Here is a 42,885-nt window from a genome sequence, read left to right on the forward strand (position 1 = left end):
ATCGACGCATTCGCCGAAGCGCCCGACAGCCGGCAGGCGCTGATCCGCTTCGACGCGATGCTCTCGCGCCTGCCGAGCGCGATCAACTTCTTCCGCCTGCTCGAAGCGCAGCCGGGGCTCGCCCAGTTGTTGAGCACGATCCTCAGCCACGCGCCGACCCTGGCCGAGCAGTTGAGCCGCCGCGCCGAACTGCTCGACGGGCTGATCGACGCGAGCGCGCTCGATCCGGTCGCGGACATTCCCACGCTGATCGGCGAGATGTCGGTGCGCGAGCGCGGCGCCGATTATCAGTGGCAGCTCGAACATGTCCGGCGCCTGGTGGGCGAGAAGAGGTTTGCGCTGGGCGCGCAGATCGTCGCGGGGGCCAGCGATCCGCTCGACGTCTCCGCCGGCTATGCCCGCGTCGCCGAGGCGGCGATCGAGGCGCTCGCGGCGGCGGCGGTGGAGGAGTTCGCGCGCCTGCACGGTCGCGTGCCCGACAGCGAGCTGGTGATCCTCGCGCTCGGCCGGATGGGCGGACAGGCGCTCACCCACGCCTCCGACCTCGATCTCGTTTATGTCTTCACCGGCGATTATGCGGCGGAATCGGACGGCGCGAAGCCGCTCGGCGCGGTGACCTATTACAATCGGCTCAGCCAACGCGTGACGGCCGCCCTTTCGGTCGCCACGGCGTCGGGGCCGCTCTACGAGGTCGATACGCGGCTGCGGCCGTCGGGCGGGCAGGGGCCGCTGGCCGTCTCGCTCGACGCCTTCCGCCGATACCAGCGCGAGGATGCCTGGACCTGGGAGCATATGGCCCTGACGCGCGCGCGCCCGGTGTTCGGATCGACGGCGGCGCGTGCGGCGGTGACCGGTATCATCCGCGAAGTGCTGGAGGGCGCGCGGCCCGAGCGCGACCTGGTCGCCGACGCCGCGAAGATGCGCGAGGAGATGGCCGCGCACAAGCCGCCCGCCGGCCCGCTCGACGCCAAGCTTCTCGATGGCGGGCTGGTCGATCTGGAGTTCGCCGTGCATGTCGAGCAATTGCTCCACCGGACCGGCTTCGACCCGCAACTGGGCCGGGCGATCGACGCGTTGGTCGCCGCCGGGCTGATGCCCGCCGGGATGCGGCCCGCGCATGATTTCCTTTCGCGCCTGCTCGTCACGTTGCGTCTGGTCGCACCCGACGCGCAGCCGCCCGGCCCCTCGACCCAGGCGCTGATCGCGCGCGCGGTGGGGCTCGCCGATTGGGACGCGGTGGTTGCGCAGCTCGACCGGACCCGGCAGGAGGTTCGCGCATGCTGGGCGGCGATCCGTGCCCGCGAGTGACGGAGAATGCGATGCTGAGCGAAGGCGACAAGCTGCCGGGCATGGAACTGGTGGCATCCGACGGCGGCACGATCGCGCTGCCCGAATGGGCGGCGGGCAAGCCGTTGGTGCTCTACTTCTATCCCAAGGACGATACTTCGGGCTGCACCCGCGAGGCGCAGGATTTCTCGGCGCTGCTGCCGGAGTTCGAGGCTCTGGGCGCGGTGGTGCTGGGCGTCTCCAAGGATCCGGCGGCCAAGCACCAGAAATTCATCTCGAAATATGATCTCACCGTGCCGCTCGCCACCGATGCGGACGGCAAGGCGATGGATCTGCTCGGCGTGTGGGGCGAGAAGCAGCTTTACGGCAAGCGCTACATGGGGATCGAGCGCTCGACCTTCCTGTTCGCGCCAGACGGCACGCTGTTCCGCGCCTGGCGCAAGGTGCGGGTGCCCGGCCATGCGGTGGACGTGCTCGAATCGGTCAAGGCGCTGGCCCGCACGTGACCCGCAGCGTTGCCGAGGCGGCGCGTGCGGTGCTCGGCGCCGCCGATCCGCTCGCCAAGGTGAAGGCGGCGCGGGCCGCCGCGCGCGACTGGCGGCTGGGGCGGCTGGCGCATCGTTTCGACCTCGCCATGCCCGATCGCCCGGCGCGGCCCGAGCATCCCGAGCTGCTGCCGCCCAATCGCATGCCCAAGCGCGGGCGGGGCGGCTCCGAACGCGGACGTATCGCGCTGATCCACGCGCTGGCGCATATCGAGTTCGCCGCGATCGACCTCGCCTTCGATCTGGTCGGGCGGTTCGGCGGGGAATTCCCGCCCGGCTTCACCGACGACTGGATGAAGGTCGGCGCCGATGAGGCGATGCATTTCGCGCTGCTCGATCGCCGCCTGAAGCAGCTCGGCAGCCATTACGGCGCGATGCCCGCGCATGACGGACTATGGGACGCAGCGGCCGAAACTGCGCACGACGTGCTGGCCCGCCTCGCCGTGGTCCCGATGGTGCTGGAGGCGCGCGGGCTCGACGTCACCCCGGCGACGATCGAGCGCTTCGACGCGGTCGGCGACACGGCGACGGCGCGCATCCTCACACGGATTTTGAACGACGAGGTGGATCATGTTCGGGCAGGCCGGGTCTGGTTCGAATCGGCCTGTAAGCGCCACAATTTCGCCCCCGAAACGACCTGGCAGGCATTGGTCCGCCGTCATTTCCGGGGGCTGCTCAAGCCTCCATTCAACGACTCGGCGCGCAACGCAGCCGGTCTGACGCGGGATTACTACCAAGCCCTTGCCGTTCCTTGAGTTGTTCGCCCACAAGCTGCCCTAGGGTTCGGGCGCGGAGGGGCTGCTGCCGGAACAATTTGAATTTCGGAGCGGACACCGGGTCGCATTCGGTGTGCTTCCATGGCTTGCCGGGGACTCATGGCTAAGGCGTTGAACACCGATAATGCGAATCTCCTCCAGAGGTTCCGATCTTTCTTCACCACACGGGATTTCATCTTCCACGACGGCCGCGATCTGCGCCGCTTCAGCATCGCGGGCCGCACCCAGGCGCTGCTGGCGGGTGCCGCGACCGTGACCGTGCTGTTCTCGGGCTATGGCGTCGCCCAGGCGATGGTCGGCGCGATCGCGATCAGCGGCGTCGCCGAAACGCCAGGTTCGCCCGAGGCGCAGGTCGCGAAGATGCGCGCCGAAGTCGCGAAGATGCAGGCAGATGTCGCCGCCGCCAAGGTGGCCGCCCAGCTCCACGCCGCCCGGGTCGAGAAGAACCAGGCGCTGCTGAACGCCGTCGTATCGGGCAAGGGCGATCGCGCCGCGATCGAGGCGCCGCTTCCTGCCGCCGCCGCTAAGACGAGCGCCGTCACCGACGAAGTCCTCGCTCCCCTCCGCCAGATCGAGGCGCGTCAGGTCGCGCTTGCCGGCAAGGCCCGGCTGGCCGGCGAAGCGCGCTATCAGCAGACCACCGCCCATCTGCGCCGCCTCGGCCTTTCGCCGAGCCGGTTCGCCAAGGTGAAGATGGTCGCGATGGGCGGCCCCTATGAGCCGATCGACGAGAACGACAACAACAGCGACAGCGCTGCTGCAAACGCCGATGCGCAGTTCCGCGCGCTGTTCCTGACCTGGAAGAAGCTCGACATGCTCGAGCAGACGGTGATCTCGGTCCCGTCGATGCAGCCGGTCGACAGGATCACCTTCACCTCCACCTTCGGCGTGCGCTCCGATCCGTTCCGCGGCACCGCGGCGATGCATGCCGGCGTCGATATCCCGGGCGCGATCGGCACGCCGATCTACGCGACCGCCGACGGCGTCATCAGCCATGCCGGCCGCCAGGGTGGCTACGGCAATCTCGTCCAGATCAACCATGGCCGCGGCCTCGAGACGCGCTACGGCCACCTCTCCAAGATCCTCGTCGCCGACAATACTCGCGTGAAGCGCGGCCAGATCATCGGCTTGATGGGCTCGACCGGCCGTTCGACCGGCAGCCATCTCCATTACGAGGTCCGCGTGGACGGCCGCGCGGTCAATCCGATTCCGTTCCTGCAGACCGGCGAGTATCTCGCCGGCATCCAGGACCGTGCGCAGGGCGGCGTAGGCGGCCCCGCCAAGTAAGAGGCAGGGGAGAGGAGAGGGGCCGCCCGTGAGGTGGCCCCCATCCTGCAACTTCCCTCCATTGCCTGCGCGCCGTTGCCCCCCTATCTCCGAACCATGACGACGCTCGCCCAGTCCGACATCGCGCTCACCCCTGCCGCCGCCGCGCGCGTGGCGGTGATCGCCGAGAAGACCAGCAAGCCCGCGATCCTGCGCCTTTCGGTGGAGGGCGGCGGCTGTTCGGGCTTCCAGTACAAGTTCGGTTTCGCCGAGGCGGTCGAGGACGACGATATCGTTGCCGAGACGGATGGCGTGCGGCTGGTGGTCGATTCGATCAGCCTCGATCTGGTCCGCGGCGCGCAGGTCGATTTCATCGATAATCTCGGCGGCGCCCATTTCGCGGTGGAGAATCCCAACGCGGCTTCGGGCTGCGGCTGCGGCACCAGCTTCTCGGTCTGAGCGCGCGTTTTGAAGATCGTCAGCTACAATGTGAACGGCATCAAGGCGCGCCTGGAGCGCCTGCTCGAATATCTCGCCGAGCAGAAGCCCGATGTGCTGTGCCTCCAGGAACTGAAGGGCGCCGACGAGACGCTGCCGGTCAAGGATATCGAGGCCGCCGGCTATGGCGCGGTCTGGCATGGGCAGAAGGGCTTCAACGGCGTCGCCGTGCTCGCGCGCGGGCAGCAGCCGGTTGAGCGCCAGCGCGGCCTGGCCGGCGATTCCGAGGATGCCCATAGCCGCTATATCGAGGCCGAGATCGGCGACCTGATCGTCGCCTCCATCTATCTGCCCAACGGCAACCCCCAGCCGGGGCCGAAGTTCGACTATAAGCTCAAATGGATGGAGCGCCTGGCCGATCGTGCCAAGGCGCTGCTCGCCGAGGAGCGCCCGGTGGTGCTGGCCGGGGATTACAACGTCATCCCGAACGACGACGATACCTACTCCGTCCGCGCCATGGCGATGGACGCGCTGATGCAGCCCGAATCGCGTGAGCGCTATCGCACACTGCTCGCCCAGGGCTGGACCGACGCGTTGCGCACCCGTTTCCCGGGCGGCGGGATCTGGACCTTCTGGGACTATCAGGCCGGCGCCTGGCAGCGTGACGCGGGTTTCCGCATCGATCATCTGCTGCTCAGCCCCCAGGCCGCCGATCGCTTTATCGGCGCCGGCGTCGACAAGGACTATCGCGGCCGCGAAAGGGCGAGCGACCACGCGCCCACCTGGGTCAGCCTCCGCTAGAGCGGTTCGCGCTCGTCACCCGGCGACCGCATCCGCACAGTCGCTGTCCGCAATCGAACAGGCATTGCGAGGATATCCCAAATCTTGGCGTGTATTGCCGTACTATAGCGGTGCGTGACTCATTCGCATGGTGGTAAGTCATTGTAATCAAACAAATCAGGAAACTGGCACGGCTGTTGCGAAGGTTGGCGCACAGGCGGAACGAGGGAGCGCCTGTCAGATCCCAACGTTAGGAGTACAGGAAATGATCGGCACTATCGCTCGCACCACCACCGTCTTCGCCGCTGTCGCGCTTGTCGCCGCCGCCTCGCTGCCTGCCGCGGCCGCCAACGATCCGAATGCGAAAACGTCGGAAACCAAGCCCGTGAAGGAGAGGCGCTACTGCGTCGAGCAGGTCACTACTGGCACGATGCTCAGGGCGCCGAAGGTCTGCAAGACCCGCGAGGAATGGATCGCCAAGACCGGTATCGATCCGGCCGGAAAGAAGAACTGACGGCTGCCGCTCGGTCCAGACTGTCCGCATCACGACATCCGCAGATGCTCAGAAGGGAATCCGTGTCATGAAGAAGATCGCATTTACCGCCTTTGCAGCCGCTATTCTGGCTTCTGCGGCCTCGGCGCCGGCCATGGCCATCGATCGAGACGCGGAGGCAGAAAAGGCTGCTCCGCAACCGCCGATGAAGACCCGTTACTGCATCGCCGAACGCACAACGGGAAGCAACATCACCCGGACGACCTGTCGTACGCGCGCCGAATGGATTGCGGAGACCGGTAAGGATCCTGCGCCGCGCAAATAACGCAGCGCCGATCGATGAAGCCCGTGGCGATGGATTGTCTTTGCCACGGGCTTTTTCCCCGCCGCTATCCGCCGGTGCTGGCTCGAGAAACGGCCTGGGCGAACGTCAAAGCGCCTTCTGGTAGATCAGATATTCGCGGTTGACCCTGCTCTCGATCGCATCGGCGATCGCCACCATCCCCTGATTGTCTTCCAGGATCCAGCCGATCTCGCCGCGCATCGCCCCGTAATCGGCGATGGCCGAGCGGCGGATATATTCGATCATCATGAAGGCGAGCTGGCTCGCCATGCGCGATGCCTGGAGCCGCTTGACCACACCCATCAGCGGCACGCGCATCGTCTTCGCCTTGGGCTTGCGCAGCCATAGCAGCAGCTTCGCCCAGCCGAAGGGCAGCAGCGAGCCCTTGAGCGGCTTCAGCGGCTCGTTGAGGTCGGGCAGGGTGACCATGAAGGCCACCGGCTCGCCGTCCAGCTCGGCAATGCGGATCAGATCCTCGAACACCAGCGGCTTCAGCTTCTTGCCGACATCGTCGATCTCGGGCTGGGTGAGCGGCACGAATCCCCAATTGTCCGACCAGGCATCGTTGAGGATCGCGAGGATGATCGCGGCTTCCTCGGCGAATTTCGACTTGTTGACCTTGCGGATGCGGATGCGCGGGTTCTTCTCGCCGTTCGCGACGATGCGCTGGACGATCGGCGGGAAGCCGTTGGTGATGTCCAGCTCATAGGTCAGCAGCTTCTTGGCCTCGCTATAGCCCTGCGCCTCGATCCAGGCCTGATAGCGCGCCGGGTGATGGCCCATCAGCACCGTCGGCGGATGGTCATGCCCTTTCACGAGCAGGCCCGGTTCCTCCCAGATCGACAGGCTGACCGGCCCGATCGCGCGGGTGAGGCCCTTGTCGCGCAGCCATTGCTCGGCGCGCGCGATCACCGCGACGGCGACAGCCTCGTCCTCCGCCTCGAACAGGCCCCAGAAGCCGGTGCCGGGTCCGAACCCCTGCTCGGGCGGCATCTCCAGCGCGAGCCGGTCGATATGAGCGGAGATGCGCCCTACCACCTTGCCGCCGTGCTCGGCGAGGAACAGCTGCGCCTCGGCATGGCTGAACCAGCCATTCTTCTTCGGGTTGATCGTCGCCGCGACTTCCTCCCGGAGCGGCGCGACCCAATTGGGATCGCTGCCGTTCAGGCGATAGGCGAGCTCGATGAATGCTTTGGTGTCCGCCTTGTTGGAGACGGGACGGACGGTGATGTCGGCGGTTGCCAAGGGGCTGCCCTTTGGTTCTTGATGAGCGTCAATGCAGTCCCGCCTCGGCAGGCGCCTGTCAAGCGCCGGTGACGATTGCGGCGACCAGGTCCGAAACGCATCGCTGGAATGCCACCATAAAGCCACTATCTAAAGCCAATGGCGGACATCATGACCAAATCTCTTGCCTTCGATCTGCACGATGCCGAGGGAGTTCCCCCCGCTACGGCGCGTATCCGGCTTTCCGGCGTTCCCGACGATCGCGCGATGCTGCGCAGCGCGGCAGAGCTGACGCGCGACCTGCATACGCCCAAGCCGCTCGTCTATTGGGCCGATTTCCTCGGCTCGACCCTGCTCGGCTATGCCGCGCTCGCGCTGGCGATGTTCGCCAAATCGCCGCTCACCATGGCGGCGGCGGGCGTGGTCGCGGTGCTGGCGCTCTATCGCGCGGCAATGTTCATCCACGAGATGACGCATCTCAAGCATTCGCTGCTGCCGGGCTTCCGCTTCGGCTGGAACCTGCTGCTCGGCATCCCGATGATGGTGCCGTCCTTCACCTATGAGGGCGTCCACACACTCCACCATACCCGCACGCGCTACGGCACGGTCGAGGATCCGGAATATCTGCCGCTGGCGCTGATGAAGCCCTGGACGCTGCCGGTGTTCCTGATCGCCTCGATCTTCATGCCGATCGCGCTGCTGTTCCGCTTCGCGGTGCTGTCGCCGCTGTCGCTGCTTTCGCCGAAGCTGCGCCGGATCGTCGTCGCCCGCTATTCGGGCCTCAAGATCAACCCGGCGTTCGAGCGCCGCGCGCCCGAGGGCGAGCTCAAGACCCAGTGGTTCTGGCAGGAGCTGGGCGCCAGCATCTGGTCGATCGGGCTGCTCGCCGCGGTGTTCACCGGCGTCGTGCCGGTGCGCGCCTTTCTGGTCTATCTCGCGGTGATCGCGGGCGTGGCGGTCATCAACCAGGTCCGCACGCTGGCCGCGCATCTCTGGGAGAATGACGGCGAGCCGCTGACCGTGACCGCGCAATATCTGGACAGCGTCAACGTGCCCGCGCCGGGCCTGCTGCCCTATCTCTGGGCGCCGATCGGCCTGCGCTATCACGCGCTGCACCATCTGCTGCCGGGCCTGCCCTATCATTCGCTGAACGAGGCGCACCGCCGTCTCTCGGCTGCGCTCGACACGAATTCGGCCTATCACCGGGCGAATTACCCGACGCTCGGCGGCCTGATGCAGCGCCTGGCGAGCAACACGATGAAGTCGCGCAGCGCCGCCGACTGATCTTCGGCTGGCTTTGCGAGGAAATGGAAGGGCGCGTACCGCGAGGTGCGCGCCTTTTTCCGGAGCGCTTTGAATGGTTTTCGCGGTGAAGACCGCTATAGAACCAGTGGTCCGTTCCACCCATCCTTGAACGCTGCCGAATTTCGGTCTGATCCGGCCGCAGCGGCCTGGCAGATTTCGGCGGCTGGACGGGCTACCTGCCGTCTCGCGGTATCGCGCCAGCTCACGCTTTCGAATGGCGATATGCCTGCGACAGGTGCGCCGCTATCAGCGCGCGCCGCCGTTCATGAGAGCCTGAACCCGCAAGCGAGGAAAAACGACCTCAAGCGCCTTGGTGTCGGGCAACACGTACACATATCCGCCCTTCTTTTGGAAAAGCGGGCGCACGGTCTTGCTGTAAAAGGCCATGGGCACGTTGATGCACCCAAAAGTTATGCGGTTGTCGTCTGAAGTCGGTGACAGCATCCGCTCGCGGCGGCGCTCCTTCTTGCTGACGCCCTTCGGGATCGGGTGAAGCGCCACAGACGTGGCATAATCGACCCAGAGTATCTTCTCCCTTCCAGCCAAGCCAAATTTTGCAAGGAAGCGCCCTGCAGGTGTCGTCTTCTCTGCCGGGCCGATTTCGGCAAGATTTTTGCTGCCGATGCCGGGGCTGGCGTCATCTCCGACGGCAACACCGATCAGTACCGGAACCTTGCCGAGCGATTTCCCCTTTGCGTCGAACAGAAAGAGGGACGCATTCGTCTTGTCGACAATGATATAGGGCAGGGAGCTATTATCTTTTGACGCGCTGATCCAATCGGCGACGCGCATGGCCTCCGCTGAAAGGCTGATCGCGCTTTCGGCTTCGCTGGCACCAGCCTGCGGTTGCGTTGGCACTGATGGACGAGCGACCTGCGCTGCGGGAACGCTCAGCGTGAGCCCGGCTAGCGCCAGCAAGACATTTATCATCGATTCAAGCGCTCGAAATGAAACGGCCGTTGCACGAAGCAACGACCGTCTCGGGAAATTACAATGCGGTCAGTATTCGCTGACTTGGCCCATCAGTTGCGCGGCCGCTTCGCAGGCTTTCTTTCCTGCGCTTGCAGCCGCTGATCGATGCCATCTACCCGGGCGCCGAGCTGATCGAGGCGTTGACCATTATTCTGCGCCTGCCCGGATGCGGCCTGCGCCTCTGCCAGCGCCGATTTGGCCGTACCGTCGGTTTCCTGCAATCTTGTTTCCAGCGCATCGACGCGCTGGCTGACAGGAGCGATCTGCTCCCGCACATAGGATTTGGAGGCGCAGCCACTCAGGCCGATCGCGCCAACCAGAATCACAGCCGCAGGGGCAAATTTCACAAATAGCGACATCGGGTTTCTTCCAATCGTTAACCAACTAGAACAACCCAAGCCGAGCGCGGAGGTTCCAACAATCCGATTCTGTCCGGCTGTGCATCTTCTCGGGCCGGTGGATGACGGTCGGCTTTTGCCCAAGTGGCAGCGGAACAGCCTGGAATGACGGAGAGTGGGCGCATCTGCCCAACGGCAGATCCGGTGGTTCCGCGACCGATCGCTACTCCCTTGATCTCCGCTACCGAGGTGCGAACGGGTCTTTCGGTATAGGGTCGGAACGCTTCTTCTCATCCGCTTCGGCTACGGCCTTCGCCCGGTAAATGCCGACGCAATTTCGCAGTTCCGCAACCGCCGCGCCGCTCCCATCGAGGCTTAGCTGCTCGACCGGCACGTCGCCGCGATAGATGTGGAGGGTCTTGGATGCGGCGAAATAGGAGGGGAATTTCGCTTCGAAAGTCGTGACGAACCCCTGCTTCCCATTCGACGCTATGCCTATGGCGAAGTGTTTGGAGTAGCCGCCATTGGACAGACGAAAATCGAGTTCCAACCGGTCCTTCGGCTTGATCGACCAATTGTGGTTCAGAACGGATAGATGGTTGGTGTCGTCGATATCGAGACCAAGAAGCAGCGTCGTTTCCCCGGTTCCCTTATACTCCCTGGTCAGGAAGCAGCCTCTTTTATCTTTGCTTGCCGCCACCGTCCAACCGCCGATATCCCGCGCAGGATATTCCTGGGCGGAAGCATGCGCGCTCGCGAGCAATCCGGTGGCTAGAGCCAATGGAAAGAATGTTGGCCTGACAGTCGCCAACAAGGTCTGGGCCAGCTCACGCATTCGGCGCGAGCTCGATTTCGGTGACGGCCGGCGTTCTCGAGACTCCCATTTCGAGGGCGCTTGTTTGGGCAATGTAAAACTCATCCGATTTGCTCGACCAATACCGTTCAGGCGCGTCCACCAAGCTCGGCCGACGATGCTCGCGAATTCGGCCGGTTGTTGCCATGAAGCACCTTTCTCCACGGTGACTTTAACCGGCACCGGCGCAGTTGGCCACGACCGCAGTTGGGTCGATAGCGGATCGTCCCGGGTTGAGCGCGCGACTGACGGAATACCACCAACAGCGGACATCCGGCCCCGCGCCCGCCACCGACAAGCCGCCTTATTCCTCGGTCCGCAGCAGCACGGCTTCGCCGATCATCAGGAACAGCAGGAACGGCGCCCAAGCGGCGAGGAAGGGCGGGTAGGCGCCCAGATTGCCCATCGCCAGCGCGAAATTATCCGCGACGAAATAGAGGAAGCCCAGTGCCATGCCGATCACGGCGCGCACGAACAGCTTGCCCGAGCGCGCGAGCCCGAACGCGGCGACAGCGCCCAGCAGCGGCATCAGGATCGACGAGAGCGGGCCCGAGAATTTGTGCCACAGCGACCCCTCCAGCGCCTTGGTCGGCCGCCCGGCGAGCTTGAGGTCGTCCACCGCTTCCTTGAGTTCCGGGAATGCCAGGCCGTCGGCATCGATATGGCTGAGCGTGAACTGGTCCGGCCGCACGCCGCCGGCGATTCGGATGTTGCCGAGCTTCACCAACTGCCCCGCGGCGACGTCGAACCGCTCCGCGCCTTCGCCCTTCCAGCCATCGCCGTCGCGCCATCCGTGCGCGGTGGTCAGGATCGAGCGGAGTGAGCCGCCGCTGCGCTCATAGACGGTGATGCCATAGAGCTGGACGGCCTGGCCCTTGCCCTTGACCTGCTTGACCTCGATCAGATGGTCGCCGTCGCGCACCCATACGTTCGCCCGGTCGCCGCGATCGATCGGCAGCGGACCATATTCCACCTTCTTCCACTGCTCCAGCGTGGCCGTCGCGCGGGTGACGATGCGCTCGTTGAAGCCGAAGGAGATGATCGAGACCACCATCCCCGCCACCAGCAGCGGCGCCAGCACCTGGTGCGCGGAAAGGCCCGATGCCTTCATCGCGATCACTTCGCTGTTCTGGTTGAGCTGCGACAGCGTCAGGATCGATCCGAGCAGCACCGAATAGGGCAGGAAGGTCTGGATGATCTGCGGCACCCGCAGCCCGATATAGCGCCACACCTCCGCATCGCCATTGCCGGCATAGGCGAGGATGTGGCCGGATTCGCCGAGCAGATCGAGCGACTGGAGGATCAGGACCAGCGCCGCCAATATGGCGAAGGTCCGCACCAGGAACATCTGCGCCATGTAGATCGACATGGTGCGTGACGGGAAGAAACTGGCCCAGCTCACGCGGCGACTTCCTTCTTGCGCCGGCCGGGCACGAACCGCTTGAAGAACTTGCCGACCTTCTCGAACACCTTTTCGAGCCCGGCGATCGGCTGGCCGCCGGGAACATAGGCTACGGTATAGTACATCCAGAGGGTCAGCCCCGCGAACAGCAGGAACGGCGCCCACAGCGCGAAGATCGGATCGATCCGCCCCAGGCTGCCGATCGACTGGGCGTATTCGTTCACCTTGTGATAGGTCACGATCATCACGATCGACAGGAAGACGCCCAGCGCCGAGGTCGATCGTTTCGGGGGGATGCCCAGCGCCGCGGCGAGCATCGGCAGCAGGAACATCGACAGCACTTCCGCCAGCCGGAAATGGAAGGCCGAGCGGCTGGTGTCGCGCTGCTTGGGATCGGATTCGCGATTGCCCCCGATCCGGGCGAGCTCGGGCAGCGTCAGCTCCAGATTCTTGTCGCCGCGCTTGCGGAACTGCTCGTATTTGGGGAGCGGGATCGGCAAATTGTGCGTGTTGAACGTCAGCACCCGCGGCACCGGCGAGCCCTTGTCGCGGTGGACGAGCGTGCCGTTGGTCAGCTTGAAGATGATCGTGTCGGGATCGTCCGATCGCAGGAACTGGCCGCTCTCGGCCGTGACGGCCAGCGGGCTGCCGTCATTGGTGATCATCTGGACGAAGATGCCCTTGAGGTCGCGCCCTTCATTCTGGCTCGATTCGATCCGGAGCGTCATCTTGGAGCCGAAATTGGTGAACTCGCCCACCTTGATCGAAGCGCCCAGCGCGCCGGTGCGCAGCTCGAAGCGAAGCTGCTCGTAATTGTAGCGCGCCCAGGGCTGGACGAAGCCGACGATCGAGAAATTGAGCAATGTCAGCGCGATGGCGTACATGTACGGCACCTTCAGGAGCCGGGTGTAGCTCATGCCCACGGCGCGCAGCACGTCGAGCTCGGACGAAGTGGCGAGCCGGCGAAAGGCCAGCAGCACGCCCAGCATCAGCCCGATCGGGATGCCCAGGCCCAGATATTCGGGCAGCAGGTTGGCGAGCATCCGCCACACCACGCTCACCGGCCCGCCCTCGGTCGCGACGAAGTCGAACAGGCGCAGCATGCGGTCGAGCACCAGCAGCATCGCCGAGATCAACAGCGTCGAGATCAGCGGAACCGCGATCAGCCGCGCCATATAGCGATCGATCGAATTCATTGCGTCCCGACGGGTGCCTACTCTACTTCGCCAGCGCAATGAACGCGCCGGGATAAAGCGAAAGCCTATACGCTCGGTTCCCCGCCGCGCCAGCCCGAAAGTGCGGATGCCGCCATGGGGTGACGAATTTGCGACTAGAGCGTATGGCCCGGCGATGCATTTCCTAGACCAAGCAAAGATATTCGTCCGTTCGGGTGCCGGCGGCCCCGGCGCCGTCAGCTTCCGGCGCGAGAAGTTCATCGAATATGGCGGCCCGGACGGCGGCAATGGCGGCAAGGGCGGCGACATCATCTTCGAGGCGGTGGCCGGCCTGAACACGCTGATCGACTTCCGCTACACCCAGCATTTCCGCGCCCCGCGCGGGCATGGCGGCTCGGGCAGCAACCGCACCGGCGCCGGTGGCGACGATCTCGTCATCAAGGTGCCGGTGGGCACCCAGATCCTGGCCGATGACGACGAGCGCACGCTGCTGGCCGACCTGACCAAGGTGGGCGAGCAGATCGTCTTCCTGCGCGGCGGCGACGGCGGCCGCGGTAATGCCAGCTACAAGACCTCCACCAACCGCGCGCCTCGCCAGCACGGCACCGGCTGGCCCTATGAGGAGGCGTGGGTGTGGCTGCGGCTCAAGCTTCTCGCCGATGCGGGGCTGGTCGGGCTTCCCAATGCCGGCAAGTCGACCTTCATCAACCAGGTGACCAATGCCCAGGCCAAGGTGGGCGAATATGCCTTCACCACCACGCGGCCCCAACTCGGCGTTGTCCGCCACAAGCAGCGCGAGTTCGTCGTCGCCGACATCCCCGGCCTGATCGAGGGCGCTGCGGAAGGGGCGGGGATCGGCGACCGCTTCCTCGGCCATATCGAGCGCTGCCGCGTGCTGCTCCATCTGGTCGACGCCAATGACGAGGATGTGGCCGAGAGCTACCGCATCGTTCGCGACGAGCTGGAGAATTACGGAGCGGGGCTCACCGACAAGCAGGTGGTCGTCGCGCTCAACAAGATCGACACGCTCGACGACGAACTGATCGCCGCGCTCGTCGCCGAGCTGGAAGACGCGAGCGGGGCCGAGGTGATCCCGATCTCGGCCGCGGCGGGGACGGGCGTCGATTGGGCGCTCGACAAGCTGCTCGAGGCGATCGGCGACGAAGCGAGCCGGGTGAGCGCGGACGACGAGGGCGAGGATGCGATCGAGTGGTCGCCGGTATAGAGCGCCGCTTTCGGGATAGTCTGCAATCGCATATAGTCTGCGAATGGCAACGCAGACCCATTATCCGCTCCTTACTGCCAAGGAGTTCCTCGAAATCGATTTCGGGGAGCACAAGGCCGAGTTGGACAACGGCGTCATCCGCATGATGTTGGGCGGAACGGCGCGGCATGCCGAAGTTCAGACCAACGTCGTTTCGGCCATGCGGCAGCGCTTGCGAGGCTCCGGATGCAAGCCTTATGGCCCGGACATGGGCGTGGAAACCAACGAGGGATCGGTTCGCTATCCGGACGTGAGCATCTATTGCGGGCGCACGGACTCCAACGATGGGGAAAAGGCGTTCAAGGATCCGCGCATTATTTTCGAGGTGCTTTCCGCCGGCACCGCAAGGACCGACCTTCTCGTGAAGCTGCCGGAATACAAGGCTCTGGCGAGCGTGGATACGATCGTGTTCGTCGATATCGCAAGCGAGCGCGTGCGGATCGTCCAGCGCATAGGGCCGAAGGGCTGGAACGAGACCGGCTATGACGAGCCCGTCGATATTGAACTTCCCGCCCTGGGCGTCACCATTCCCCACGAAGAGATTTTCGCGCGCGACTGATTGGCGCGGCAGGGCGCCCGCGCTAACGCAGCCGGCATGTCGCTCTTCCCCCCCGCCACATGCCCCCGCCTGATCGTCAAGATCGGCTCCGCGCTGCTCGTCGATCCCGATGGCGGCGTGCGGCGCGCATGGCTGGAGGGGATCGCCGCCGATATCGCCGAGCGCGTCCGCGCCGGGCAGCAGGTCGCGGTCGTCTCGTCCGGCGCGATCGCGCTCGGGGCGCGGCGCCTCGGCCTGCCCAAGGGCGGCCGCGCCAGCCTGGAGGATGCGCAGGCCGCCGCCGCGACCGGCCAGATCGCGCTGTCGCAGGTCTGGGCCGAGACCCTGGGCGCCAACGGCCTCACCGCCGCGCAGATGCTGGTGACGCTCGACGACCTGGAGGATCGGCGCCGCTACCTCAACGCCGCCGCCACGCTCGATCGGCTGCTCGGCCTGGGCGTCGTCCCCGTGCTCAACGAGAATGACAGCGTCGCCACCGAGGAGATCCGCTTCGGCGACAATGACCGCCTCGCCGCGCGCGTCGCGCAGGCGGCGGGCGCGCAGGGCGTCGTGCTCCTCAGCGATATCGACGGCCTCTACGATCGCAATCCCGCGCTTCCCGGCGCCGAGCATGTCGCCCGCGTGGAGAGGATCGACGCGGGAATCGAGGCGATGGCCGATCGCGGTTCCGCCTCGGGCATGGGATCGGGTGGCATGGTCTCGAAGATCGCCGCCGCGCGCATCGCCAATGCCGCCGGCGCGCATCTCGCCATCGCCTCGGGCCGGATCGATCGCCCGCTCTCGGCCGAGGCGCGCCACACCTTGTTCGTCGCCGAGAAGACCGCGCCAGCGCGCAAGGCATGGCTGGCCGGGGGCCTCACCGCGCGCGGCACGATCCATGTCGATGCCGGCGCGGCGCGGGCGCTTTCGCAGGGCAAGAGCCTGCTCGCCGCCGGCGCCATCCGCGTCGAGGGCAGCTTCGCGCGGGGCGACCTGGTGGTGATCGCCGGCCCCGAGGGGAGGCCACTCGCGCGGGGGCTGGTCGAATATCCCAGCGACGACGTCACCCGCATCCTCGGCAAGCGCAACGAGGAGCAGGCGGCGCTGCTCGGCTATGCGCCGCGCTCGACGTTGGTTCATCGCAGCCATATGGCGCTGCTATGAGCATCATCGCCATTACCGGAGGCACCGGCTTCGTCGGATCGCGCCTGATCGCCCTCGCGGCCGAGGCGGGCCACCAGATCCGAGCTCTCACCCGCCGCGAGCAGGCCGAACGCGAACACATCACCTGGATCCGCGGCGATCTGGAGAACGCCGCCGCGCTGGCGGAGCTGGCGCAAGGGACGGATGCCGTCATCCACGTAGCCGGCGTGGTCAACGCGCCCGATCGCGCGGGCTTCGCGCGTGGTAATATCGACGGCACGCGCAACATGCTCGCCGCCGCGGAGGATGCAGGCGTCAAGCGCTTCGTCCATGTCTCGTCGCTCGCCGCGCGCGAGCCGGACATGTCGGCCTATGGCTGGTCCAAGGCCGAGGGCGACGCGCTGGTCCAGGCGTCTCTGCTCGACTGGACGATCGTCCGTCCGCCGGCGATCTACGGCCCCGGCGACATGGAGATGCTGGAGCTGTTCCGGCTCGCGAAGAAGGGCCTCGCGCTGCTGCCGCCGGGCGGGCACGTCTCGGTGATCGAGGTCGGCGATCTCGGCCGGCTGCTGCTCGCGCTGGCGGTCACCGACAATTGCGAGCGCATCCTCGACGCCGATGACGGCGTGGCGGGCGGCTGGAGCCACAAGGAATTCGCCCGGGCGATCGGCGCGGCGGTGGGCAAGCGCGTCGCCGCCTTCGCCCTGCCGCGGCCGCTGCTGATGGCGGGCGCGCACCTCGATCGGCTGGTGCGGGGCAAGGACGCCAAGCTCACTCCCGATCGCGTCGCCTATTTCAGCCATCAGGACTGGGTGGTCGATCCGGCGCGGCGCCCGCCTGTGAACCTCTGGACTCCGCAGGTCGAGACCCGCGCCGGCCTCGCCGCGACGGCGGCCTGGTATCGCCAGCAGGGGCTGCTGTAGGGCGGGTCGGTAACCCCCCATCGTCCCCCGGCCGAAGTGCCTGGGTCTACCGTGCGTCCAGGAGAGCCCCTCAAGGCTTCAAGGGGCTCTCTCGCGGAGGAGTGGACCCCGGCACTCCGGCCGGGGTGACGGGAGCAAAGGCAGCGTGCGCGAACCGCGCGCTTGCAATGTAGGATTCCGTCTGCTTGCCTCCCGCGAGCATGTCCGCAGCAAGCGTCTCGATACAGCCGCCGGGCACACGCCCGGTGCCTTCGCGGACGCACCGCCAGGGATCAAAGTGCACGAACGGACCCCGACTCCGCGCACTTTGCGCCATCGCCCCGCCAGCGGCGCGTTTCCGCCGCATTCGCTTGGCACTGGGTTTCGATGACACTAAGGGACCGACCATGACCGACCGCGCAGCAGTTTTCGATACCATCAAGGCCCAGATCGAACCCTTCAACAAGAAGGGCGTCGCCTTGACCGACAGCACCACCTTCGCAGGCGATCTCGAATGGGACAGCCTGACGGTGATGGATTTCGTGGCCGCGATCGAGGACGAGTTCGACATCCTCATCACCATGAACATGCAGGCCGAGATCGAGAATGTCGGCCAGCTCGTGGACGCGGTTCAGAAGCTGAAGGGCTGAATCGTGACCGAGAGCCTGAACACGTCCAGCGCGCTGCCCGCGGACCCCGCCCCGATCGCCCCCGAGCACGATCTGATGTCCAAGTTCGACGCTCTGATCGCAGAGCGCCGGAAGCTGCTCGACAGCGGCGTCACCGATCCTTTCGCGATCGTGATGGAGCAGGTGAAGTCGCCCACCGAGGCGGTGATCGCCGGCCGCGACACGATCCTGCTCGGCACCTATAATTATATGGGCATGACGTTCGATCCGGACGTGATCCAGGCCGGCAAGGACGCGCTCGACCAGTTCGGATCGGGCACCAACGGCAGCCGCATGCTCAACGGCACCTTCCGCGACCATATGGAGGTCGAGCAGGCGCTGCGCGAATTCTACGGCACCACCGGCGCGATCGTCTTTTCCACCGGATACATGGCCAATCTCGGCATGATCTCGACGCTGGCGGGGAAGGGCGAGTACGTCATCCTCGACGCCGACAGCCACGCCTCGATCTATGACGGCTGCAAGCAGGGCTATGCCGAGATCGTCCGCTTCCGCCACAATGATGTCGAGGATCTCGACAAGCGCCTGGGCCGCCTGCCCAGGGACGCCGGCAAGCTGGTGGTGCTGGAGGGCGTCTATTCGATGCTCGGCGACATCGCGCCGCTGAAGGAGATGGTCGCCGTCGCCAAGAAGCACGGCGCGATGGTGCTCAGCGACGAAGCGCATTCGATGGGCTTCTTCGGCCCCAATGGCCGTGGCGTCTATGAGGCGCAGGGCTGTGAGGGCGATGTCGATTTCATCGTCGGCACCTTTTCCAAGTCGGTCGGCACCGTCGGCGGCTTCTGCGTGTCGAACCACCCGAAGTTCGAGGCGATCCGGCTGGCCTGCCGCCCCTATATCTTCACCGCCTCGCTGCCGCCCTCGGTGGTCGCGACCGCGGCGACTTCGATCCGCAAGCTGATGCACGCGAACGAGAAGCGCGCGCGGCTGTGGGAGAATGCCCGCACGCTGCACGGCGGCCTGACGGAAATGGGCTTCCGGCTCGGCACCGATGCGCCGGACAGCGCGATCATCGCGGTGATCCTGGAGGACCAGGAACAGGCGGTGGCGATGTGGCAGGCGCTGCTCGACGGAGGTCTCTACGTCAACATGGCCCGCCCGCCCGCCACGCCGGCGGGAACCTATCTGCTGCGGTGCTCATTGTGCGCAGAGCATACGCCGGAACAGATCCGGCGCGTGCTCGCCATGTTCCAGGCCGCCGGGCGCGCCGTGGGCGTGCTTGCCTGAGCGCGACAGAGCTTTTCACGAGACTCTGCCTGGCCTAGACTGGGTCGCGCATGGGTGAACCCGTCCCAGTGACCGAAGACAGCGCGGTTCGCGCGGCGAACTGGCGTATGGTGCTGCTTGGGCTGCTCTCGCTGCTCGGCATCGGCGTGCTCGTTGCGCTGATCGTGATCCAGCAGACCACCGATCGCGAGCGCGACGAGGCCATCGCGCTCCAGCAGCACACCTTCGAGGTGGTGATCCGCGCCAACCAGCTTTCGGGCGCGATCTCCGCCGCCGAGGCCGCGCTGGGCCGCTATGTGGTGAGCGCGGACAAGACGCTGGGCCAGCAATATTCGGATCAATGGGCACGCGCGGGCGACCAGCTCACGAAGCTCCGGCAGCTCACCGCCGACAATCCCCGCCAGCAGGCGCAGATCGTCGATCTGCAAAAGGCGTTCGAGGCGCGCGGCAAGGAGCTGAACGAGACCGCGCTCTATTCGGCCTTCAAGCGGCACAACGATGCCTGGGGCAGCTATTACAACGTCCGCCAGAGCGCGGCCCGCCAGCATGTCGAGACGATGCTGCAGCGTGTCGTCGAGCTCGAGCGCGGGATCTTGCGTGATCGCACCAGGGCGGCGTCGGACCTGATCGAGAATTCGAGCTTCGCGACCCGCGTGCTGACCGCGTTCGGCGTGCTGATCGTGCTCGGCTCGGTGCTGCTCGGCTGGCTGGCGATCGCCGCCCAGGGCGAGCGGGCGATGGCCGATGCCGAAGCCCTGCTGGAGCGCGAGCGGTCCGCCGAACTGCGCGAGGCGGTGGCGCAGGCGACGGCACAGCTCCGCGCCGAGGCGCGCGAGCGCGAACAGGCCGAGGCGCAGCTCCGCCAGATCCAGAAGATGGAGGCCGTGGGCCAGCTCACCGGTGGCATCGCCCATGATTTCAACAATATGCTGGCCGTGGTTCTGGGCGGGCTGGAGCTTGCCAAGCGCCATCTCCACAGCCGGGGCCCCGACGCCCAGCGCCATATCGAAAGCGCGATGGACGGCGCCAATCGCGCCGCGGCGCTCACCCGGCGGCTGCTGGCCTTTTCCCGCGCCGAGCCGCTGCTGCCGGAGGGCGTCGAGGCGACGACGCTGGTGGGCGGCATGTCCGATCTGTTGGAGCGCACGCTGGGCGGCGCGATCTCGGTCAAGACACAGGATGCCGGCAATGGCTGGCGGATCTGGGTCGATCGCCACCAGCTTGAAAATGCGTTGCTCAATCTCGCCGTCAATGCCCGCGACGCGATGGAGGGGCGTGGCAGGCTGACCATCTCGACCGGCGGGCGGACGCTGGCCGCGAACGAGATCGGCGAATGCACGGCGGGCGATTATGTGACGATCGCGGTGCGCGACACCGGCTGCGGCATGACGCCCGAAGTCGTCGAACGCGTGTTCGAGCCCTTTTTCACCACCAAGCCGGTCGGCAAGGGGACGGGGCTGGGGCTCAGCCAGATCTTCGGCCTTGTGCGCCAGTCGGGCGGTGAGATCGGGATCGAGACGGCGCCGGGGCAGGGGACCACCGTGACCCTGTATCTGCCGCGCTATCTGGGTGAGGCCGCCCATGCGACGGCGGAGACGGTGGTGGAGGCATCGACGTCGCATGGCGACAGGCTCGACATCCTTGTGGTCGAGGACGATCCGCGCGTGCTCTCGGCGACGCTCGGCGTGTTGCAGGAGCTTGGGCACCGTGCGACGGGCTGCAACGATCCGTTTGGCGTCCCCGCGGCGCTCGCCCGGCTCGGGACGGTCGACCTGATCCTGACCGACGTGTTGATGCCCGGCCAGACCGGCCCCGAGATGATCGCGGCGATGGGGGACCGGCTGGACGGCGTCGCGGTGCTGTTCGTCACCGGCTTCACGGGCGAGGCGGATGCCGATCTGCTGCGCGGGCGGTCGGTGCTGCGCAAGCCCTTCACCATGGCCGCCTTGGGCCGGGCGATCGACGAGGCGGTGGAGCAGGAAACGCGCCGGCCGCGGGCTGCGGCGGAATAGGGTTCAGCTTTCCGGGACCGACTTGCGGAGCTGTGCCGCCGCCATTTCGCGGGCCTTGTCGCGCGGCAGGCCCAGCGCGCGGGCCATCGGCGCGCCGAGCAGCGCGTCGCCCAGCGCCATCAGCGTGAGTTGGAGCGTCTCTTCGTGGAGCGGTGCGGCCTCGGCGCCATGGCCGTCGCTGATCTGGTCGACCAGGCGGTGGATCGCCTCCATGATCGGATCGAGCGCATCCTGGTTGCCGGTGAGGATCATCCAGCTCGCCAGCGCGCCGGCGCCCTCACGGTCGAACGCGTCGAAGGTCAGGTCGACGATCTCGCGGGGATCATGGTCTTCCGAACGGGCACGAAGCACCGCCGCGCCGATCTTGGCGGTGACGGTGTCGGCGATGCTGGCCGCCAGCGCCTTTTGCAGGCCGGCGGCCGAGCCGAAATGATGGAGCAGGTTGGCATGCGTCCGCCCGATCCGCGCCGCCACCGCCTTGAGTGTCACCGCTTGGGGACCAGCTTCGAGCAGCAGCGCCCGCGCCGCTTCGAGAGCGGCGTCGCGGGATTCCTCGGGAGACAGGCGACGGCGTGGTTTTGTCGACATTAGTACAGGTGAACTCGATGCCCCTTAGCCGATCGGCTTAGTTGAGGAATCTTCGCAGCGAAAGCAAAGACTCCTGTCCGACCGGCAAGGTGCCGGCTTCGCCTCCCCTGGCGGAAGCCGGCTTCTTGCCGTTCAGGCCGCCATTCGATGATCGGGATCCAGCCCGCCGCAGTCGTTCTCGGCCAGGTCGATCTCGAATCGGGCGCACGGAGCTTCCGCGCCGCGACCGCGCGAATAGAGCGGCACGACGCGGCCGGTGGGGCGGAAGCCGAGCTTGCGGAGCACCCGGCCCGAGGCGGGGTTGTCGATGAAATGGCCGGCGGTGACGTGGCGGATGCCCGCCGCCCGCGCCGCACGGAGCACCGCGGCACCGGCCTCGGTCGCATAGCCGCGGCCCCAGGCATCGGGGGTGATCCAATAGCCGAGCTCGTGCGGCTCGCCGCGAAGCGGGCTCACGCTCACGCCGCCGACCAGCCGCAGGCCGTCGCCCTGATGCTCGAACACCAGGAACTTGGGCTCCGCCGGATCGTGGAAATCGGAGACGAAGGTCTCCGCCGCTTCGATCGGATAGGGCCAGGGCGCCCGGCTCAGATTGCGGGCAACCGCCTCATGGCCGATCGCCTTGGCCAGTTCCGGGGCGTCCTCGGCCCAGCCGGGGCGCAATGTCAGTCTCTGTGTCCGCACGAACATGACCACTCTCCTTGGTCCTGCAGCGCCTCCAAGCGCATCACTATGACGCGCTGGTGTCGCTACAATGTCAGGGAGCACGAAAAAAGGGAGACCGGGGCGACCCGTCTCCCTTTTGCGGTCTGTCGATTGCCAGACTCGGGTCGCCCTGGAGGGGCAACCCGGCTGGTTGCCCGATGTTACTCGGCTGCCTCCGCAATCATGTCTACCGAGCAGAACTTGCGGCCGAGGCGGCCTTCCTTGAAGGTCACGCGGCCGTCGACGAGCGCGAAGAGGGTATGGTCCTTGCCCATGCCCACGTTCACGCCCGGATAGAATTTGGTGCCGCGCTGACGCACGAGGATGTTCCCCGCGATCGCGATCTCGCCACCGAACTTCTTGACGCCGAGACGACGGCCAGCAGAGTCGCGACCGTTGCGGGACGAGCCGCCTGCCTTCTTATGTGCCATTGTCTATACTCCTCGTATCTCTGCTTACGCTTCCGCGGCCGGGGTTTCGGCGGGAGCGGCGGCCTTCTTCGCCTTGGGCGCGGCCTTCTTCTCTTCCTGGGCACCGATGGCGGTGATCTTCAGGATCGTGTGGTTCTGGCGATGGCCGTTCTTGCGGCGATAATTGTGCCGGCGGCGCTTCTTGAAGACGATGACCTTCTCGCCCTTCGCCTGCGCAATGATCTCGGCCGAGACGGTCAGGCCGTCGGTCGGCTTCAGCTCCGAGCCTTCGCCGACGAGCAACACGTCGCCCAGCGTGACCGACGAACCGGCCTCGCCGTCGAGCTTCTCGACGACGATCTTGTCTCCTGCGGCAACGCGATACTGCTTGCCGCCCGTGCGCACGATAGCGAACATGGCTTCTTCTCTAATTCAAATGCATGTGCCCGCCAGAGCGTACCCCGGCAGGAGGAAGGGCGCAGCTACGGTAGGAGGACCGAGAAGTCAAGCCAAGGTGAAGGCTTTTTGCACCGGCGCCCCCGGTTTCCGGAGTCCGGCGGTCAACCTTCCGGTTGACCAAGTTGACTCCATATGCCCGTCAATGCCGGTGCTGCGGCTTCAGCTGGTAGCGGCCGCCGGCATAGCCGTCGAACAACCCGCTGATGCCGGGGTGATCGACCGGCTCGTCGCTTTCGTCGACCACCAGGTTCTGCTGGCTGACATAGGCGATGTAGCTCGATTCGGCGTTCTCGGCGAGGATATGGTAGAAGGGCTGGTCCTTGCGCGGGCGCACATCCTCGGGAATCGATTCATACCATTCCTCGCTGTTGGCGAAGACGGGATCGACATCGAAGATCACGCCGCGGAATTCGAACAGCCGATGGCACACGACATCGCCGATGGCGAAGCGTGCAGTGGAGACCGGGGGCATGGGAACCCCGGCTTCAAGCGGCGTGAAGGAGCCGGGCAATTGCGTCATGCATCTAATCTAGTGCGTTCGCCGCGTGGCACAAGCACCCGCTTGCGGCCCTCGATTCATTGCGCTAATGGCCCCCGCTCTATCGACCGGTGCCGCTCCTGGGAAACCCCAGCGGACGGCATCCAATGACCTCGCGGAGAGGTGGCAGAGTGGTCGAATGTACCGCACTCGAAATGCGGCGTGGGTGCAAGCTCACCGTGGGTTCGAATCCCACCCTCTCCGCCACTTACCTCCTTCATTACTGCGCGATTTCGCTCCGGGAGCGACCCTAGGCGCGGGGCGCCGGCGGCATCGGCGTGCCGTCCTGCGTGGCGCGGAGTTGCATCCGGAAGCGATCTTTATACGGGTAGCGTTACCATTGATTGCGATGGTGATCTTGTCAGCGTCTGTATAAAATATTACCAATAGCGGATGCACATAGAAGACAGGGGGGATGAAAGGGGGCGGCAAGCCAGCATCGCGAAGGCGTGGGCTCGCGCTTCGCGCATCGTGCCGATTGCCCTGGAGTCAGTAAATGACCGATGACGTTGGCAACGTTGCCGGGGCCGTCCGGTGGCGGGCCGGCCGTGCGTGTGTCACAATTGATGCCATGTGCCGGAACCGATCGATCAGGAGGGTCCATTAATGGCGTCCCCAGCCAAATTTCATAAATATACCGAAGGAACATTGTCGAGCCACGACCAGGTCGCGCGCGCGCTGGGCATCGACATATTGGGGGGCGTCTATCCGCCGGGTTCCAAGATCCCCAACGAAAGCGAGATCCTGCACCGGTTCGGCATTTCGCGCACCGTGCTGCGCGAGGTGCTCAAGACGCTGACCGCCAAGGGGCTGATCGTTTCGAAGACGCGGGTGGGCACGACGGTGCTCGAAGCCTCGCACTGGAATTTCTTCGACGCCGATGTCCTGTCGTGGAAGGTCGGGCAGAGTTTCGACGCGGGATTTCGCCGCGACCTGTCCGAAGTCCGCCTGGCGCTCGAACCCGCGGCTGCCGCGGTCGCCGCCGAGCGGCGTTCGGACGAGGATATCGCCGAACTTCGGCGGTGCATCGCCGAGATGCGCGCCGCGACGACCAGCGCGCGCGAGTTCGCGGAGGCCGATCTCGATTTCCACCGTGCGGTCGGCCACGCATCCGGCAACGTGCTGATGCAGTCGATGTCGGCCGTGGTGGAGACCGCGCTCGTCGCTTCGTTCACGCTCAGCTCGCCCATTCGCGAGGACCGCGAGCATGAAGCCGCCGTGCGCGGGCATGAGCGCATCGTCGACGCGATCGAGGCGCGGGACGGCGCCGCGGCCGCCGAGGGAATGCGCAAAGTCATTGGCCATGGCGTCGAACGCCTCGCAAAGGCCGAAATCGAGGCAAAGACATAGAGATGAGTCGAGACGACAACCCGCCACGTACGCTGCGTTCGCGTTCCTGGTTCGACAATCCCCACAATCCGGACATGACCGCGCTCTATCTCGAGCGCTATCTCAATTACGGACTGACGCTGGAGGAACTCCAGTCGGGCAAGCCGATCATCGGCATCGCCCAGACCGGATCGGACCTGAGCCCGTGCAACCGCCACCATGTCGTGCTGGCCGAGCGCGTGCGCGAGGGCATCCGCGAGGCGGGCGGCATCGCGCTCGAATTCCCGGTGCATCCCATCCAGGAGACCGGCAAGCGGCCGACGGCGGGGCTCGACCGTAACCTTGCCTATCTGGGCCTGGTCGAGCTGCTGTACGGCTATCCGCTCGACGGCGTGGTGCTGACGATCGGCTGCGACAAGACGACTCCGGCCCTGTTGATGGCGGCGGCGACGGTCGACATTCCGGCGATCGCGCTGTCGGTGGGGACGATGCTGAACGGCTGGCACAAGGGCGAGCGCACCGGTTCGGGCACGATCGTATGGAAGGCGCGCCAGCTGCTCGCCTCCGGAGAGATCGATTACAAGCGCTTCATCGAACTCGTCGCCTCCTCGGCGCCGTCCACCGGCTATTGCAACACGATGGGCACCGCCACGACGATGAACTCGCTCGCCGAGGTGCTGGGGATGCAGCTTCCCGGATCGGCGGCGATCCCGGCGCCCTATCGCGAGCGCCAGCAGGTCGCGTACCGCACCGGCAAGCGGGCGGTGGAACTGGTGCTGGAAGACGTCCGCCCATCCGCCATCATGACGCGCGATGCGTTCCTGAACGCGATCGTCGTGAACTCGGCGATCGGCGGCTCGACCAACGCGCCGATCCATCTCGCCGCGATCGCGCGCCATGTCGGCGTCGAGCTGTCGCTCTCCGACTGGCAGGAACTGGGTTACGACGTGCCGCTGCTCGTCAACCTGCAGCCCGCCGGCGAATATCTGGGCGAGGATTATTTCCATGCGGGCGGCGTGCCCGCGGTGGTGGCCGAACTGATGCGCCACGGGCTGATCCGCGAGGACGCGCTGACCGTCAACGGCCGCTCGATCGGCGACAATTGCCGCGACGCGACGATCGAGCTGCCCGACGTCATCCGCACCTTCGAACAGCCGCTGAAGGACAAGGCCGGGTTCATGGTGATGACGGGCAACCTGTTCGACAGCGCGATCATGAAGACCAGCGTGATCTCGCCCGAATTCCGGGAGCGATTCCTGTCCAATCCCGACGATCCCGATGCCTTCGAAGGGCGGGCGATCGTGTTCGAGGGGCCCGAGGACTATCACCGCCGGATCGACGACGAATCGCTCGGCATCACGGGCGCCGACGTGCTGGTCATTCGCGGCGCGGGGCCGGTGGGCTATCCCGGCGCGGCGGAGGTCGTGAACATGCGGCCGCCCAACTATCTGATCCGCCAGGGCATCCATGAGCTGCCGTGCCTGGGCGACGGGCGCCAGTCCGGCACTTCGGGTTCGCCGTCGATCCTGAACGCGAGCCCCGAGGCGGCGGCGGGGGGCAACCTCGCATTGCTCCGGACCTATGATCCGCTGCGCGTCGATGTCGGCCGCGGCCGGGTCGACCTGCTGGTCAGCGATGCGGAGATCGCCGAGCGGCGGCGCGCGCTCGACGCGCAGGGCGGCTTCCTCTTCCCGGCATCGCAGACGCCGTGGCAGGCGATCCAGCGCGAGAAGGTCGGCCAGATGGGCACCGGCGCGATCCTGGAGGGCTCGGAGAAGTTCCAGCGGATCGACGAGACCTTCGGAGTGCCGCGCGACAGCCATTGAGACCGGCACGGATACTGACATAGAAAATCGAGGAGAGGGCAGATGATCGATCGCCGAGGCTTGCTGGGCGCCGGGATGGCGGGTGCCGGAACGCTGATGATGCCCGGCGCTGCCCGGGCGATGGCGGCGGCCGCGCAGGATCCGGTCGCGCCCTTCCGTACGCCTTATAAATATCCGAAGCTGATCCTCACCGGCTCGGGCGTGAAGGGCAGCTTCGACGAGAAGGCGGTCGATTGCCCCTTCGTCTTCTCGGCCAACGGCAAATTCTACCTCACCCATGTCGGCTTCGACGGCACGGGATACCAGACCGGTATCTGCGAATCCGACGACCTGCTGAACTGGCGCCGGCTGGGCGTCATCATGGCGCGGGATCCGAACGATCCGATCACCCGCTACAACATCGCCTGCGCCTCGATCCTGCGCGAGAACGACCTGATGTCGCCGGCGCGGCTGGTGAAGGTGAACGGCCGCTACCTGGCGGCGTGGCATGCCTATCCGAACGCGGGATATGAAGAGGGCGCGGCGGTGATCGGCCTCGCCTGGAGCGACGACTTCCTGCACTGGGAGCGCGGCCCCGTGATCCTGCGCGCCGAGGACGGCGCCGACTGGGAACGCGGCGGTCTCTACAAGCCCTATCTCGTCAAGGAAGGCGACACCTTCTATCTGTTCTACAACGCCAAGAACACGGACACGCCGTGGCACGAGCAGACCGGGCTGGCGACGTCGAAGGATCTCAAGACCTGGACGCGGCATCCGGCGAGCCCGCTGATCCGCAACGGCGCGGACGGCGAGCCCGACTGGCGCTTCGCGAGCGATCCGGTGGTGGTGAAGCATCGCGACAAATGGGCGCTCTTCTATTTCGGCCTCGCGCATGACGGCTATGCGCGCGACCTGCTCGCGATCGGCGACACGCTCACCGACTTCAAAAAGGTCGACGAGGTACTGATCGACGTCGGCGCGCCGGGCACGATCGACGAGAAATATGCCCATAAGCCGGCCATCATCCATCATGACGGCGCGCTCTATCATTTCTACTGCGCGGTCAGCGGCAAATGGCCGAACGATACCCGCGGCCTCGCGGTCGCGCGATCGAAGCCCTGGTAGGGCGGCACGCGGCCGCCCGCGAAGGCGCGGGCGGCTAGCCAATCGGAAGCAGTTGCGCGTGCAGCAGCCGGACCGGCCCCAGCAGGCCGGATTCGAGCAGGGGCGCGTCGGCCTGATAATGTTTCCAGGTGGCGAAGGCGACGCGCTGACTCGGCGGCTTGGGCCGGCCCTCGCGATACCAGTCGGGGATCGCGGTGATCCCGCCGGTCACGCCGGCATTGCTGACGGTGTATTCGTATTCCGCCGGGAAATGCTCGTCGCCGATCAGGCGGTTCGGCCAGAGATTGGTGACCTGGACCTCCAGCATGTTCGCGCCTGCGCGCACGGCATCGGTGACGTCGATGCGGAACGGCGGCTTCCACAGCTTGCCGAGATCTCGGCCGTTCACGCGGACGGCGGCGATCACCTCCACCCGGCCGAGGTCGAGATAGACGCGGCGCCCGGCGCCGAGCGCGCCCGCCGCCACGTCGAAGCGCGTGCGATAGGTGGCGGTCCCGGAGAAATGGCGGACGCCGAAATCGGCGTGCCGGTGCAGCGAGGCAGGCTGCGCGAGCGTGATCGATGCCGGGGCGCCGTGATCGGGCGGGAAGGAGACCTGCCAGGGGGCCGCCAGCGCGCTCGCCGGGGCGATCCCGCGCGCTTCCACGGTGTGCGCGCCCAGCGCATATTGTCCGTCGCGCCAGGCTAGGAGGCCGCCCTGGGCGACTTCGATCGCGGGCGGGCCTTCCGGTGCGGGCAGGCCGGCGGCGGCGAGCCGGGCGATGTCCGATGCCGCGAGCGGCGTGGCGTGCAGCGTCAGCGCCGCGACGTCGCCCTCGAAATAGCGTGGCCGGATGACTCGTCGGCCGAGCGCCGCATGGACCTGGAAGGCGGAAGGCTTGCCGGTTGCGGCCTGCTTGCCGTTGAGGAAGAGCGTGGGGCGGCCGCCTTCATAGACGATCGCGAGATGCGTCCAGCCGGAGATTGGGGCGGGCGAGGCGAGCACCGCCGGATAGGCCGTGGCGCTGGCATATTCGTACAGGATCACGCCGTTGCGGCCGGCCGAGATCGCGAGATTGGCGCCTGTCCCGTCGCCGGCGGGGGGATCGATGACGAAGCTCGCGCCGCTCATCCCGAGTGTCGGCACGCTGCCGCCGCGGGCGAGCGCCGTGGCGCGGGCGGCGATATCCTCGGGCCTGTCGCTGTCGGATGCGATGACCGGATCGATTGGCCAGAGCTCGGTCTCGGGCTTGATCCAGGCGGTGACGGTGAAGCTGTCGCGCGCCTCGGGGACGGCGGCCGGCGCATAGGGGCGGGCCTGGAGCGCGACGCCGCCCGGCGCGGCGAGCGTCGGCGCGGACGCCTTGGCCGGCGCGCGGAAGACGACGAAGCAGGAGCCGGACTCTTCCAGGCGAAGCGCGACGCGGGTGCGGCCATCGGCCTGTTCGTAGACCGGCAGGGGGCTGGTCTCGCCCGTCATCGGATCCCAGCGCTCCGGCTGGCGTCCGCTGACGCGGAAGCTGCAGACGAAATCCTCCGCCCGGCGGTGGCCGTTGGCGACGAAATAGACGTCCGCGCCGTCGAGACGGCGATGGATCCAGTTGGCGATCGGATCGCTGCTGCGCGCCGATATCTCGACATCGGGGCCGAGGCCCGCCGCGGCGAGCACGTCCGCCAGCGGCATGCCCCAGAAGACCCGGCCCTTGCCGACATCGCGCGACGTCCGCGCGCTGCCGTCGAGATCGCCCCAGAGTTCGGCGGCGATCCGGCGGACTTCCGCGTCGTTCGAGGGAAATTCCCCGAGCCCGTGCGAATGCTCGATCTTGGGACCGACCAGCCACATGCCGGCCTGCACCATCTCGCGCAGCTTCGCGAGCAGCTCGCGGGTGATGCGGCGATCCTCGGGCATCACCAGCACGCGGTAGCGGATGCCGTCGGGAAGGACGATGTGCCCGTCCTCGATCCGCGCGCGCTTCAGCAGCACCTCGGCATCGCAGACGTCGTAATCATGCCCGGCGGGCACCGGCTGCGGCAGCTTCGGCCGCGCGCCGGAGAGCGTGGCGGCGACCGGCTCCTCGACATGGACGGGCACCTGGACCGGCGAGTTCTCCCCGGTGAAATAGAGGATGTCGGCGGCGAAATTGCCCTGGTGCAGCATGTGCTGGCAGCGCGCGGCATAGCTCAGCCAGGGGCCGGCATCCTCGAACCAGGTGTTGGTCCGGTCGAAATGGAAGCCCCAGGGGCCCATCGTCATGCCGGGCTTCGCGGTCGGGTGCGGCTGCTGGGCATAGCGGTGGAAGACGAAATGGTTGAGCCCGAGCGAGTACATCTCGTCGCCCAGCGCCTTCATCGCATAGGGATGCTCCTGCCAGCGCGACTGGGCCGGCCGGCCGGTGAAGCTCTCCGCGCCGATGAAGGTCTTGCCCTGGACGTGCGCCACGGTCGCGGCGACCTTGACCGAATAGGCCGCGGCGCCGCCGCGCACCCAGAACTCGCCCATCAGCCGGTCGACCCGCGCCCCGGCGGCAAGATCGTCGAACGGGCCGTTGCCATAGGGCTCGGTGTACGAGACCAGCCCGTGCTGGCGGCAGAGATCGTGGAAGCGGCCGTAATAGAGATCCTCCATCAGCGTCGCGTGGACACGGCGCAGATCCCAGAGGAAGCGCTCGGAAATCTCGGCGCTGCCGACGACGCGCCCGGTGACGGTGGGCAGATAGGCGGTCAGCGGATAGCCGCGGCGCTTCTCGAACTCGCGGGGCAGGTCCGCGGTCCAGTTCTGCATGCCGGTTTCGTAGCTGTCGATGATCGCTCCGGCGAGATCGCGCTTGCCGAGCCGTTCGAGCGCCGGGAGCACCTCGCTGAAATAGCGGTTGAAATGGAAGTCGATCGCGGCGGTGCTGAACTTGTCGCACTCCAGGCCTGCCCCCGCATCGGAAGGGGAGATGTTGCGCGCGCCGGTCGCGGTATGGCCGAAGCGCAGCACGGTCCATGCGCCCGGCGGCGCCTTCCATCGTAGATGCCCATCGGCATCCATGAAGCCGCTGATGTCGATCACCTTCGCGGGATCGATCGTCGCCTTGGGATCCTCGGCGCCGGGCGCCTCGCCGCTGTCGGGCGTGCGGCCCCAATTGGCCTTGGCGCCGACGTCCGCGATGCGCGGATCGGCCGACAGCGCCAGCTCGGTGATCGCCATCCGGGCCGGGAGCGAAAGCCGGAAGAAGCGGGCGGTCGTCGCATCGAAGCTCGCCACGATGGGCGGCAGCGTGTGCAGCCGCCAGGACGGCATCGGCATTTCGGCGACGCCGCGATAGGTGACCCCGTCGTCGGACGCTTCGAGCCGGATCATCGCCTGGAGCGTGAAATTGGTGGCGTCGTCGGCGGTCGGGCGGAAGACCAGCGAGCGGGCGCGGAAGGGCTTGGCGAATTCGAGCACAAGCTGCGCCGGCCCGTCGCCGGGCGTCACGTCCAGCGCCGTCGCGGGATCGCCGTCCACGAGCACGCGCACGTCGCAGGGCTTGCCGTCGAGCACGGCGCGGACGATCTGGCCGCGTGCCTCGGCACGATCGCCGGGCAGTGCCGGGAAGGCGAGGACCATCGCGTCGCGATAATGGTCGAGCCGGGCGAAGGGACGCGGGAGGACGCGATCGATCGTCGTGCCCCCGGTGACGGTCGCCTCGCTCCACACCAGTTGCTGCATCGACAGATCGGGCGTGATCCACGGCCCGCCGCTCGACGACCAGCCCGGGCAATTGTGCATCGTGAAGGAAAGGCCGAGCCGGCCGCATTCGTCCGCGGCGTGGCGGACGACCTTGACCCATTCGGGGCTGAGCGAGCGGGCGGGGCCGACCGGGATGCCGCAGCCCACATCGAACATCTGCACGCCGCCGACCCCGACGCGCGCCAGCGCCTCGAGATCGCGGGTGATCCCATCGGTGGTGACGTTGCCGTTCATCCAGTGCCACCAGGTATGGGGCTTGGCGTCCGGCGGCGGCGCGCGGAAGCCGTCGAGCAGCGGATCGTCGCCGGCGGCAAGGACCGGGGCGGGCCAGTTCAGCGCGACCGCAAATGTGCCCGCGGCGGCGCCCGCCAGAAAAGTGCGACGTTCCATTCCTAATCCCCTCCACTGGCCCGCGACGGGCCGGTCCCTTCTAGAACTTCACGCGGACGCCCGCATAATAGCGCCGCCCGATCGGATCATAGGTGCCCGCCGCCGTCTCGGTGCCCTGGGTGCTGCCGGGCAGGCCGGTGACGATGGGCGGCGGCGCGACGTCGAACGCATTGTCGACGCCGATATAGAATTGCGAATGCTCGGTCGGATCGAAATGGATCTGGAGATCGGTGTAGATCTTGGCATCGACCGCGAACAGGTTCTTGGGCGCGAGATCGCCGTTGCCGAGCACGAACTGCGCGCGGAACTGATCGTCGAGATAGGACTTGCCGATATAGGTGTTGTTGAGGCTGAAGCCCCAATTCTTGTCGCTATAGCCGAGCGTCACCTGCGCCTTGTCGCGCGCGGTGCCGATCTCGCCGGCGAACTGGTCCTTGGCCGCGCCGGGGAGGGGCACGATATAACCGTCGATCAGGTGGCTGTAGCTGACCCGGAGATCGGCGGTGCCGTCGCCCAGGCCCCAGTCGGTGAGGTTCTGGCGATAGCCGGCGGTGACGTCGATGCCCGACACGTTGAGCCCGCCGCTGTTGTTCAGCGTCGTATCGACCAGTTCGAGCGAGCCCGCGCTGAACGCACCCGCCGCGACCGGCCGGCGGCGGATCAGCGAGCAGAGACTGGCATCGGCATTGGCGTAGCAGCCGTTGAGGATGAACTGGCGCGGCAGCCGGGTGATCGCGTCGTCCACCTTGATGTGGAAATAGTCGACCGTCAGCGTGAGGTTGCGCAGCGCGTGGATCGAGGCCGGGTTGATGACGGCGCCGATCGTGTAGGTCGTGCCCCTTTCCACGCCGAGATTGGGGTTGGTCAGCTCGCGGCCGCTGATGCCCTGGATGTCCGACTGGGCGCGGGTGAAGGAACCGTTCGCCTGGATGTTGGCGAGGACGCCGGTCGCCGCTCGGCAATTGTCGCTCAGCGCGCCGGTGCTGGTGAGCGTGACGCCGGTGCATGGATCGCTGATGCCTGACGGGAAGGTCTGGGTGGCGCCGCCGAACAGCTCGCCGATGTTCGGCGCGCGGACGGCGCGGGCATAGACGCCGCGCAGGCGGATGTCGCTCACCGGCGCCCATTCCACGCCGCCATTATAGGTATAGACCGTGCCGACCGTGGAATAATGCGAGACACGCCCCGCGCCGCGCAGATCGAGCTGGTGGAAGAAGGGCTTGTCCTTGAGCAGCGGGATCACGATTTCGCCGAAGCCCTCGGTCACTTCGAAGCTGCCCGCCGTGTTGACGAGCTGGACGTCGGCGTTGAGCCCGCCATTGGTGAGCGGATCGAAGATTTCGCGGCTGGTCTCGCGCCGATATTCGCCGCCGACCGAGATCTGCACCGCGCCCGCCGGCAGATCGAACAGCGCGCCCGACACGCTGCCCGAGGCGACCGCCTGGGTCTGGCGGCTGTCGCGGATGCGGATGCTGGAGAGATAGGCGAGCGCCTCCGGGCTCAGCTTGTTCGCGCCGAAGATATTGGCGGGAACGCAGCCGCGCGCCCGCGCCTCCGCGCTGGCGCAGATCGCCTCGGTCGTGTTGCCGTTGCTGTTGATGTCGTAGAGATCGGGGACGACGTTCAGCGCGTCGGCGAAATTGATGACGTTGGTCTCGCCCGTCGTCTGTTGCGACGCGGTCGTCTGGCCATATTCGAAATAGGCCTCGAACCGCCATTTGTCGCTCAGGTCTCCATTGAAGCCGCCGACGATGCGGAAGCTCTGGCGATCGATCGTGGAGACGCGCTGGTTGTTGTCGCCGAACTGCGTGAGGCGCTGGGTGAAGCCCATGTCGCGCAGCCCGTCGCCATTGGTGTCAGTGGCGGCGTTGAAGATCGCATCGGGAACCAGCGGATTGCGGACCAGGACCGGCGCGCCGCCGCCCGGATTGGCGACATAATTCTCGATGTTGAAGCGTCCGTTCGGCACCGAGCGGAAGATGCCGAGCGAACCCGCCGATTGCAGCGGCAGCGGCTCGATGCGCGACTGGCTGTGGGTCGAGACATAGGTGCCTTCGAGGAAGGCGCTGATGCCGTCGGTGACTTCGTAATTGGCGCGTCCCGCGAAGACATAGCGTTCGACCGGGACCGCGATCGACTGATAGGCCGCGCGGTTGAAGCCGTCGGCCGCGACGCCGGGGCCGCCATTGACGTTGAAGCTGTTCTTCAGGTTGCCGCTGGCATCGTAGGTGAAGGTCTGGCTGCCGGCCTGGAACGTGCCCTGCGGCGCGATCGAGGAGTTGAACGGACGGGTGACGTCGAACAGCTGCTGCGCGGCGGTCAGGTTGGCGTCGTCGGCCCCGGCCTTCTTGATGAGGTTGCCGGTGCTGGTCTGGTCGACCGCCGAGCGGGCGCGGTCCGCGGTCGCGACGCGGCCCTGATCGGTATAGCCGGCGTAGAACATGATGTTGCCACGGCCATCGTCGAAATTATGGCCGACCGTGAGGTTGAGCACGGTCTCGGCATCGTCGCCGCGCTCGGAGATGCCCTTCTGCGCGTTGAACTCGATGCCTTCGAAGCTCTTCTTGTAGACGAAGTTGACGACGCCCGCGACCGCATCCGAGCCATAGACCGCCGAGGCGCCGCCGGTGAGGACGTCGACCCGTTCGATGAACGGAGTCGGGATCATGTTGAGGTCGACCGCGGCGCTGCCCGGGACTCCCGGCACGACGCGGCGGCCGTCGACCAGGATCAGGGTGCGATCCGAGCCCATATTGCGCAGGTTGATCGTGGCGAGGCCGGCGCTGGTCGACGAGAAGTTCGAATTGGTGCGCGTCGCGGAGGGCGTGCCGAAGGCGGGATTGCGCTGGAGCACGGTCTGGATGTTGACGTCGCCGGTGGCGGCGATGTCGTCGGCGGTCACCGCCTGGAGCGGCGAGGGCGAAGTGAGCGAGGGGCTGGCGATGCGCGAGCCGGTGACGATGATCTCGGTCTGGGCGGCCTGGTCGGCGCTCTCTTCGGCCTGGGGCTGCTCGGCTGCGGGCACCGTCTGCGCATGGGCGGTGGCGGTGAAGCACAGCGCCGACAGGGCGGCACCGGCGGCAAGCAGGGTGCGATGCCTGCGATCGAAAGTCTTCATGATTTTCCCTCTCCTCGACCCTGCCCGCTTTGCGCGGTGCTTCCGGTCAGAACTCCCGACGCCGGTCTCAAATGCCGGCGAGCGCTGCCAGCATATGGTATACTGGTATGATGAGCAACACTGAACTTGTGAGGCTTAAGTTGCCGCGCGCTTCCGTGCTTGCGTGATCCATGGAGTTTATATCATCATACCACCTGGCGGCGATCCGTCCGCCGGCACCATGATTCCCGAGATCGGCGAAAAGCCGGCGCGGACGGCATGGCGAGGGAGAGGCGGGGCATGCGAAAGCGGCATCTGGTGGTCGCGATCCTGGCGGGGTTGTCGGTCATCACTTTCCTCGACAGGATGGTGATTGCGGTCACCGGCCCGGCGATCCAGCGCGACCTGGCGATCGATCCGGTATCCTGGGGATGGGTGCTCAGCGCCTATGCGCTGGCCTATTCGGCGTTCGAGATTCCCTCGGGAGCGCTTGGCGACCATCGCGGTTATCGCCGCGAGCTGACGCGCATCACCCTGTGGTGGTCGTTCTTCACGCTGGTCACGGCATTTTGCCGCAATGTCTGGCAGATCGCGGGGGCGCGCTTCCTGTTCGGTGCCGGCGCGGCGGGCGCCTATCCCAATATCGCGGGCATTCTCTATCGCTGGCTGCCGGCGCGCGAGCGGGCGCGGGGGCAGGGTGTGATCTGGTCCGCGAGCCGGCTGGGCGGGGCGCTGGCGCCGCTGCTGCTGGTGCCGCTGATGGAAGTGGCGGGATGGCGCACCGTGTTCGTGGTGATGGGGCTGATCGGCTTCGCCTGGGTGGTGGCGTTCAGGCTGTGGTTCCGCGACCGGCCGGCCGATATGCCGGGGATGACGGCCGAGGAGCTTGCGGAGATCGGCGGGGAGGAGGACGGGCCACATGGCGGCACGCCATGGCGAGAGCTGTTCGCGCTGCCGCAACTCTGGCTGATCGCGCTCGCCTATTTCTTCTACTGCTTCGGCGTGTGGTTCTTCTTCAGCTGGTTTCCCACCTGGCTCATCAAGGCGCGGGGCTTCTCGACCGCGGAGATGGGCTTCTATGCCGCGATCCCCTTCATGCTCGGCGTGGTGAGCAATCTCGCGGGCGGCGTGCTGTGCGACTGGCTGGAGCAGCGGCTGGGCGTGCGCATCGGCTATCGGCTGATCGCGTCGCTCTGCCTGCTGACCACGGCGGTTTTGCTTTTCGCGATGACGCATGTGCGGGCGCCGGGCGCGGTGATCGTGCTGGCGGGAGCGAGCTTCGCGGTGATGGACCTGATGCTGCCGAGCGCCTGGGCGATGTGCATGACGATCGGCGGGCGGCATGGCGGCACGGCGACGGCGGTGATGAACACCTTCGGCAATTTCGGCGGGTTCGTGTGCGCGGTGGCGTTCGGCTATATCGTCGAGGGGACGGGGGACTATGACCTGCCCGTCCAGTGCGTCGCGGCAATGGTGCTGGTGGCGGCGGGACTGTTCGCGCTCATCGATTGCACGCGTGGACTATCCCGCGCCAAGTCGCCAATTGTCCCGCAACCGGCCTGACGGCTATTGATCGTCCACCATTTTGAGAAGAAGGTTGCGCCGTGACGCTTCCGGCAAATGAAACCATCGTCAGACGCAAGCTGGCGGACGAAGTCTTCGACAGGCTGAAGGCGATGATCGTCAGCGGCGAACGCAGCCCGGGCGAGACGCTGCCGTCCGAGCGCGAGCTGATGGCGCGCTTCGGCGTCGGCCGGCCCGCGATCCGCGAGGCGATGCAGGCGCTCTCCAATCTGGGGCTGGTGACGATCAGCCATGGCGAGCGGGCCCGCGTGCGCGAGATCACGGCGCTGGCGGCGATCCGTCAGGTCGATATGGTGGCGCAGCTGCTGCTCTCGACCTCGCCGGAATCGCTGGAGCATCTGAAGGAGGCGCGCAGCTTCTTCGAGCGCGGCATGGTGCGCCGCGCGGCCGAGATCGCCACTGCCGAGGATGTGGCGGCGCTGCGGGCGATCGTCGATCAGCAGCGCAGCGCCGCGGGGGACGCGGCCGAGTTCGTGCGGATCGACATGAGCTTCCACAACCGGATCGCGAAGATCACGGGCAACCCCATCTACAGCGCGGTCAGCGAGATGATGCTCGGCTGGCTGCAGGAATATCACGCGCACATGCTCATCTGGCAGGGCAAGAGCGAACGCACGCTGAGCGATCATGAAGCCGTGATCGACCGGATCGAAGCGCATGATCCCGACGGCGCCGAGACGCTGATGAGCGGCCATCTGGAGCGCTCGAACCATCTCTACTCGCACAACCACGAGAGCGAGGCGACGGGCTGAGGCCCGTCAGGCGATCGCGATGCGCGCGGTTTCGTAGGCGTCGAGGCTGATCTTTCCGGGTGCGCCGTCGAGCATGACGTCGCAGGGTTCGGCGGTGATGTTGGCGAGCAGCACGACGGTGCTTTCCGGACCCTCCGCCCCAACCGCGCGTACCCGGTCCGGCGCGGAGGAGCGGCAGGCGCGGCGCGGGAGGCCGGCGAGCGCGGCGAGGTCGCGCACCGCGGCGAAGACCGGGCGCGGGCCGTCTCCGCCCAGCACTCCGAACGGGCCGGTCAGCGCGCCGAGCGTCAGCAGTTCGAGCGCCGCCGCTTCGCTGGCGGCGGCATAGCCCAGCGCCCAGGCGGCGGCGAAGCGACCCTCCTGGCGGGGATCGACTTCCGCCATCGCGATGCGGCGGCGGCCGGGATTGTCCATCGTCCGCGACCCATAGGGGTTCTGGCGCATCCCGATCGTGCTCGGACCCAGCCGATAGGGCTTCGCGCCGATGATCCCCCGCGCCGAGCGGACGATATGGGGCAGGGCCTCCAGCGTCTGCATGACGCTGAGATCGTCGGCGGCATGGACGATCGGGCAGGTGGCATGCGTCACGAAATCGAGCAGCGCGACTGGCGGGCGCTTGCGGTTCAGCTCGGTGAAATAGCTGAACATGCCCCCGCCGAGCGGGATGCCCGGAAACGCGCGCCGGGCGGCGGCATAGACATGCTCCAGCGGCGGGCAGGCGGGCCAGGCGCTGCCGGGCGGCGTCGATTGCAGGTCGGGCGCGGGGAAGACTGACACGGCATCGGGTGCAAGTCCGGCCCGGGCGGCATGATCGGCGATGGTGCGCAATTCCGCATCGAGATTGCCGGTCGCGGCGAGCACGCATTCCAGCGTGGCGCGGGCTTTGGATCGCCGCGCGACCTCCGCCAGAGCCGCCATTTCGGCGGCGCCGTGGCCGGCATGCGCGGCGAAGGTGAGCAGCAGATCCTGCACGCCCAGCGTTTCGAGAGCGTCCATCCGCGCTAGCGTCGCCGCCGCCTCGGCGGGCGTGACGACCAGGCCGATGCGCGGCATCGGGCCGACCCGGTCGCCGAGTACGATTTCGACCGGCGCACCTGTCGCGACGGTGGCGGGGGGCGGCGTTCCTTCGATGTCGATCCGCACCGACTGGCGGTTGGCGCTTCCCGCCGGCACGACATAGGGCCATGGCAGCGCCAGCGGGCGGACATAGGTCTTGTAGGAAGCGTCGGACCAGTTGCGCTGGTCCTCCATCTCAAACACGTCGCCCTCCATGCGGCAGGCGATGGCGACGCCTTCCTGCCGGTGGATCAGCGCGCGGATATCGGTGAAGGGCTGCCAGGGATCGATCAGCACCGGGAATTGCGACTGGACCGCCTGGCCGTCGCCATGCTCGACGGTGAGCGGCGCGCCGGCCAGCGCTGCCGGGTGGAGCACGCAGAAGCCGAGCCGGTTGGTGACGAAGTCCGCCCCGGCCACCGCGTCCACGGTGAAATCGAGGCCGGTGGGCGAGGCGGCGATCGTGGCCGCGTAGCGCAGCACGGCGCCGTCGGGATCCCGCACCGACGCCTCATAGGTGATCGACACTTCCCCGGGCGCTTCGGACAGCTTGAGGTCGCGGATCGCCGGCACCGGCGTGCCCCAATCGCGGTCGCGCACCAGATACTGGATGCCGCGCAGCATCTCGGCGCTGCCGACGCGGACCGCGCGGACATTCCCTTCGAGCAGTTCGAACGAAAGCGGCCCTACCGCGAACCGGAGCGGCTCCGGTTCGGCTTCGTCGGTGCCGTAGAGCGCGTCAGCGCGGCGCGACATCGACCGCGCGTCCTTCGGCGGCGCTGCGATAGGCGGCATCGACCAGCGCGAGCGTGCGCAGATTGTCATGGCCGGACGTCGCGGGCGCGCGGCCCGTGGCCAGACATTCGACCCAGTGCCGCTGGATCGCCACGACGCTTTCCTGGATGCCGTGCCACGGCTTCTCCCCCCAGGCCGGCAGCGGCGGGGAGACGTCGCGCGTCTCGATGCTCTCGCGATTCTCGACGACCAGGCGATAGCCCGCTTCCAGCCGCATCCGCCCATGATCGCCATCGACCTCGATCAGCGTCTGGGGGAAGGGATCGTCGTGGATCGGCGTCGCATAGCTGCAATCGACGATACTGGTCGCGCGGTCGCCATGCCCGAGCAGGATTGTCGCGACATCCTCGCCGCGGATCGCCGGATTGACGCGCTGGGTGCGACAGAAGAGCGTCGTCGCCTCGCCCATCACGAAGCGGGCGATATCGAGGACGTGGATGCCGAGATCCTCGATGATGAAGCGCTCGCCCTCGGCCAGATAGGGCTGCGCCGCATAGACGTCAAAGCCCGAGCGGAAGGCGAAGCGCGCGAAGAAGGGCGTGCCGATCGCGCCCGCCTCGATCGCGGCGCGGACGGCGCGGATCGGAGCCTGCCAGCGGAAATTCTCATGGACCATCATCGCCACGCCCGCGGCATCGCAGGCGGCGACCATCGCCCGGGCATCCTCGAACGTCGCAGCGAGCGGCTTCTGGCAGATGACCGGCACGCCATGCCGCGCGGCGAGCTCGACCAGCGCGCGGTGGCTGGGCGGGGTAGTGGCGATGTCGACGAAATCGAGCCGTTCGGCGGCGAGCATCGCGGCCGCGTCGGCATAGCGCGCGGCGATGCCGAACTGATCGCCGGTAGCGGCCAGCCGGGCCGGATCGGTATCGCAGATCGCGACGATCTCGACTCCGTCGAGGTCGTGCCAGGCGTGGAGCTGGTTGGCGGCGAAGAAGCCGCAGCCGATGAGACCGCCGCGCAGCATCAGGCGGCCGCCGCCGCGCGCCGGATCGCGACGCGGTGCTGGAGCCGCGCCTGGGCGCCGTCGAGCAGCACCGCGGCGATGATCACCAGCCCCTTGATCACCATCTGCCAGAAGGCGCTGACGCCCATCATCACCATACCGTCCCCCAATACGCCGATCACCGCGGCGCCGACCAAAGTGCCGAGGATCGTGCCGCGCCCGCCGCTCATCGAAGCGCCGCCGAGTACCGCCGCGGCGATCGCGTTGAGCTCGAAGGTCTCGCCGGTCGCGGGATGCGCGGCCTGGAGCTCGGAAGCGATGATCAGACCCACCACGGCGGCGCAGAAGCCGGAGACCATATAGGTGACGATCAGCACCCGCCCGACCCGGATGCCGGAGAGCGCGGCGGCGACGGCGTTGCCGCCGACCGCGTAGATCTGCCGCCCGAGCGGGGTGCGCATCGTCACATAGGCGGCGAGCGCGGCGATGACGGCGAGGATCCATACCGAGACCGGCAGGCCGAGCAGATAGCCGCCGCCGATCACCGGGAAGCCGGACGTGCCGTAATAGGCGTCGCCGACCAGATCGGGGAAGGTCCGCCCGTCCGACGAAAGCAGCGCCGCGCCGCGCACCACATAGAGCGTGCCCAGCGTGGCGATGAACGGCGCGACCTTGAGCCGGGCGACCAGCAATCCGTTGACCAGTCCGATCAAGACGCCGAGCGCGAGCACGATCAGGACGATCTCGAACAGGTTGAAGCGCACCAGCATGTCGCTGCCGACGGGCACCCCGTTCAGCATCAGGAAGCCCGCGACCATGCCGGTGAGGCCCGCGACCGAGCCGACCGACAGGTCGATCCCGCCGGCGACGATCACATAGGTGAGGCCGATCGCCAGGATCGCGTTCAGGGCGACGTGCTTCAGCATCAGCACCATGTTGGCGCTGCTCAGGAAATTGGGTGCCGCGGCCGAGAATATGGCGAGCACGACGACCAATGCGATCACCGTCCTCAGCCGCATCAGCAAGAGCAGCGTGTCGCCTCCCATCATGCCCCCTTCATGCCGCCTCGGCCCGCGGATTCGCGGCGGCGGTTATCGTGTCATGGTCCGCGTCGCCACACGGCAGGTCCAGCGCGATGACGCCTTCGCGCATCACCAGCACGCGATCGGCCAAGGCGGTAAGCTCATCGAGCTCGGACGTCGCGAAGAGAACACCCAGCCCCTCGTCGGCGAGGCGGCGGATCAGGCGATATTGCTCGGCCTTGGCGCCGACATCGACCCCGCGCGTCGGTTCGTCGAGCAGCAGCACCTTGGGCCGGGTGAGGAGCGCCTTGCCGATCACCACCTTCTGCTGGTTGCCGCCCGAAAGCGTGGTGACGGGCGTGTCTGGCCCCGCCGTCTTGATCGCGAGATCGCTGGTCGAGGCGGCGACGGCCGATGCCTCGCGCGCGGGATCGAGGTAAAACAGGCGGGTGAACCGGCGCAGGCTCGCCAGCGTCAGGTTGCGCGCGACCGAGAAGGTGCCGACGAAGCCGGCATGGCGGCGATCCTCGGGCACGAGCGCGACGCCCGCCGCCATCCTCCCGCATATATCGCGCCGGCTGATATCGGCACCGGCGACCGTGACGCTTCCCGCCGCATCGCGACGGCAGCCCATGATCGATTCGAGCAATTCGGTCCGCCCGGCGCCTAGCAGGCCATAGATGCCGACGATCTCCCCGGTGCGAACCGACAGCGAGACATGATCGACGACGAAGCCGCCGCGCTCGCGCGGCAGCGTGAGATCGGTGACGCGCAGCACTTCGCCGCCCAGCGCGCCGCGCACGCAATCCGCACGGGCGGGCGCGTCCCGGCCGATCATCTGACGGACGATCCACGGCACGTCGACGTCGCGCATCTCGGCGGTCGCGACCAGGCGGCCGTCGCGTAGCACGGTGACGTGGTCGCCGATCCGTTTCAGCTCCTCCAGCCGGTGCGAGATATAGACGATGGCGACGCCGCGTTCCTTGAGTTCCGCGATCACGCCGAACAGCGTCTCCGCCTCGGCGGCGCTGAGCGCCGATGTCGGCTCGTCGAGGATCAGCACGCGGGCATCCTGGGCGAGGGCGCGGGCGATCTCGACGATCTGCTGCTGGCCGATGGTGAGCGAGGAGACCAGCGCGCGCGGATCGAGCGGATGGCGCAGCCAGGCCAGCACTTCGCGGGCGCGGGTGATCTCCGAACCCTGGTCGATATCGATGCCCAGCCGGCAGCGCTCGCGGCCGATGAAGATATTCTCGGCGATGCTGAGATTGGCGAACAGGCTGAGTTCCTGGAACACCATGCACACGCCCTGGCGTGCGGCGGCGGCGGGATCGGCGAAGGTCACTTCCGCGCCGTCGAGGAGCAGCCGGCCGCCGCTCGGCTGCTCGACCCCGGCGATGATCTTCATCAGCGTCGACTTGCCGGCACCATTCTCGCCGATCAGCACGTTGACCGCGCCGGCATGAACCTCGAAATCCACGGCATCGAGCGCCTGGACTCCCGGATAGAGCTTCGACACGCCTTCGGCGCGGAGGCGAGGGGCCGGGGCGTTCACGCGGCCGGACGGATCTGCGCGGGCGTGACGAAGGCGGGGCCGGCGTCGCCGGGGACATAG

At 67.0% G+C, this 42,885-nt stretch carries 37 protein-coding genes, 1 tRNA gene and 1 pseudogene; 22 read left to right on the top strand and 17 right to left on the bottom strand.

All coding sequences use genetic code 11. The features are described from left to right. From HB724_RS15065 to HB724_RS15100, 8 genes and pseudogenes are all read left to right on the top strand, one after another. A pseudogene (locus HB724_RS15065) lies at positions 1 to 1,308 on the top strand (glutamine-synthetase adenylyltransferase); the annotation flags it as partial. After that, on the top strand, positions 1,278 to 1,793 hold the full coding sequence (locus HB724_RS15070; RefSeq protein ID WP_256731541.1) for a peroxiredoxin: 516 nt from the start codon (positions 1,278 to 1,280) through the stop codon (positions 1,791 to 1,793). The pseudogene HB724_RS15065 and the gene HB724_RS15070, both read left to right, overlap by 31 nt. Then, the gene (locus HB724_RS15075) at positions 1,790 to 2,587 is read left to right on the top strand and encodes a ferritin-like domain-containing protein (protein ID WP_346344739.1); all 798 of its coding nucleotides are present in this window, start codon (positions 1,790 to 1,792) and stop codon (positions 2,585 to 2,587) included. Before HB724_RS15070 ends, HB724_RS15075 begins: the two co-directional genes overlap by 4 nt. A 120-nt stretch (positions 2,588 to 2,707) precedes the next feature. Next, a complete protein-coding gene (locus HB724_RS15080) occupies positions 2,708 to 3,895 on the top strand; it encodes a M23 family metallopeptidase (RefSeq protein WP_213981765.1) in 1,188 nt (395 codons plus the stop codon). Positions 3,896 to 3,991: 96 nt separating this feature from the next. Further along, on the top strand, positions 3,992 to 4,333 hold the full coding sequence (gene erpA / locus HB724_RS15085) for an iron-sulfur cluster insertion protein ErpA (protein WP_213981766.1): 342 nt from the start codon (positions 3,992 to 3,994) through the stop codon (positions 4,331 to 4,333). Between the two features lie 9 nt (positions 4,334 to 4,342). Then, positions 4,343 to 5,113, top strand: a complete 771-nt coding sequence (gene xth, locus HB724_RS15090; protein ID WP_213981767.1) for an exodeoxyribonuclease III — start codon at positions 4,343 to 4,345, stop codon at positions 5,111 to 5,113. Between the two features lie 244 nt (positions 5,114 to 5,357). Further along, positions 5,358 to 5,606 carry a hypothetical protein gene (locus HB724_RS15095; RefSeq protein WP_213981768.1) on the top strand — a complete coding sequence of 83 codons (249 nt, stop codon included), beginning with the start codon at positions 5,358 to 5,360 and terminating at the stop codon, positions 5,604 to 5,606. 67 nt (positions 5,607 to 5,673) lie between these two features. Next, the gene (locus HB724_RS15100; RefSeq protein WP_213981769.1) at positions 5,674 to 5,910 is read left to right on the top strand and encodes a hypothetical protein; all 237 of its coding nucleotides are present in this window, start codon (positions 5,674 to 5,676) and stop codon (positions 5,908 to 5,910) included. A gap of 105 nt (positions 5,911 to 6,015) precedes the next feature. Here HB724_RS15100 and HB724_RS15105 read toward each other — a convergent pair whose 3' ends face one another. Further along, entirely contained in the window at positions 6,016 to 7,173 is a 1,158-nt protein-coding gene (locus tag HB724_RS15105) for an N-acetyltransferase (RefSeq protein WP_213981770.1), read from the bottom strand. Between the two features lie 150 nt (positions 7,174 to 7,323). Here HB724_RS15105 and HB724_RS15110 point away from each other — a divergent pair, with 150 nt between their 5' ends. Beyond that, entirely contained in the window at positions 7,324 to 8,436 is a 1,113-nt protein-coding gene (locus HB724_RS15110) for a fatty acid desaturase (RefSeq protein ID WP_213981771.1), read from the top strand. 267 nt (positions 8,437 to 8,703) lie between these two features. Here the strand turns inward: HB724_RS15110 and HB724_RS15115 are convergent, their stop codons facing one another. The 5 genes from HB724_RS15115 to lptF all read right to left on the bottom strand — a co-directional run bounded on the left by HB724_RS15115 (position 8,704) and on the right by lptF (position 13,218). Further along, positions 8,704 to 9,387, bottom strand: a complete 684-nt coding sequence (locus tag HB724_RS15115) for a hypothetical protein (RefSeq protein ID WP_213981772.1) — start codon at positions 9,385 to 9,387, stop codon at positions 8,704 to 8,706. A 92-nt stretch (positions 9,388 to 9,479) separates the two neighbouring features. Then, positions 9,480 to 9,788, bottom strand: a complete 309-nt coding sequence (locus HB724_RS15120) for a hypothetical protein (RefSeq protein WP_213981773.1) — start codon at positions 9,786 to 9,788, stop codon at positions 9,480 to 9,482. Positions 9,789 to 10,008: 220 nt separating this feature from the next. Beyond that, complete coding sequence (locus tag HB724_RS15125; protein WP_213981774.1) at positions 10,009 to 10,602, bottom strand: hypothetical protein; 594 nt, start codon at positions 10,600 to 10,602, stop codon at positions 10,009 to 10,011. Positions 10,603 to 10,924: 322 nt separating this feature from the next. Next, positions 10,925 to 11,989 (bottom strand): LPS export ABC transporter permease LptG, encoded by a 1,065-nt coding sequence (gene lptG, locus HB724_RS15130; RefSeq protein ID WP_346344740.1) that lies wholly within the window; start codon positions 11,987 to 11,989, stop codon positions 10,925 to 10,927. Between the two features lie 29 nt (positions 11,990 to 12,018). Continuing rightward, entirely contained in the window at positions 12,019 to 13,218 is a 1,200-nt protein-coding gene (gene lptF / locus HB724_RS15135; RefSeq protein ID WP_213981775.1) for an LPS export ABC transporter permease LptF, read from the bottom strand. A 154-nt stretch (positions 13,219 to 13,372) separates the two neighbouring features. Here lptF and obgE point away from each other — a divergent pair, with 154 nt between their 5' ends. The 7 genes from obgE (at position 13,373) to HB724_RS15170 (ending at position 20,972) form a co-directional block, all read left to right on the top strand. Next, on the top strand, positions 13,373 to 14,422 hold the full coding sequence (gene obgE, locus HB724_RS15140) for a GTPase ObgE (RefSeq protein WP_213981776.1): 1,050 nt from the start codon (positions 13,373 to 13,375) through the stop codon (positions 14,420 to 14,422). A gap of 43 nt (positions 14,423 to 14,465) precedes the next feature. Continuing rightward, positions 14,466 to 15,020 carry a Uma2 family endonuclease gene (locus tag HB724_RS15145; protein ID WP_213981777.1) on the top strand — a complete coding sequence of 185 codons (555 nt, stop codon included), beginning with the start codon at positions 14,466 to 14,468 and terminating at the stop codon, positions 15,018 to 15,020. A 36-nt stretch (positions 15,021 to 15,056) separates the two neighbouring features. After that, positions 15,057 to 16,163, top strand: coding sequence for a glutamate 5-kinase (gene proB / locus HB724_RS15150; protein WP_213981778.1), 1,107 nt, complete (start codon positions 15,057 to 15,059; stop codon positions 16,161 to 16,163). After that, positions 16,160 to 17,065 carry an NAD(P)H-binding protein gene (locus HB724_RS15155; protein WP_213981779.1) on the top strand — a complete coding sequence of 302 codons (906 nt, stop codon included), beginning with the start codon at positions 16,160 to 16,162 and terminating at the stop codon, positions 17,063 to 17,065. Before proB ends, HB724_RS15155 begins: the two co-directional genes overlap by 4 nt. A 386-nt stretch (positions 17,066 to 17,451) precedes the next feature. Beyond that, complete coding sequence (locus tag HB724_RS15160; RefSeq protein WP_213981780.1) at positions 17,452 to 17,694, top strand: acyl carrier protein; 243 nt, start codon at positions 17,452 to 17,454, stop codon at positions 17,692 to 17,694. A gap of 3 nt (positions 17,695 to 17,697) precedes the next feature. Next, positions 17,698 to 18,960 carry an aminotransferase class I/II-fold pyridoxal phosphate-dependent enzyme gene (locus tag HB724_RS15165; protein WP_213981781.1) on the top strand — a complete coding sequence of 421 codons (1,263 nt, stop codon included), beginning with the start codon at positions 17,698 to 17,700 and terminating at the stop codon, positions 18,958 to 18,960. A gap of 50 nt (positions 18,961 to 19,010) precedes the next feature. Then, a complete protein-coding gene (locus HB724_RS15170) occupies positions 19,011 to 20,972 on the top strand; it encodes an ATP-binding protein (RefSeq protein WP_213981782.1) in 1,962 nt (653 codons plus the stop codon). A 3-nt stretch (positions 20,973 to 20,975) separates the two neighbouring features. On the opposite strand, the gene HB724_RS15175 is transcribed toward HB724_RS15170, so the two are convergent. The 5 genes from HB724_RS15175 to hspQ all read right to left on the bottom strand — a co-directional run bounded on the left by HB724_RS15175 (position 20,976) and on the right by hspQ (position 23,654). After that, the gene (locus tag HB724_RS15175; RefSeq protein ID WP_213981783.1) at positions 20,976 to 21,560 is read right to left on the bottom strand and encodes a TetR family transcriptional regulator; all 585 of its coding nucleotides are present in this window, start codon (positions 21,558 to 21,560) and stop codon (positions 20,976 to 20,978) included. 132 nt (positions 21,561 to 21,692) lie between these two features. Beyond that, a complete protein-coding gene (locus HB724_RS15180) occupies positions 21,693 to 22,250 on the bottom strand; it encodes a GNAT family N-acetyltransferase (protein ID WP_213981784.1) in 558 nt (185 codons plus the stop codon). 176 nt (positions 22,251 to 22,426) lie between these two features. Next, the gene (gene rpmA, locus HB724_RS15185; RefSeq protein ID WP_213981785.1) at positions 22,427 to 22,696 is read right to left on the bottom strand and encodes a 50S ribosomal protein L27; all 270 of its coding nucleotides are present in this window, start codon (positions 22,694 to 22,696) and stop codon (positions 22,427 to 22,429) included. 24 nt (positions 22,697 to 22,720) lie between these two features. Then, entirely contained in the window at positions 22,721 to 23,092 is a 372-nt protein-coding gene (gene rplU, locus HB724_RS15190; RefSeq protein WP_213981786.1) for a 50S ribosomal protein L21, read from the bottom strand. Between the two features lie 181 nt (positions 23,093 to 23,273). Further along, complete coding sequence (gene hspQ / locus HB724_RS15195) at positions 23,274 to 23,654, bottom strand: heat shock protein HspQ (RefSeq protein ID WP_213981787.1); 381 nt, start codon at positions 23,652 to 23,654, stop codon at positions 23,274 to 23,276. A gap of 135 nt (positions 23,655 to 23,789) precedes the next feature. On the opposite strand from hspQ, the gene HB724_RS15200 reads away from it, so the two are divergent. The 4 genes from HB724_RS15200 (at position 23,790) to HB724_RS15215 (ending at position 27,931) form a co-directional block, all read left to right on the top strand. Next, positions 23,790 to 23,879: transfer RNA gene (locus HB724_RS15200), tRNA-Ser, on the top strand. A 441-nt stretch (positions 23,880 to 24,320) separates the two neighbouring features. Continuing rightward, entirely contained in the window at positions 24,321 to 25,022 is a 702-nt protein-coding gene (locus tag HB724_RS15205; protein ID WP_256731542.1) for a FadR/GntR family transcriptional regulator, read from the top strand. 2 nt (positions 25,023 to 25,024) lie between these two features. Further along, positions 25,025 to 26,827 (top strand): IlvD/Edd family dehydratase, encoded by a 1,803-nt coding sequence (locus HB724_RS15210; protein ID WP_213981789.1) that lies wholly within the window; start codon positions 25,025 to 25,027, stop codon positions 26,825 to 26,827. 42 nt (positions 26,828 to 26,869) lie between these two features. Then, entirely contained in the window at positions 26,870 to 27,931 is a 1,062-nt protein-coding gene (locus HB724_RS15215; RefSeq protein WP_213981790.1) for a hypothetical protein, read from the top strand. Positions 27,932 to 27,965: 34 nt separating this feature from the next. Here HB724_RS15215 and HB724_RS15220 read toward each other — a convergent pair whose 3' ends face one another. Continuing rightward, positions 27,966 to 32,018, bottom strand: a complete 4,053-nt coding sequence (locus tag HB724_RS15220) for a glycosyl hydrolase (protein WP_213981791.1) — start codon at positions 32,016 to 32,018, stop codon at positions 27,966 to 27,968. A 40-nt stretch (positions 32,019 to 32,058) separates the two neighbouring features. Continuing rightward, positions 32,059 to 35,136 (bottom strand): TonB-dependent receptor, encoded by a 3,078-nt coding sequence (locus tag HB724_RS15225; protein ID WP_213981792.1) that lies wholly within the window; start codon positions 35,134 to 35,136, stop codon positions 32,059 to 32,061. A 279-nt stretch (positions 35,137 to 35,415) separates the two neighbouring features. On the opposite strand from HB724_RS15225, the gene HB724_RS15230 reads away from it, so the two are divergent. Continuing rightward, positions 35,416 to 36,678, top strand: a complete 1,263-nt coding sequence (locus HB724_RS15230) for an MFS transporter (protein WP_213981793.1) — start codon at positions 35,416 to 35,418, stop codon at positions 36,676 to 36,678. 41 nt (positions 36,679 to 36,719) lie between these two features. After that, entirely contained in the window at positions 36,720 to 37,451 is a 732-nt protein-coding gene (locus tag HB724_RS15235) for a transcriptional regulator NanR (RefSeq protein ID WP_213981794.1), read from the top strand. Positions 37,452 to 37,457: 6 nt separating this feature from the next. Here HB724_RS15235 and HB724_RS15240 read toward each other — a convergent pair whose 3' ends face one another. From HB724_RS15240 to HB724_RS15255, 4 genes are all read right to left on the bottom strand, one after another. Then, on the bottom strand, positions 37,458 to 39,263 hold the full coding sequence (locus tag HB724_RS15240) for a hypothetical protein (RefSeq protein ID WP_213981795.1): 1,806 nt from the start codon (positions 39,261 to 39,263) through the stop codon (positions 37,458 to 37,460). After that, a complete protein-coding gene (locus tag HB724_RS15245) occupies positions 39,247 to 40,269 on the bottom strand; it encodes a Gfo/Idh/MocA family oxidoreductase (protein WP_213981796.1) in 1,023 nt (340 codons plus the stop codon). Before HB724_RS15245 ends, HB724_RS15240 begins: the two co-directional genes overlap by 17 nt. Next, positions 40,269 to 41,294, bottom strand: coding sequence for an ABC transporter permease (locus tag HB724_RS15250; protein ID WP_213981797.1), 1,026 nt, complete (start codon positions 41,292 to 41,294; stop codon positions 40,269 to 40,271). Before HB724_RS15250 ends, HB724_RS15245 begins: the two co-directional genes overlap by 1 nt. Before the next feature lie 10 nt (positions 41,295 to 41,304). Continuing rightward, the coding region (locus tag HB724_RS15255; protein WP_213981798.1) for a sugar ABC transporter ATP-binding protein at positions 41,305 to 42,885 on the bottom strand (1,581 nt) is incomplete at its 5' end.

It is taken from the genome of Sphingomonas sp. dw_22, assembly GCF_018449795.1.
GTDB lineage: Bacteria > Pseudomonadota > Alphaproteobacteria > Sphingomonadales > Sphingomonadaceae > Sphingomonas.

Coding starts and splice junctions, on each gene's coding strand:
- HB724_RS15070 (WP_256731541.1), top strand. CDS start 1,278: ATGCTGGGCGGCGATCCGTGCCCGCGAGTGACGGAGAATGCGATGCTG.
- HB724_RS15080 (WP_213981765.1), top strand. CDS start 2,708: ATGGCTAAGGCGTTGAACACCGATAATGCGAATCTCCTCCAGAGGTTC.
- erpA (WP_213981766.1), top strand. CDS start 3,992: ATGACGACGCTCGCCCAGTCCGACATCGCGCTCACCCCTGCCGCCGCC.
- HB724_RS15095 (WP_213981768.1), top strand. CDS start 5,358: ATGATCGGCACTATCGCTCGCACCACCACCGTCTTCGCCGCTGTCGCG.
- HB724_RS15100 (WP_213981769.1), top strand. CDS start 5,674: ATGAAGAAGATCGCATTTACCGCCTTTGCAGCCGCTATTCTGGCTTCT.
- HB724_RS15110 (WP_213981771.1), top strand. CDS start 7,324: ATGACCAAATCTCTTGCCTTCGATCTGCACGATGCCGAGGGAGTTCCC.
- HB724_RS15115 (WP_213981772.1), bottom strand. CDS start 9,387: ATGATAAATGTCTTGCTGGCGCTAGCCGGGCTCACGCTGAGCGTTCCC.
- HB724_RS15120 (WP_213981773.1), bottom strand. CDS start 9,788: ATGTCGCTATTTGTGAAATTTGCCCCTGCGGCTGTGATTCTGGTTGGC.
- HB724_RS15125 (WP_213981774.1), bottom strand. CDS start 10,602: ATGCGTGAGCTGGCCCAGACCTTGTTGGCGACTGTCAGGCCAACATTC.
- lptG (WP_346344740.1), bottom strand. CDS start 11,989: ATGTCGATCTACATGGCGCAGATGTTCCTGGTGCGGACCTTCGCCATA.
- lptF (WP_213981775.1), bottom strand. CDS start 13,218: ATGAATTCGATCGATCGCTATATGGCGCGGCTGATCGCGGTTCCGCTG.
- obgE (WP_213981776.1), top strand. CDS start 13,373: ATGCATTTCCTAGACCAAGCAAAGATATTCGTCCGTTCGGGTGCCGGC.
- HB724_RS15145 (WP_213981777.1), top strand. CDS start 14,466: ATGGCAACGCAGACCCATTATCCGCTCCTTACTGCCAAGGAGTTCCTC.
- proB (WP_213981778.1), top strand. CDS start 15,057: ATGTCGCTCTTCCCCCCCGCCACATGCCCCCGCCTGATCGTCAAGATC.
- HB724_RS15155 (WP_213981779.1), top strand. CDS start 16,160: ATGAGCATCATCGCCATTACCGGAGGCACCGGCTTCGTCGGATCGCGC.
- HB724_RS15160 (WP_213981780.1), top strand. CDS start 17,452: ATGACCGACCGCGCAGCAGTTTTCGATACCATCAAGGCCCAGATCGAA.
- HB724_RS15170 (WP_213981782.1), top strand. CDS start 19,011: ATGGGTGAACCCGTCCCAGTGACCGAAGACAGCGCGGTTCGCGCGGCG.
- HB724_RS15175 (WP_213981783.1), bottom strand. CDS start 21,560: ATGTCGACAAAACCACGCCGTCGCCTGTCTCCCGAGGAATCCCGCGAC.
- HB724_RS15180 (WP_213981784.1), bottom strand. CDS start 22,250: ATGTTCGTGCGGACACAGAGACTGACATTGCGCCCCGGCTGGGCCGAG.
- rpmA (WP_213981785.1), bottom strand. CDS start 22,696: ATGGCACATAAGAAGGCAGGCGGCTCGTCCCGCAACGGTCGCGACTCT.
- rplU (WP_213981786.1), bottom strand. CDS start 23,092: ATGTTCGCTATCGTGCGCACGGGCGGCAAGCAGTATCGCGTTGCCGCA.
- hspQ (WP_213981787.1), bottom strand. CDS start 23,654: ATGACGCAATTGCCCGGCTCCTTCACGCCGCTTGAAGCCGGGGTTCCC.
- HB724_RS15210 (WP_213981789.1), top strand. CDS start 25,025: ATGAGTCGAGACGACAACCCGCCACGTACGCTGCGTTCGCGTTCCTGG.
- HB724_RS15215 (WP_213981790.1), top strand. CDS start 26,870: ATGATCGATCGCCGAGGCTTGCTGGGCGCCGGGATGGCGGGTGCCGGA.
- HB724_RS15220 (WP_213981791.1), bottom strand. CDS start 32,018: ATGGAACGTCGCACTTTTCTGGCGGGCGCCGCCGCGGGCACATTTGCG.
- HB724_RS15225 (WP_213981792.1), bottom strand. CDS start 35,136: ATGAAGACTTTCGATCGCAGGCATCGCACCCTGCTTGCCGCCGGTGCC.
- HB724_RS15230 (WP_213981793.1), top strand. CDS start 35,416: ATGCGAAAGCGGCATCTGGTGGTCGCGATCCTGGCGGGGTTGTCGGTC.
- HB724_RS15240 (WP_213981795.1), bottom strand. CDS start 39,263: ATGTCGCGCCGCGCTGACGCGCTCTACGGCACCGACGAAGCCGAACCG.
- HB724_RS15245 (WP_213981796.1), bottom strand. CDS start 40,269: ATGCTGCGCGGCGGTCTCATCGGCTGCGGCTTCTTCGCCGCCAACCAG.
- HB724_RS15250 (WP_213981797.1), bottom strand. CDS start 41,294: ATGGGAGGCGACACGCTGCTCTTGCTGATGCGGCTGAGGACGGTGATC.